Raw genomic sequence first — 54,539 nt, forward strand, 5'->3', positions numbered from 1 at the left:
AGGCCCAAGCCGAAGCCGAGGCGAGGGCGCAGGCTGAAGCCAAGGCGAAGGCTGAAGCGGACGCCAAGGCACAGGCGGATGCGGAGGCGAGGGCGCAGGCTGAGGCCAAAGCGAAGGCTGAAGCGGACGTCAAGGCAAAGGCCGAAGCTGAGGCGCAGGCCCAAGCCGAAGCGGAGGCCAGGGCGCAGGCTGAAGCCAAGGCGAAGGCGGATGCAGCGGCGAAGGCCGAAGCCGAGGCCAGGGCGAAAGCCGAGGCGGCTGCAAAGGCCGAAGCGGATGCCGAAGCCAAAGCCAAGGCGGCGCAACAGGCTGCCGAGGAAGCAGCGCAGGCCGAAGAACAGCAACGCCAGAGGGCGGAAGAGGCGTTGCGGATCGCCTCGGAAGAGAAGGCAAGGCTCGACGCCGAACGCAAGGCCGCGGCGGAGCGAGCGGAACGGGCGCCACCGGCCGCAAATAACGTGCCACCGCCAGTGCAGCCCCCGCCAAAGCTCAAGTTCGATCCCTCGTCGATCGACGATCTGCTAAAGTCGCTGAATGGCGGGTGACGGCGCATCCCTTATGTGTCGCGTCCAGCAAGCAAGCGCTTCAGCATCGGCTCGATCCGCCCGAGTTCGTCGAGATGAGCGGCTGACAGATCGGCGAGACTGTCGTCGGCGCGCTCGGTCAGCCGCAGCAGCACGCGGCGGTGGTCCTCCTCGTCGTGGTCCCTCGCGACGAGCCCGGCTTCGCAAAGACGGTTGACCAATTCCACTGCGCTGTGATGGCGGATGCGCAGGCGCTCCGCGAGGTCGCCAATGGTCACTGGCCCTCCGCCGGGAAACCCTTTGATTGCAAGCAGGGCCTGATGCTGGCGTGGTGTCAGGCCGGCTTCCTGCGCCTGGATCTGGCTGAATTCGAGAAAGCGGCGGATCAGGTAACGAAATTCGGACAGCCTCTGGTAGTCGGCCGGCCCGATCGTTGCGCCGCGCTTTTGTGGCTTCGAAGTGTCTGCCATCGATTCCTTTCCGACAAAGCCGCAAACGGGCCTTGAACATTTATATCGTGTTACGATACAGAGCGCACCAACATGGCTCGTGCCCGCCATCTTCGGTGGCACGGCCAGCGACCCATCCGCAAGTCGGCACGCCGCCAGAAAGCAAGGTTTGCAAATGAAGTCCGATCACGCCAACCCCGGCCATCTGCGCGATTTTACCACCGATGCCCGGGTGCTGCTCATTGCCGGCATAGCGGTGGTGGTTGCGACCGCGGGGTTGTTTGCCGGCATTGCCCTTTTGAAGCTGATCCGGCTTGCCACGAACATCGCCTATTTTGGCCAGTTCACGCTCGCCGACCTGAAACTGCAGGATACGCCGCTTGGCTATGCCTCGGTATTTGTTCCGGTCATCGGGGCACTGATCATCGGTGTGATGGCTCGCTTCGGAAGCGAAAAGATTCGCGGCCATGGCATTCCCGAAGCCATCGAGGCGATCCTGCTCGGACGCTCGCGGCTCGACGCCAAGGTGGCAATCCTGAAGCCGTTGTCGTCGGCGGTCTCGATCGGTACCGGCGGGCCATTCGGCGCGGAAGGGCCGATCATCATGACCGGCGGCGCCATCGGTTCGCTGATCGCGCAGATGCTGCCGGTCAGCGACAATGAACGCAAGACGCTGCTGGTGGCGGGTGCGGCGGCCGGCATGACCACCGTGTTCGGAACGCCGATCGCCGCCATCATGCTTGCGGTGGAATTGCTGCTCTTCGAATGGACGCCGCGCAGCTTCATTCCTGTGGCGGTCGCCTCGATCATTGCCGAGGTCGAGCGCACCATGCTGCATCTGCCGGGGCCGATCTTCCCGTTTCAGGGCGGCATGGAGGTTTCATTTCCCGGCCTTGCCGGCTGGGTGCTGGTCGGCATGGCAGCCGGGCTGCTATCGGGGTTGCTGACCCAGATGGTCTATGCCTGCGAGGACGGTTTCCAGAAGCTGCCCATCCACTGGATGTGGTGGCCGATGCTCGGCGGCCTGGTGGTCGGCATTGGCGGGCTGATCGAGCCGCAGGCGCTCGGCGTCGGCTATGACAATATCGCCGACATGCTGGATGGCCGCACGATAGCGACCGCCGCGCTCACCCTGTTGGTGGTGAAGGCGATCATCTGGTCGGTCGCACTCGGCTCGGGAACGTCGGGAGGTGTGCTGGCGCCGCTGCTGATCATCGGCGGGGCGATGGGCGCGGTCCTCGCCGGCTTCCTGCCGGCCGCGGATCCGGGCTGCTGGGCACTGCTGGCGATGGCGGCGACGATGGGCGGCACCATGCGTGCGCCGCTGACCGCCACCTTCTTTGCGGTCGAACTGACCGGCAACACCCATGTCCTGGTGCCGCTGATTGCGGCGACTGCCACCGCGCATGCGGTGACCGTGCTATTGATGAAGCGTTCGATCCTCACCGAAAAAATCGCAAGGCGAGGGCATCACATGGTTCGCGAATACCGTGTCGATCCGTTCGCCCTGACCAGGGTGCGCGAGGTGATGACCAGCGAGGTCGAAAGCGTGCCGGCGACGATGACGCTGCATGGCGCTGCAGCGTTCCTGACGGCGCCCGAGACACGGCATCCGAGCTTTCCGGTCGTCGACGAAGAGGGCCACGTGCTCGGCGTCATCGACCCGCCGGCGATCCTGCGCTGGAGACGCGCCGGCAAGCACCGCACGACGACGCTTGGCGAACTGCTGGCCGGCAGCAAGGTCACGCTGGCCTATCCGGATGAGTATCTCGAGGGCCTCTCCGACAAGCTGCTGATGGCGAACGTGTCCCATTTGCCGGTCGTCACGCGAGAAAATGCCCGGCTGGTGGGCTATGTCGGCTGGAAGGACCTGATGCGCGTCAGATCGAAGAAACAGGCCGAAGAACGCGACCGCTCGGCTTTGCTGCGCTTCCGTATCCGGCACAGGAAACAGGATAGCGTTGCCTGAAGCTACAACTTGCCGCGCTTGGCCCAATCCAGCACATAGAGCCGGAGCGCCGAGGAGAGATTGGCATCGCGCGGGCGGCTCTCGTCGATTTCGGCGACAAGCGCGGCGAGCGTCAGTTTTCGCACGGCCGCGATGGCGCCCAGGTCGTCGTAAAAAGGCTTTTCGAGCGAATAGCTGGTGCGGTGGCCGCGAATGGTGACCGAGCGCTTTTCCACCGGGCTCACGAGACGATCCTACTCACACTTCAAGCATCGGATTTGTCCGAATCGCCCGAATTTTCGCGGCGATGGCCGGCGACGAATTTATCGGCCTTGTCGGCGATCAGGCGGTCGCGATCCCGGCTGGGTTTGGAACGGCCATGCAGCGCCCGGATCTGTTCGGCCAGGCGCTCCTTCTCGGCTCGCGCCTTCTGCTTGCGTGCCTGACGGAGATTGACGATCTCGGCCATGTCACGCCGCCCGTCGGGTCACTTCTTGCGGAAGGCGTCAAGCGACACCACGTCGGCGCCCTTGGCGCCGGCGTCGGCCGCGGCAGGCTTCTTTTCCGCCTCGGCGGTTTTCTTCTTCGTCTCGGGCTTTTTCTCGGCGACGATGGCCAGCGGTTCGGGAGCAGGCTTGGCCTTTGTCTCCTGTTCCGCCGGGGTATCGGTCTTGACGTCGAATTCGAGCTCGAAGTTGACGGACGGGTCGTAAAAGCCGCGTACGGCCGAGAACGGGATTTCCAGTTTCTCCGGCACGTCGGAAAACGACAGCCCGACTTCGAAACCGGTGTCGCTCACCTTCAGGTCCCAATACTGGAACTGGATGACGATGGTCATCTGTTCGGGATAGCGCTCGCGCAGCCGCGACGACACGCGCACGCCCGGCGCGCCGGTGAGAAAGGTGATGAAGAAATGATGGTTGCCCGGGAGACCGGTGCGCGCGACCTCGGCCAGGACCTTGCGCATGACGCCGCGCAACGCCTCCTGGGCCAGAATGTCGTAGCGGATGTGGTCGTCGGCCATGTGGCTGTCGGGTTCCGTTGAATCGTTCTGATAGCTGTAATCAAGCTTGAGCGCGGCGTAAACCGGATATAGATCGCCGGCGTGCGGAAGCGAAGCCCATTGGCGACGATTTGATCGTCAAACGGCTTTGATCGTCAAGCGCTGGCGAGCGCGCCCTGTTTGCTTGCCCGGGCCACAGGCTGCCGCTTGCCGAAGGCGCGCAGGAAGGTGCGCACGCCATTTGTCGCCGACTGCACCACCTCGTCCTCGGTCGGTGTGCCGCCGAGCATGAACGTCGTCTGCAACTCGGCATTGGCAAGCGCCATGAACTGGCGCGCTGCGACATCGGGATCGTCGATACCAAGGAAGCCCGCATGAGCGAGGCGGGCGAAGCGGGCGGCGATCGCTGGCCATGTCCTGCCCGGTCCTTCTTCGCGCCATTCGGCGAACAACTCGGGATAGCGCCCGCCCTCGGTCTGGATCAGCTTGCGCAGGAATTTGCCGTCGCGGTTGCAGATGCAGTTGTGATTCATCCGCACAGCAAAGGCGATGAGGTCGGCCTCGAGATCCTTCGGCTGATCGGGAAAAGTGGAAATCGTGGCAAAGATGCCGGCATTGCAACGTTCGGTGAGGTCGCGGACGATGGCAACGAAGAGTTTTTCCTTGTCGCCGTGATGATTGTAGATGGTCTGGCGGGAGACGCCGGCCTCGGCGGCAATCATGTCGATATTGGCACCGGCAAAGCTTTCGCGGCAGAAGACCGAGGCGGCGGCATCGACAATCGACACGCGCTTGGCCTCGTGGCCTCGCGGCGGGAAAATGTCAGGAGAGACGTTGGCCTTCATGCAAAACTATATAGAGGTGGTTGACGAATTAGACAAGCCTGTCTAAATTTGTGGACTTGCACGAAGGGGGTTTCGTTCCGGAGAAGAGTCGGAACTCCACGGGATGGAACGTCCTAGGGTTACACGCCGGTCCTCGGCGGCAACCAGAATTCGAAAGAGCCTGCTATCATGAACGCCAAATTCCTCCGCATTGCGGTCGTGCTCGGCCTATTGTCCGCGATCGGCCCGTTTGCCATCGACATGTATCTTCCGGCCCTGCCTTCAATCGGTGAGGATCTGCATGCCGGCACTGCCGCGGTGCAGATGAGCCTGCTGATCTTCTTTCTTTCCATGGGCTTCGGCCAGATCGTCGTCGGACCGATCTCCGACATGGTCGGCCGCAAGCTGCCACTCTACGGCGGCCTGGCGCTGTTCATGGTCGGCGGCGTCGGCTCGGCGCTGGCTCCCTCGATCGAATGGCTGATCGCCTTCCGCTTCCTGCAAGGGCTCGGCGCCAGCGCCGGCATGGCCGTGCCGCGCGCGATCGTGCGCGATCTGCATACCGGCACCGAGGCCGCCAAGCTGATGTCGCTGCTGATGCTTGTGTTTTCGGTGTCGCCGATCCTGGCACCGCTGACCGGTAGCCAGATCATCGAGAATTTCGGCTGGCGCGCCGTGTTCTGGACGGTGACGGGCGCGGCCGTGCTCGCCACCATCCTGCTGGCGACCTCGCTCAAGGAGACACGGCCGGTCGAGGAGCGCGCCGGGTCGTCCTTCGGGACGGCACTTTCCGGCTACCGCTTCCTGATGGGCGACCGCAACTTCCTTGGCCTGACGGCCATCGCCGGCTTCGGCATTGCGAGCTTCTTCGTCTATCTGTCGAGCTCGTCCTTCATCCTGATCGACCATTATGGCCTGTCGCCTTCGGTCTACAGCGTGTTCTTCTCGATCAATGCGGTTGCCTTTATCGGCATGTCGCAGCTGACCGGGTTGCTGTCGGAGCGGTTCGGGCTGCAGCGCGTGGTGCGCGTCGCGGTGACCGGCTATGCGACGACGATGGTGGTGCTGTTCGCGGTGATGGCATCGGGTGTCGACCGGCTCGACGTGATGGCGGCGCTGCTGTTCATCGGCTACGGCTTTCTCGGCCTGGTCATCCCGACGACGTCGGTGCTGGCCATGGAAGAGCATGGCGAGATCGCCGGTACCGCGTCGGCGCTGATGGGCACGCTGCACTTCGCCATCGGCGCGGTCGCCATGGGCGTCGCCGGCGTGTTTTTCGACGGCACGCCGCTGCCGATGGTGGCGGGCATCACGCTCTGCGCGGCGATCTCCTTCACACTGGCCAAAATAACGCTCGGCCGCAGCCGGGACGTCGCGGAAGCGCCGGCGGAGTAAACTTCGCCTATCGAGACAAAAAGGCCGGGCGATGTTCCCGGCCTTTTCACGTTTGCGGTCCCGGTTCAAAGCAGCCTATGCCTATATGACGGGTTCAGGACATGCAGCTTCGACATCTCAAAACCTTCGTGGCGGTCGCCACCACCTTGAACATCACACGCGCCTCCGAGCGGGTTCATCTTGCCCAATCGAGCGTGACCGAACAGATCCAGGCGCTGGAAAGCGATCTAGGCACGTCGCTGTTCGACAGATCACGGCGTGGCTTGAAGCTGATGGCGGCGGGACAACGCCTAAAGGACTACGCAAACGATCTCCTCGACCTCGCGGACGAAGCCCGTTCCGCAGTCGCCGACGCGAGCGGCACGGTTGCCGGTCGCCTGACGGTCGGCGGCCTGGAGACGCTTTGCTCGACACGCTTGCCAGCTCTGCTGGCGGAATTCCATCGGCGCCATCCCGATGTGGAACTGAACCTCAGGGCGGACGATAGCAGTGGGTTGCGTGCCGGCGTGACAAGCGGGGCGCTGGACGTATCTTTCCATTTCGGAGCCGTCCCGGCGGCGGCGCCGGAGCTGCGAAGCGAGCAAGTGGCGTTAGAAGAGCTCGTCATGATAATGCCGGCAAATCACCGATTGGCTGGACATTCTGCCATGACGCCCGACGACCTGGCTGACGAGGCCTTCCTCGTGACCCAGCCCGGTTGCGTTTATAGGCGGATGTTCGACGAAACGTTTGCCGCAACGTTGCCCGACCGTCCAAAACTCGTCGGCGAGTTCGCCAGCATGGGTGCGATACGGGGCCTTGTCGCAGCCGGTCTTGGCTGCGCGCTGGTTCCGCGTCTCGCGGCTTCCGGGGCTGACGCCAATATCGTCGTGTTGCCTTGGGTCGGAAGCAGCCCGGTGACGCCGGTCACCATGGTATGGCGCCACCGGCGCATTCAAGCGCCCGTCTTGCGGCTGTTCCTCGCAATGGTCCGCGAAATCTGGCCGTCACTAGACCAGCCGCTGGCCACCATCGACATGAAGCACGGTTCCGGTGATGAAGCCGTTGTGCATGAGGGACGTGATGGCTTGGGCAATGTCGGCTGCCTGGCCGATCCGGCCGACGAGCAGACGCTTTGCCATGGTCTCCAGCGCGGCCGCCTTTCCGCTGCCGACGACGGCATCCCAAATCGGCGTGTCGACCCAGCCCGGCGAGACGACGTTGACGCGGATCGGCGCCAGTTCGACGGCAAGCGCGTAGGCGAGTGAGCCAAGTGCCCCATTAACGGCCGCCACCACCGAGCCTTTCGCCGCCGGACGATAGGCGGCGATGCCCGAGGTCAGCGTGATCGATCCCCCGGGCGTCAGACGAGGCGCGCCATGTTTGGCAAGAAGAAGCGGCCCGACGACTTTGGAATCCATCACTTTCCGCGCCACCGAGATGTCCATCTCGGGAAGCAACACATAGACGCCGGTAACGTCGGCGGCGGTCGAGACGATGTGGTCGAGCGTGCCGACATCCTGGAACAGGCGCTGGACCTCGTCCTCGCTTGTGACGTCGGCTGCGATCGTCCTCAGCCTTTCCGGGTGAGGCAAGCGCTGCCGTGCGGCCGACAACCGGTCCTCGGAGCGGCCGACGATCGTAACCTCGGCGCCGGCGGCAAGCTGCTGTTCGGCAAGCGACAGCCCCATACCGGAACTGCCGCCAACGATCAGGATGCGTTCGTGTTTTGGTGTGGTTTCCTGGTTCATCTTATCTCCATCAGATAGCTCGCCGGGGCCTGACTGATATGCGGCGAGAAACTGAGGCCTTGTCCCGCAAGGCATGAGAGAAGGGAAACGGGAAGATACGAATGCTGCCATCGGAGGTTCCGATGATGGGAGGCCCTTGGGCTTTCGCAAAACCGTCGCTTGCGGCGCTTCGCTACGACGCTGTCTCGGAGAGGACGAACCGCAGCTGCGTTTCGACGGGCGCCAAGGGCAGCGGCACCAGCTCGTAGCCTAGTTCCGTGTAAACGGCGACGAGTGCGTGAAAGGTGCGTTCAGCCTCGTCCATCGTTTGCTTGCGTTCGTTGTCCTGCCGAAAGATTTCTGGCCATGGCGGCGCGACGAAGACGCGCCTGGCATAGCGGAAGCGTCGGGCGGCATTCGTGGCGTGATCGGGAACCGGCACCCCGGTCAGGCGCAGATAGCCAAGAGTGTCCGGCACGCCGCGATCGAAGAAGACCAGGCCGGATTGCTCGCCCGCGATCCGGTAGGAGCGCAACTCCCAAGACAGCATCAACTCGGCGAACAGAGCCGCCAGGGCAGGGCCTTGCCGCCTATCGCCAATTGGTCGTGAATGATGCTGCGCCCGGCTTCGCCCGAGGTTGCGAGGCCTGCCACCTTAAGAGTCGATCAATGTTGTCTTGCCTGAGCCCCGACCGCCGGTCAGCACGAAAAACCGATTGGAATCGTTTCGCATTTCTGATCCATGGATTGGATGGGGGAAGTATGAAGACAGGGATTTTTTGGACCCGTCAGGGCACATGAAAGCCCGGCCGGCGGGGCCTGCTTCTGCATATGTCGAGAGGGAGAAATGGAGGTTTCTGTTGCCAGGTACCTCCGAACCCCGCCTAGAAGTGCGAACCACTAGGGCTTGAATTGAAGCTATCGCACCGCTTACGCGGCGAGACGTGCTTCCGCATAGTTGTCGTTGGCAACTATAAGTTTAGCCCGATAACGGTGGTACAATGCCGGGCAAAAGTACGATCTTTACACCTTCGTCGATCCTATTTCGCCCCCAGCAAAAGCCGCTCCTGAGCAGCGGTTTTTGGTGGAGGCGCCGGGTACCGCCCCCGGGTCCGAACGGCTTATTTCATCGCCTGTTTATCGCCATAGTCGGTCGAGCCGACGAGGCGAATATAGGGACTGACGGTGGAAAATGAAAGGCCGGAATGCCACTTTCGTCCGTGTTAAAGTGGATCATCAAGGGGTTGACTTGCAGCCGGTCTCAACCGAAGCTTTGTGGCGGTGAGGAGACCTAGCGCATACTTGCGGCAGCGCGCCACAATCCTCATTGACCGGATCCCGTGGCGCCGACGAGGGGAAATTCGATGGCCGATTATCTCGCAGACGTAAAGAAATATGATGCGGCGGCGGATGCCGACGCGGTCGCCAAGATCGTCAAGCATCTGGGCATCGCGCTCAGGAACCGCGATTCCTCGCTGGTGTCCTGCACCGACCCGGAGGAACTGAAGCGCGTCAGGAACAGCTGGGTCGCCGGCAAGCTCGGCGTCACCGACGGTGCCAAGGCGGATGCGGCTATCGAAAAGACCTGCAAGGCTATGGCGGCCGACAACAGCAAGAGCCGGGTGACATTCTATTACCTCGTCGCCAAGGATCTGGGCATGCTCGGCTCGCTCTGAGCAACCTCGCCGCCGGTGCTGGTGAGGCTTCTGCTGGAATCGTGTCGCTTTGCTGTGTTCGGCCGACGGTCATTCGGCTATGATGGCTGACAACCCGAATCGGACCGGAGCCGATGCGCCAGTATCTCGACCTTCTGAAGCATGTGCTGGAAAACGGCGCCGATCGCGGCGACCGCACCGGCACCGGAACGCGCTCGGTATTCGGCTACCAGATGCGCTTCGACCTGGCCCGCGGCTTTCCGGTCACCACCACCAAGAAGCTGCACCTGAAGTCGATTATCCACGAGCTTTTGTGGTTCCTGGCCGGCGACACCAACATCAAATATCTCAACGATCACGGCGTCTCGATCTGGGATGAGTGGGCCGACGAGAACGGCGATCTCGGCCCGGTCTATGGCAAACAATGGCGGTCGTGGCCGGACGGCCATGGCGGCGCCATCGACCAGATTGCGAATCTTCTGAAGGAGATACGCAAAAATCCTAATTCGCGGCGGCTGATCGTTTCGGCGTGGAACCCGGCCGAGGTGGAGGCCATGGCCTTGCCGCCCTGCCACTGCCTGTTCCAGTTCTATGTTTCGGAAGGCAAGCTTTCCTGCCAGCTCTACCAGCGTTCGGGCGATATCTTTCTCGGTGTGCCGTTCAACATCGCTTCCTATGCGTTGCTGACGCTGATGGTGGCGCAGGTGACCGGATTGAAACCCGGCGATTTCATCCACACGCTCGGCGACGCGCATCTTTACTCGAACCATTTCGAGCAGGCGCGCGAACAATTGCGGCGCACGCCCAAGGCGTTGCCGACGCTGTGGATCAATCCCGAGGTGAAGGATCTCTTTGCCTTCCGCTTCGAGGATTTCCGGCTCGAGAACTATTTCGCCGACGCGACGATCAAGGCGCCGATCGCGGTCTAGCACCATACCTGACCATCCATATCGAAATTGCCTACTGCGGCTGCGCCCTCGGGCGTTGTCAGCATCAATCTCGATCGGCCGACGTCGACCTCACGCGCAATCCCGGGTCGCTGATTTTATGTGAATATTTCCTTCGGCTTCGACGCCGCTGTATCCAACGACGATTATCGCAGGCCGGGAAAACCTCAGCTCAGAATGCCGTCGGCGGTAAAGAGCCTTTCCTTGTTATGTTCACATGGATATATCGATGGACGGCTTCGGGCGTTCTGAGACGAGGAGAGTTTCATGCTGGCGCGCAAAGGTTCGACGACGATTGCCATCGCGGGTCTCGCCGCCATGCTGATGGCCGCGGTGCCGGCGGCCCATGCCGATGACAAGGTGGTCGTGTTTGCCGCGGCGAGCCTGAAGGATGGGCTCGATGCCGTCAACAAGGCCTGCGAGGCCGATGTCGGCGAGGCGGCGACCATTTCCTACGCGGCGAGCTCGGCGCTGGCCAGGCAGATTGAAAGCGGCGCGCCGGCAGACCTGTTCATCTCGGCCGATCTCGACTGGATGAAATATCTTGCCGACAGGAAGCTGACCAAGCCCGGCACCGAAGTGAAATTGCTCGGTAACCAGATCGTGCTGGTTGCGCCGCGGGATTCCAAGGTTGAAACCAGGATCGAAAAGGGTTTCGATCTTGCCAAGCTCGTCGGTGACGGCAAACTTGCCATGGGCGATGTCAAAGCTGTGCCGGCAGGCAAATACGGCAAGGCAGCCCTCGAATCGCTCGGTGCCTGGTCTTCGGTCGAAGGCAAGGTGGCGCAGGCCGAGAATGTCCGCGCCGCTCTAAAACTGGTATCGACCGGCGAGGCAGCACTCGGCATCGTCTACGCCACGGATGCGCATGCGGAACCTGGCGTCAAGGTGGTCGGCACTTTCCCCGCGGGTACCCATCCGCCGATCATCTATCCGGTCGCCCAGCTTGCCGATTCGAAGAGCAGGGATACCCCGGCATTCCTGAAATGCCTGCAATCCGCCAAGGCTGGCGAACTCTTCAAGGCGCAAGGTTTTACAATCCTCGCGCCGAGCAACTGACGTACGGCACCGCACATGAACTGGCTGCTGGATCTCGCTCCCGACGAATGGAATGCGGTCCGGCTGTCGATCAAGGTGGCGACCGTGGCGATGATTGCCAGCCTGCCGCCGGGCATTCTGATCGCTCTTGTGCTTGCCCGCGGCCAGTTCTGGGGCAAGACGCTGCTCAATGGTCTGGTGCATCTGCCGCTGATCCTGCCGCCGGTGGTGACCGGCTATTTGCTGCTTTTGACTTTCGGCAAACGTGGTCCGGCCGGCGCTTTCCTGGCCGAACATTTCGGCATCGTTTTTTCCTTCCGCTGGACTGGCGCCGCGCTCGCCTGCGGCGTGATGGGCTTTCCGCTGATGGTGCGGGCCATCCGGCTGTCTATCGAGGCCGTCGACCGCAAAATCGAGGCGGCCGCCGGCACGCTCGGCGCCAATCCGCTATGGGTATTCGGCACGATCACGCTGCCGCTTATCCTGCCCGGCCTGATCGCCGGTGCGATCCTCTCCTTCGCCAAGGCGATGGGCGAATTCGGCGCGACGATCACCTTTGTCTCCAACATTCCGAACGAGACGCAGACGCTACCGTCGGCGATCTACACTTTCACGCAGGTTCCCGGCGGCGACGCCGGCGCGCTCAGGCTGACGCTGATCTCGATCGTCATCTCGATGGCGGCACTTGTTGCCTCGGAAGTGCTGGCGCGGCGCGTCGGCCGGCGGATGGACATCGAATGACGGTTCAGGTCGACATCAGCCACCGGCTTGGCGATTTCACCGTCAATGCCCGCTTCGAAAGCGCCGGGCGGCTGACTGCGCTGTTCGGGCCTTCCGGCTCCGGAAAGACGACGCTGATCAATTTGATTGCCGGGCTGATCCGCCCCGACAAAGGTCGTATCGCGGCAGAGGGCCGCGTGCTGGTCGATAGCGATGCCGGTCTGTTCGTGCCGAAGCACAAACGGCGGATCGGTATGGTGTTCCAGGATGCGCGGCTGTTTCCGCATATGAGCGTGGCGAGCAATCTGCGCTATGGCCGCTGGTTCACGCCGGCTGCCGAGCGTTACGCGGATATCAATGGCGTGGTCGAACTGCTCGGGATCGGCCATTTGCTCGACCGGCGGCCGGCAAAACTCTCCGGTGGCGAGAAGCAGCGTGTGGCAATCGGCAGGGCGCTGCTTGCCAGTCCGAAATTGCTGCTGATGGACGAGCCGCTGGCTTCGCTCGACGAGGGGCGCAAGGCCGAGATCTTGCCTTATATCGAGCGGCTGCGCGACGAGACGAAAATCCCGATCGTCTATGTCAGCCACTCTATCGCCGAAGTGGCGCGGCTGGCGAGCGACGTCGTGGTGCTGATGCAAGGAAAGGTCGCCGCTTCCGGTCCGACCGGAGCGATCATGCAGCGTCTGGATCTATTGCCGGCCGAAGAGCGCGGCGAGGGCGGTGCCGTGCTGGATACCGCGGTTCTGCGCCACGACGAAGCCTTTGGCATGACGGTGCTAGGCTCATTGGCGGGCGAGATCCGGGTGCCGCTTCTGGCAACGCCAGTCGGTGCGCCGGTGCGCGTCCGCATCCGTGCCCGCGACGTGATGATCGCCACCGAGCAGCCGGTTGGCCTCAGCGCGCTCAACATATTGCCGGGCACGATCGTGGCGATACAGCCGGGCGAAGGGCCTACGGTCGAGATTGGCCTCGACTGCAATGGCGCAACCGTGCTTGCCCGCATCACCGAACAGTCGCGGCAGACATTGGGGCTTCGGCTTGGTCGACAGGTCTTCGCCGTGGTCAAGACGGTGAGCTTCGACCGGGCGAATACCGGCGCCGGCCTGCCCGCCGAGGCGGATGAGTGAACGGCCGATGATTCGCTATATCGTTTTGGAATAGCGGTATCGCTGCAGAACTTGTAGAATAGCGTCACCGCGGAGGAGCAAATGCCGTCGCTGAGTTTGCGGATAAATCTCGATCCAGATGGCCGCATCGGACCGGGCAAGATCGAGCTTCTGGAACAGATCGCCGCCTTCGGCTCGATTTCGGCCGCGGCACGCGGCATGGAGATGTCCTACAAGCACGCCTGGGATCTGGTCGAAGACATGAACCGCGTGTTCGGCAAGCCGCTGGTTGCGGCACAGACGGGCGGCAAAAAAGGCGGTGGTGCCCAGTTGACATCGGTCGGGCTTGCTGTGGTCAGCCGCTTCCGCGCGATCGAGCGGGCTGCGTCTTCAGCAGCGGCGGCGCATATGGAGGCGCTGCAGGCCGAGATCGACGCAGCGTGACGCCGGCGGAATTCATGCCGCGTGTGATCCCTGTTACTTCTTAGGCTCGCCCGGCTTGCGCAGCAGATAGGTGTCCATGATCCAGCCTTTTTTCCGGCGGGCCTGCTCACGGGTGCTCACGATCTTGTCGCCGACGTCGCCAATCCGGCCCGAGATGACGATCTCGTCGGGCGTCCCGAGATAGGCGCCCCAGTGGACGGTGACGTCGTTGTCGTCCAGCGTGTTGAAGGCGCATTTGCCGTCCAGCATGACGATGGTGCTGCCGGCGTTTTCGGGCAGACCTTCCTCGGCGAGCCGGCGGCCGGTGGTGATCAAAATGGCGTCGCCGATCCGGTTCAATGCCATTTTGTGGCTGGCTGCGAGTGCCTGGATGGCGGTGATGCCGGGGATGACCTCCAGCTCGAACGCTACATTGCCTCTGAGGCGCACGCGCTCGAGGATGCGCAGCGCACTGTCGTAGAGCGACGGATCGCCCCAGATCAGGAAGGCGCCGCAGCCATCTTCAGGGAGTTCGTCGCGGATCAGGCCTTCGTAGATCGCGGCGATCGCCTCGTGCCAGTCGTCGACGGTCGAGCGGTAGGAAGGCGCCGGCTCGGCGCGCACCGGCACCTCGAATTCGACACGGCGCGAGTTCGGATTAATGACGAAGCGGTCGCAGATCTGGCGGCGCAATTCGGCGAGATCGTTCTTCTTGGCGCCCTTGTCGGGAATGAACAGCACGTCGGCCCGATTGAGACCGTTAATGGCCTGGACCGTCATGTGCTCCGGATTGCCGGCGCCGATGCCGATGACGAGAAGCTTGCGCATGGGCGAACTCCTGCCCGATCGGGACCGGTGTGTCTAGACCGACACGACATGCCGGCAGGCGCCGGCGCATTTGCCGAAAGGCTTTGAAACGCCACATTGAACAGCTAGAGTCATGTTGGCATTCTCGCCGGGGGAGTTTCCATGTTCCGTTACGTCCTGACCGCAGCCTTGGCGCTCTCGGCTACGCCTGCGCTCGCCAATGATTCGGTCGCCGAACTCGGCACCGGTGGGCTGATCCTGTCGCGCAGCGATGCGGTTGCGATGGAAAGCGAGGATCTCTACATCTCGCCGGAAAAAGTGATGGTCGATTACGTCTTCCGCAACAACACCGACAAGGATGTCGATGCGATCGTCGCCTTTCCGATGCCCGACATCGAAGGCGACCCCGAAGAAATACCGGCGATTCCGGAGGCGCAGAGCGACAATTTCCTCGGCTTCGAAGTGACGATCGACGCGGTGCCGGCAAAGCCGCAGCTCGAGCAGAAGGTGTTCGCGCTCGGCATCGACATCGGCGCTGACCTGAAGGCGCAGGGCGTGCCGTTCTATCCGTTCGGCGATGCGGCCAAGGCAGCGCTGGCAAAGCTGCCGCAAGCGGTCGCCGACGACTGGGTCAACCGCGGCATCATCATCGAGGACACTGCCGACGACGGTTCGGGCATGAAGACCGTCTATACGCCGTTCTGGCAATTGCGCTCGACCTATTGGTGGCGCTCGACCTTTCCGGCCAACAAGGCGGTCCATGTCTCGCATCGCTACAAGCCGAGCGTCGGCGGCACCTCCTCGGTCAGCTTCTTCTATGACGGCCAGTTCCAGGGTCAGTATGCCGCCTACAAGACCCGCTACTGCATGGACGATGCCTTCGAGAATGCCGTGCGCAAGGCAGCCAAGGACGATCCCGACGGCTACCCCAAATATTTCGAGAACCGCATCGCCTATATCCTGACCACGGGCGGCAACTGGGCGTCGGGAAACATCGGCAGTTTCAAGCTGACCGTCGACAAGGGCGATGCGAAGAACCTGGTCTCGTTTTGCGGCGAAAACGTCAGGAAGATCGGACCGACGACGTTCGAGATGAAGGCGCAGAACTTCTACCCCGAGCACGATATCGACATATTGCTGCTGGAGCCATCCGATGGCGGAAACGGCGGCTGATGGACCTCGCGATTTATGTCGCCATCGCCGAGAACGGCGTGATCGGGCGCGAGGGTGGGTTGCCGTGGCGGCTGTCCACCGATCTCAAGCGGTTCAAAGCCGATACGATGGGCAAGCCCATCATCATGGGCCGCAAGACCTATGAAGGCATCGGCCGCCCATTGCCGGGCAGGCTCAACATCGTGGTGACACGAGATAGGGCATGGCGCGCCGAGGGCGTCGAAGTCGCGCACTCGATCGAGGACGCAATCGCGCTGGCGACGGTGCGCGGGCGCTGCATGGCCGGCGCCGACGAGATCTGCGTCATCGGCGGCGGCGAGATCTACGCTCAGGCGCTGCCGTTGGCCGATCGGCTGCACGTGACCCATGTTCTGGCCGCGGTCGACGGCGATGCCCATTTCCCGCCGATCGATCCGGCGCTGTGGCGGATCGTCCGCTCGCAGGAGGTGGAGGCTGGCGAAAAGGACAGCCATGCGACACGCTATTCGGTTTACGAGCGGCGCCGCGACGTGCATTGAAGGCGACAAAGGGGTCGCGACAGGTCTAGATGGACCCAAAAGGCGGACAGTGGCGGCAGCCGATCGCGTTGAAAGCGTGCCGCTGCATCCCTATAGAATAATAATATTGGATTTTGCGCCGGTGAGCCGGCGCTTGAGGGAATTCCAAGCGAAAGGACATTCATGCCCTGGAACGACAAGAGCGGCGGCGGCGGCCCGTGGGGCGGCGGCAACAATCAGGGGCCTTGGGGTCAGGGACCAAAAGGACCCAGCGGCCCGCAGGGCTCGCCTCCCGATCTCGAGGATATCATCCGGCGCGGGCAGGACAGGTTGCGGCGCGCGCTGCCGGGCGGCGGTGGCGCGAGCCCTGCCGTGTTCGGGCTGATTGCCGCGGCGCTGGTGGTGCTATGGGCGTTCAAGGCGGTCTACACCGTGCAGCCCGACGAAGTTGCGGTGGAACTCAGGTTCGGCAAGCCGAAGGCGGAGCTGTCGCAGCCTGGCCTGCATTTCCATTGGTGGCCCATCGAAACGGTCGAGACCGCCAACATCGCCGAGCAGCTTGTCAGTATCGGCGGCGGCAGTTCCAGCGGCAATGGCCTGATGCTTTCCGGCGACCAGAACATCGTCAATGTGCAGTTCTCTGTGGCCTATCAGGTCTCCGACCCTAAGGCCTATCTGTTCGACGTGTCCGACCCGGACGGCATGCTGCAGCAGGTCGCCGAAAGCGCGATGCGCGAAGCGGTCGGCCGGCGCCCGGCGCAAGACATTTTCCGCGACGACCGGCAAGGCATCGCGGCGTCGGTGCGTGAGATCATCCAGACGACGCTGGACGGTTACAAGGCCGGCCTCAACGTCAACGCCATTTCGATCGAGGACGCCGCGCCACCGCGCGAGGTGGCAGACGCGTTCGACGAGGTGCAGCGCGCCGAGCAGGACGAGGACAAGTTCGTCGAGCAGGCCAATCAGTATTCCAACCAGAAGCTCGGCCAGGCACGCGGTGCGGCCGCACAGATCCGCGAAGACGCGGCCGCCTACAAAAACCGGGTCGTGCAGGAGGCCGAAGGCGAGGCGCAGCGCTTCATCTCGGTCTATGACGAATATGCCAAGGCGCCGGAGGTGACGCGCAAGCGACTCTACCTGGAAACGATGGAGAGGGTGCTGAAGGATTCGAGCAAGGTCATCGTCGAGCAGGGCAACGGGCAAGGGGTCGTTCCCTACCTGCCGCTGCCGGCATTGCAGCAGAAGGCGCCGGCACCGGCCACCGGAGGAAACCAGTGATGGCCAACCGTCTTCCCGTCATTGCGGTCATCGCCGCGGTCATCCTGTTCCTGCTCTACTCGTCGGTCTTCGTCGTCAATGCGCGCCAGCAGGCGCTGGTGCTCAGGTTCGGCGAAATCGTCGACGTCAAGAACCAGCCGGGCATCTATTTCAAGGCGCCATTCTCCTTCTTCGATGCCGACACCGTGCAGCTGATCGAAAACAGGGTCCTGCGCTTCGACCTCGACAACATCCGTGTCCAGGTTTCGGGCGGCAAATTCTATGAGGTCGATGCCTTTATCGCCTATCGTATCTCGGATCCGCGTGTGTTCCGCGCCGCGGTCTCCGGCCAGATCGAACTGGCCGAGGCCCGGCTGAGGACGCGTCTCGACGCCGCCTTGCGCCGCGTCTACGGCCTGCGCGACTTCGAGGCGGCACTCTCGGAAGAGCGCGCCGTGATGATGCGCGAGGTGCGCGATCAGCTGAGGCCCGATGCCACCTCGCTTGGCCTGCAGATCGAGGATGTCCGCATCCGCCGCACCGATCTCACGGCCGAAGTCTCGCAGCAGACCTTCGACCGCATGAAGGCCGAACGTCTCGCCGAAGCCGAGCGGCTGAGGGCGCGAGGCAATGAGGCAGCGCAGCGGATCAGGGCTCGCGCCGACCGCGAAGTGGTCGAAATCGTCGCCGAAGCGCAAAAAGAGTCTGAAATCCTGCGTGGTGAAGGTGAAGCCCAGCGCAGCGCGACGTTTGCCGGGGCCTATCAGCGCGATCCGGCCTTCTTCGATTTCTATCGGTCGATGAATGCCTATGGCACGGCGCTGAACAGCGCCGGAACGACGATGGTGCTGTCGCCGAATTCCGAGTTCTTCCGCTTCTTCCGCGACCCGGACAGCAAGGAAACGCCTGTGGCACCGGCGGCACCAGCGCCAGCACCTGCCGCTCCCGCCCCACCGGCAGCGCAGCCAAGCACCGGCCAGTAGGGCCGGTGCAGGGATAGCCGGCGTAACAGAGGATTTATTCTCTGGCGGTAGCCATAGCCGCAAACGTGCCTTATTTCTTGCCAACATGACGCGGACCGGCATTTTTGCCGAAGCGGTTTTTTTTCAGAACACCCGGAGGCCTTTCGATGACATCCACCACCCTTCTGCGTGCAGCGAGGCGGACGTTCATCGCCGGGGCCGCTGCGCTTCTGGTCGGCGCCGTTGCCGTTCCGTCGTTCGTGGCGCCGACGATGGCAGCCGACGGGCCGCCCTCGGTTGCCGATCTCGCCGCCGGCCTGCTTGGCGCCGTGGTCAACATCTCGACGTCGCAGACTGTTAAAGGCACTGAGGGGCCGGGCGCAGTGCCGATGCCGCAGCTGCCGGAAGGCTCGCCCTTCCAGGACTTCTTCGACGATTTCTTCAAGAACCGTGGCGGCGACAAGGGCGGCGGCGGGCAAAAGGTGCAGTCGCTGGGCTCCGGCTTCGTGGTCGACGCCGAGCAGGGCATCGTGGTGACCAACAACCACGTCATTGCCGATGCCGACGACATCGAGGTGAATTTCTCCGATGGGGTGACGCTCAAGGCGACGCTGGTCGGCACCGACACCAAGACCGATGTCGCGGTGCTGAAGGTCGATCCGAAAGGGCACAAGCTGACGGCGGTGAAGTTCGGCGATTCCAACACGATGCGTGTCGGCGACTGGGTGATGGCGATCGGCAATCCGTTCGGTCTCGGCGGCACGGTGACGGTCGGCATCGTCTCGGCACGCAATCGCGACATCAATTCCGGCCCGTATGACGACTTCATCCAGACCGATGCCGCGATCAACCGCGGCAATTCCGGCGGACCGCTGTTCAACAGCAGCGGCGAGGTCATCGGCATCAACACGGCAATCATCTCGCCATCGGGCGGCTCGATCGGCATCGGCTTCTCGATCCCGTCGCAGCTTGCCTCGGGCGTCGTCGACCAGCTTCGCCAGTTCGGCGAGACGCGGCGCGGCTGGCTCGGCGTGCGCATCCAGCCGGTGACCGACGACATTGCCGAAAGCCTGGGCATGGCGACCGCCAAGGGCGCGCTGGTCGCCGGCGTCATCAAGGGCGGGCCGGTCGACAACGGCACAATCCAGGCCGGCGACGTCATCATCAAATTCGACGGCAAGGACATCCATGAAATGCGCGACCTGCCGCGCGTCGTGGCGGAGAGCCCGGTCGGCAAGGCGGTCGACGTGATCATCGTGCGCAAAGGGGTCGAGCAGACCGTCAAGGTGACGCTCGGCCGGCTCGAGGACGGCGAAAAGCTTGCCAGCGGCGGTGAAAACGGCAACACCGACCAGGACGATGCCGACAAGGCGCCTGCGGTTTCGACGGCTGCCGTGCTCGGCATGACGATCGGCGAGCTCAATGAGGAGACGCGCACGAAATTCGGCATCGCCACCGATGTCTCCGGCGTCGTCGTGACGGACGTCGCCAAGGATTCGGCGGCAGCCGAACGCGGCATCCAGCCGGGCGAGGTGATCACCGAGATCGCGCAGGAATCGGTCGCCACGCCCAAGGACGTCATGGACCGGATCGGCGCGCTGAAGGAGCAGGGGCGCAAGAACGCGCTTTTGATGCTGGCGTCGAAGACCGGCGAGCTGAGGTTTGTGACAATCCGGATGGATTGAGTCCGGAAGAGCCTGCAACACTCTGATCTTGAAACGAAAAAGGGCGGCTAGCGGGCCGCCCTTTTTCTTGCCTGCCAGTCTGTGCGTGGCAGCCTGTAGAAGACATGTCGCCTGAGTGCGGTGTGGCTGTCCGGAACACCGGGATGGTCGAAGTCGGAGGCCGGGTCGGCGATCATGCCCAGGCGCTCCATGACGGCAGTGGACCGGCTGTTATCCTTGACTGCGAAGGACACGATTTCGTCGAGGCCAAGTCTTTCAAAGCCATAGGTCAGCCAGGCTTCGGCTGCTTCGGTGACATAGCCGCGGCCCCAGAATTCGGGTGCCAGCCGCCAGCCGATCTCGATCGTGCCGGGCGGCAGGAATGGCAAATGATCGGTTCGGGTTATGCCGACGAAGCCGATGCATTCACCTGTGGCTGCGATCTCAGCGGCCGCGAAGCCGAAGCCGTCGCGATCGATAGCCGCGCGCAACTCCTCCATCTTGGCGTCCGACTGGGCACGGTCGCGCCGAAACGGAAAGAATTCCATGACGCGCTCGTCGGAATTGATGCGATGGAAGAGCTCGCGGTCACGATCTCCCCAGTTGCGCAGGATCAGGCGCTCGGTGCGGATCGGCGTCATTCGACAAATTCCTCCCGGCGATAACCCTGCAGATAAAGCAAGGCGGTGAGGTCGCCGTGGTCGATGCGGATCTTTGCCTCGGCTGCCACGGCCGGCTTGGCATGCAAGGCGACGCCGATGCCGGCAAGACGGATCATGTCGAGATCGTTGGCGCCGTCGCCGACGGCAATGGCATCGGCAGGCGTCAGGCCGAGGCGGGCGGAAATCTCGATAAGGGCTTCGGCCTTGGCGGCGCGGCCGAGGATCGGTTCGGCGACCAAGCCGGTGAAGCGGCGATCCTGCTCGATCAGGCGGTTGGCGCGATTTTCGTGAAAGCCGAGCAATGCTGCGATGCGGGTGGTGAAGATGTCGAAACCACCGGAGATCAGCGCCGTCCAGGCGCCATTGGCCGCCATTGTCTGGACGAGCGTGCGGCCGCCGGAGGCTAGCGTCAGGCGATTGTCGATGATGCGGTCGATGATTGCGGCATCGAGATCCTTGAGCAGCGCCACACGCTCGCGCAAGGCCGGCTCGAATGCGATCTCGCCGTTCATCGATCGCGCCGTGATGGCGGCGACGCGATCCTTGACGCCGATCTCGTCGGCAAGCTCGTCGATGCATTCCTGGTCGATCATTGTCGAATCCATGTCGGCGATCAGGATCTTCTTGCGCCTGTTCTCAGCCGGCTGGACGGCCACGTCGATCGGTTCGGAAGCAAGCGCGGCCTGCAGGCGCGCCGTTATTTCGGAAGCGTCGGCGGTCTCCGGCAAGTCGAGTTCGCAGGCGATGCCTTCGGCCAGCCAGCGAACAGCGCTTGCGCCGACCGACCGCGAGGCCATATTCGCTAGCGTCGGCGTCAATGCGCGGCCGGCGGGATGGGATAGAAGCGTGGCGATCAGCGGCATCGAAAATTCCAGCGGACAGGCGGGCGAAGGCCGCGTGAAGAACGCGATCCTGATAGCCGGGCCGACCGCCAGCGGCAAGTCGGCGCTCGCACTCGACCTCGCCGAGCGCAATGGCGGTGTCATCGTCAACACCGATTCTATGCAAGGCTATTCGGTGCTCGACGTGCTGACGGCGCGGCCTGGTCCTGCCGAACTCGCCCGCGTCCCCCACTTTCTTTATGGACACGTCGATCCGTCCACCGCCTATTCCACCGGCGCCTGGTTGCGTGATGTCACGAAGCTGATCGACGACGGCACGCTCTCGGAGCGGCCAGTGATTTTCGTCGGCGGTACCGGGCTTTATTTCCGGGCGCTCACGGAAGGTATCTCGGAGATGCCCGACATTCCGAAGTCGATCCGCGATCGCTGGCGCTACGAGCTCCAGGAACAGGGCGCAGTGAGATTGCACCGCATCCTGTTGCGCGAGGATTCTGCGGCCGGCATGATGCTTAAGCCGACGGATGGCCAGCGCATCGTGCGGGCGCTGGAGGTGCTCGACGCGTCGGGGCGTTCCATCCTGGACTGGCAGGCCGCGCGTGGCCGGCCGTTGATCGACAGGAGCAGCGCGCGCTTTTTCGTCATCGAGCCGGAGCGAGCGGCGCTGGTGGAGCGGATCGATGCTCGCTTCGACCGCATGCTGGACAAGGGGGCACTGGACGAGGTGAAACAGCTTTCAGCGCTCGGCCTCGATCCCGACCTGCCGGCGATGAAAGCAATCGGTGTTCGCGAGCTTCAGGCCGCGCTGGCCGGCGCCTTCAGTTTTCCCGAGGCCATCGAGCGCGCGAAAATCGCGACGCGGCAATATGCCAAACGGCAGGCGACCTGGTTCAGGCACCAATTGGGCCCGGAATGGCAGAGATTGCGTCCTGGTGAGGGGATCGACTCGATGCACTCACTCCCTCATTCGAGCGCAACCTGAAAAGTCGACACCGAGGGGACATTTCGCGTTGAAGTTGTCCAGGTTAACTGTCCGTAAGTTCCCGCATGCCATAAGATCGTTACGAACTTTCCAACGGGGAGCAGATGCGTTTCCACAAGGCGGAATCAGCCTTTTTCGTCTTTATTTTTGTGATCCTGGCCGCCGGCCTGGTGACGCTTTACGCCTATGGGCTCCTGCAAACCCTGGCCGCCGACATTAGCAATACGCCTTCGGAACTCGATGAAATCGTCTATCTCAACAAGCTGCTGTTTGCGACGGGCGTGCTGCTGGCGACTGCGCTGTTCTTCGGCATTTTCTTCATCTACCCGCTGATCCGAAAGCAGGCGACGGAAGAAGGCAAGCTGCGCGCCATGACCGTTTCGCTCAGCGCGCGTTCGGAGACGCTAGAGCATGCGGCGCTCACCGACAGCCTCACCGGCATGCAGAACCGGCGTTATTTCGACGATGCGCTGAAGGAATATCTCGAAGAGTTCCGTCGCATCGAGAAACCAGTAGGGCTGATGATCCTCGACCTCGACCATTTCAAGCAGGTCAACGACAGCCACGGCCACGATGTCGGCGACGAGGTGTTGCGGGCGGTCGCCAACTGTCTCAAGGACATGACACGCTATCACGACGTGGTGGCGCGCCTGGGCGGCGAGGAGTTCGCGGTGGTCACGCCCAATATGGACGCCGAGCTGCTATCCAAATTCGCGGAGCGCATCCGCAAGGCGATCGCCAACATGTCGGTGCTGACGGGCAATGTCCGACTGAAAATCACCACCAGCGTCGGGCTTGCCGTCTGGGATCGCAAGGAAACCGCCGAGGAGTTCTATCGCCGCGCCGATCGCCAGCTCTATGAGGCGAAGAGGCAAGGGCGCAACCGCGTGTGTGCCTGAAATTCCGTCATTGAATTCCTGATGCCGGCCGTCTGGTATCGTTTTCTGCGTTTCCGGTGCACGCAGACCGACGTCACCCAGTCAAGCTGAGATGCTGCCTTTGCGGGGCTTGCCGGAAATAGAGGTGTTGCCGTGACTAAATCCGATCTCTCCGGTCTTTACCGAGGCTATATTGCATGCCTGAACAAGCAGGATTGGCCAAATCTGGGGCGGTTTGTTCATGATGAAGTGACCCACAACGGTCGCAAGCTCGGATTGTCCGGCTATCTCGAAATGTTGGTGAGAGACTTCGACGAAATTCCGGACCTTTACTTCGACATTCAGCTATTGGTTGCCGATCCGCCTTATGTAGCGAGCCGGCTAAGCTTCGACTGCGCGCCAAGGGGAACGTTCCTTGGGCTCGATGTAAGCGGGAAGAGAATTTCGTTTGCCGAGAACGTATTTTATGAGTTTCAGAGAGGGAAAATTCGCCAGGTGTGGTCAGTTATAGACAAGACAGCCATCGAAACTCAGCTTTGATATCTGCGAGCGCTGCCTAAAAGTCTCGCTCGGCTCAATCATTCTGGGGGACGCAGGCCGAAGGTCGCCGGCTTGAGGCCGTAGCGCAAGTCGAAATCGTCGTTTCGCTGGGTGCGTGCGGCCGACGGCTTGCGATAGTCCGAATCGCCGGCCTGCCGGCCCGAATCGACGACTTCCGCGAAAGGCATTGCGTGTCGTGATTTCGGCACGTTGCGCAGCCGTTCGACGATCGCCACGAGGTCGACCTCGTCGCCGGTTTCGGACGGCAAGGCGTCCTCGCGCTTGGCCGTGCCGGGGATCAAATCCTCGGAGAGCTTTTCAAACTTCATCCGCATCGTCGTCGCCACGCCTTCCCCGAAGGCGATGGCCTCGCGCTGGCCCATGGAAGACAGGAACGCCAGCGTCGAAGCCGAGGAATCGGCAATCGCCGACCGGATGATCGCCTGGTCCTGCTCGTTGGCGAGCCGCATGGCAAAGAACGTCGAGCACTGCGACAGGATGGTCGGGTCGAGTTCGCCCGGGCGCTGGGTGACGACGCCGAGATAACAGCCATATTTGCGGCCTTCCTTGGCGATGCGCGACAGCGCGTGCCGCGTCGGCGCGAAACCGAGGCGCGGATCGGCCGGCATATAGCGATGCGCTTCCTCGCACAGGAAGAGCAGCCGCAGGCGGCCTTCGCTCCACAACGCCAGGTCGAAGGCCAGCCGCGCCAGCACCGAGCATACGGAATTGACCACCTCGGACGGCATGCCGGCCATTTCGAAGCAGGTCACAGGGCGGCCGTGATGCGGCACGCGGAAGATGTTGCCGATCGTCTCGTGGATGGTGTCCTCGATCAGGCGCGAGTTGAACATGAAACGGTAGCGCGGATCGGATGCCGCCGTTTCGATACGTGTCTTCAGTGACCTGAGGGTCGGGCGATCGTTCTTGCTTTCCAGCAATCCCATGCGTTCGTCGACCAGCTTGATGAGGTCGGCAATGCGATAGGGCACCGGCGCGTCGGCGGTCAGCGCATCGGTGCTGCGCCGTAGATAGTTGCCGGAGTTCGGATTGCGGTAGAGGTTCTTGGCCGCGGGAATGAGATCGCGCAAGGCGTCGACCTCTTCCGGAACCGTCTCGCGGCCGCGAAACAGCACCTCGGCAAATTCCTCGAGCTTGAACATCCAGAAGGGCAGGTCGAGCGTCGTCGAATCGACCCTGACGCAATATTCGGGCAACGACGCGGCGAACTCGTTGTGTGGATCGAGGATGAGCACGCGCAGGTCGGGCCGGGCGGCGATCGACTTGCGCAAGAGCAGCGAGACGGCGGTCGATTTGCCGACCCCGGTGGTGCCGACAATGGCGAAATGCCGCGCCAGCGTATCGTCGATGGCGATATTGGCGTCGATGGCCTCGTCCTGCGACAGCGTGCCGATGGTGATCGAATGACGACCGGCGAGATCGTAGACGGCCTGCAGGTCGCGGCTGCGGATACGATGGGCAATGGCGCCGATATGCGGGTAGGTTGTGATGCCACGGTCGAAGATCGGCTTCGCGCCGGGTTCGGCACCGTCGCGCACCTCGCCGATCAATTCGATGCTGACCTCGATCGGATTCTGGCCCTCGCTGCTCCAGGCACGATCCGACTTGCCGATTTCATAGACCAGGCCGACGGTTCGTGATGTACCGAGATTGATCGAGATCATCTTGCCGACGCTCCACAGGCCGGTGACCGTGCCTTCGATATCGTCGGCATAGGCGCTGATGGTGGCGCGCGCGCCGTCGCATTGCACGACATTGCCCAGAATGCGCTTGTCGTTCTGCTCCGCCCTGCGGCGCTCCAGCAAAGTCGGTTCCCCAATGGAGGCTTCGCGTTCAACGAGCATGGACACGCCGATCCCTTTTTCCAAGCGATGAGCCTAGGCGAACGGGGTTAAGGTGGGATGAGGCCGGATGGTTTAGCGGACATTAAGGAGTTTGCGAAAAATGGATGAAACGGCCGTTGCTCCGTAGAAAAATTTCGATATATTGGATTAATGGATGATATAGCGAACGACATCTCCTCGACCATCGGCAGACGAATACATGCCGAAAGAGTGGCTCGAGGCTGGTCCCTGGCAGAGCTGGCGGAGCGGTCCGATGTTTCGAAAGCCATGCTGAGCACGGTAGAACGCGGCATGACCAGCCCGACGGCGGCACTCCTTGTGCGCATTGCGGCCGCCTTCGGCATGACGCTGTCCACATTGATCGCAAGGGCGGAATTGCAGGGCGGTGGCCTGCTTCGCGAACGTGACCAGCCGCTCTGGCGCGATCCGGCTACGGGTTATGTGCGGCGGCATCTTTCGCCGGTCTCCGACATACCCCTCGAACTGATCCGGATCCAGTTGCCGGCCGGCGCCAAGGTAAGTTTCCCGGCGGCGTCCTATGCCTTCATCAGGCAACAGATATGGCTGATCTCCGGGCGGCTGGAATTCACCGAGGGGGACATCGTTCACCGGCTCGAACCCGGCGACTGCCTGGCGCTCGGCGCGCCATCCGATTGCGTCTTTCACGCTCCGGGGCCGGACGCTGCCGACTATCTGGTTGCGTTGGCCAGGGGCTGAGGTGAAGGCGCGCCGTCCGAAACGCTCCGACAATGGCGGTCCGCCGCTCGACGACTATGACGGTCCGCCCTGGGGCAAGGGTGAGCCCTATGTGTTTCTTGCCTGGCGGACCGCCCATGCCCAGGCATGGAAAGTGCCGAGCCGCGAGATCATGCTGATGCGGCTGGACAAGGCCGAGCGGCTGGGCCTGACCTATGAGGAATACACGCTCGAACTGCTGGAACGCGGGCGACATCTGCAAGAGGAAGACGCCGATCGCATCGCGGAAATCCGGCGGGCCAGGAAGCGGAAGCGGATCAGTCATTTCGATTGACGGACGGCGCAGGGGAACCACATGAGTTCGATCGAAATCAGGCCACTCACCACGACTGACGGAACGCAAAAAATGCTGGCGGATCTGCTGATCGGGACAGTCGCTGCCGGCGGCTTGGTCAGCTTCATGCATCCGCTGGCGCCGGAGATGGCCGCGGCCTTCTGGAACAGGTCGCTTCATGCGGCCGCCAGAGGCGAAAGGGCGGTGCTTGGGGCGTGGAACGGCGAGGCTCTGGTCGGCACCGTCACCTTGCTGCTCGACTGCCCTCCCAACCAGCCGCACCGGGCCGAGATCGCCAAACTGATGACCCGCCTCGATTATCGCGGCAAGGGCATCGCAACCCGCCTGATGGAGGCGGCGGAAGCCGTTGCCGTGGAGAAAGGCCGCACGCTGTTGGTCCTCGACACGGCAAAAGAGGAGGGGGCTTCCGGCCTCTATGAAAAGCTCGGCTTCACGCTGGCCGGCGAAATACCGGATTATGCGCTGAAGCCGCATGGCGGGCTGACAGGCACCCTCATCTACTGGAAACGCGTCGGCCGGACACGGTGATGGCGACAACGATGCACCTTTGCAACACCCGTCAGACCATCGCGGGCATGGAAAGAATGGCTCTTGCGTCAAATTGGCGGCGAGCTTAGAGAAGCCGCCCATTCTGATCCGTCGTCCTGAAAGGAGACCTGTCAATGACCCGGCGATCCAGATCGACACATTCCGTGCCGACGCTGGAATTGCGTGCGGCTGACAGGGTTCCAATCAGGAAGAACGGCCATGGCAAAGTCCATGATCCAGCGCAGGCAGGATGCCGAGCGCGAACGCATTGAAGCATATGCCGTAACGCTGCGGCGGGTTTTTCCCGTCCCGCGTCCCGCTCCGGATTTCGAGCGGGCGCTCGACGAGGCACGTCGGGGCTTTGCCGGCATGGCGATCCGCGACGGCGCGCTGTGGCGTCCAAAGCTGAAGACGCGCGACCCCGCGCGGCTGCGGCTGGCCGCGGCGCGTCATCTCTATGCGCGCTACCCGGTTACAGCCGCGCTCGAGGGGATCTGGCTGGACAGCTCGGGGTTGAATGCCGGCGAGATTGCGCTTCGCAAGGCTTGGTATATCGCAGTGGCGCGTGGTGACTCGCTCTACAAGGCGGGCGCCTGTGCGTGGCTGTCTCGCAAGGAGGTGCATTGCTTCTTGAACTTGCCCGGCGATTTCACGTTCGACGAGGCGTTTTGGGTGGCGATCGCCCGGTCCTACACGGATGATTCCGGGTTGGCGGCCCGACTTGCCAAGTCGAAAATCGCGCGCACGCCACGTAACGATCTGGCCTTCTGGCGCGAGGTGACACGGTTCTTCTGCGGGCAACCCGCGTCGAAGGAGGAGATCGACGATCTATGCGACTATATCGGCGCCGTGCACCAGCGCGATGCGGCGTACAGCCTGAAGGGTCGCACGCTCGCCTCGCTGCGTCGGCAGATGCTGGAATGGCATCGAGACATTGCCGCGATCGAACGCATCGAGGCAATGCGCCGCCGCGCTGCCGGGCGGGCCACGCGTACTGCCGGGACGCAGTCGCAGGGTCACGCCTGGGACGGCTCGTGCCTGGACGACTGGGACTGGCAGCCGTCGACCAAAGAGGCAAAGGCGCATGGCGAGCGTTTCTTCATCCGTCAGTTGAAGACAGCCGAGGATCTGGTCACCGAGAGCCGGGCGATGCATCATTGCGTCTCGATATACGCGTCCAAATGCATCGCCGGCAATGCCTCGATCTGGGTGCTGCGGCGCTCGGCGCTCGGCAAGATCGAGCGGTTGCTGACGATTGAACTCGACCCGCAAAACCGTGCGGTGCAGGTGCGCGGTTTCGGCAATCGTCTCGCCTCGCTCGAGGAGCGCAAGATCATCGAGCGCTGGGCCAAGGCGAGGGGTGTGGTGCTCTGCGCCTGAAACGGAACACCCGCGCGGCGGAAAGGCGGCGCGGGTGCACAATGGGCGGATGTGCCGACGTCAGGCCAAGTGCACATTCGCCGTTGACAGCGGCGTCAAACCAATTCTATTGTCCGCCACCATGAAAAAGGCACGCATTCTCGTAGGAAAGCGCGTGGGCAAGGCGGTGTAACCGCCGGGCGATGACCTCCCATGCGCAAGACACAGGCTCCCTCGGGGGCCTTTTTTATTGCCCGAAATACGACTAAGCGACCAGCAATCGCCAGATGGCGAACAGTACGGGACCAGACCGATGAGCAGTGGACAGAATGAGCGGCGCGAAATGCCAAGAACTGAAATGCCAAGGAGCGAAATGACGGGCGCCGAAATGGTGGTGCAGGCGCTGAAGGACAATGGCGTCAAGCATGTTTTCGGCTATCCGGGCGGCGCGGTTCTGCCAATCTACGATGAAATCTTCCAGCAGGACGAGGTCGAGCACATCCTCGTCCGCCACGAGCAGGGCGCGGGCCACGCGGCGGAAGGCTATGCGCGCTCGACCGGCAAGGCCGGCGTCATGCTGGTGACCTCGGGGCCGGGCGCCACCAATGCGGTGACGCCATTGCAGGACGCGCTGATGGACTCGATCCCGCTGGTCTGCCTGACCGGCCAGGTGCCGACTTCGCTGATCGGCTCGGATGCGTTCCAGGAGTGCGACACGGTCGGCATCACGCGGCCCTGCACCAAGCACAACTGGCTGGTGAAGGACGTCAACGAGCTCGCGGCAACGATCCACGAGGCCTTCCATGTGGCAACCACAGGGCGCCCCGGTCCGGTCGTCGTCGACATTCCGAAGGACGTGCAGTTCGCCAAGGGTATCTATGTCCCGCCGCAGACGGCGCCGCGCACCAGCTACCAACCGAAGGTCCAGGGCGATCTGGAAAAGATCAAGGCGGCGGTCGAGCTGATGGCCGGCGCCAGGAAGCCGATCATCTATTCGGGCGGCGGCGTCATCAATTCCGGCTCGGAGGCGAGCCATCTGCTGCGCGAGCTGGTCGACCTCACCGGCTTTCCCATCACCTCGACGCTGATGGGCCTCGGCGCCTATCCGGCGTCGGGCAAGCACTGGATGGGCATGCTCGGCATGCACGGCACGTATGAAGCGAACATGGCGATGCACGATTGCGACGTCATGCTCTGCATCGGCGCGCGCTTCGACGACCGCATCACCGGGCGGCTGACGGCGTTTTCGCCGAATTCGAAGAAGATCCACATCGACATCGATCCGTCGTCGATCAACAAGAACGTCCACACCGACGTGCCGATCATCGGCGATGTCGGGCGTGTGCTGGAGGATCTGGTGCGGCTGTGGCGGGCAACCGCCAAGGCCGACAAGAAAGCGCTTCACCCGTGGTGGGAGCAGATTGCCAAATGGCGCGCGCGCGATTCGCTCGCCTACAAGATGAACCACGAGGTGATCATGCCGCAATATGCCGTCCAGCGGCTCTATGCGCTGACCAAGGACCTCGACACCTACATCACCACCGAGGTCGGCCAGCATCAAATGTGGGCGGCACAGCACTATCATTTCGAGAAGCCGAACCGCTGGATGACCTCCGGCGGACTGGGCACGATGGGCTACGGCCTGCCGGCCGCGCTCGGCGTGCAGATCGCGCACCCGGATGCCCTGGTCATCGATATCGCCGGCGACGCCTCGGTGCAGATGACGATGCAGGAGATGAGCGCCGCGGTCCAGCACGAGGCGCCGATCAAGATCTTCATCCTCAACAACCAATATATGGGCATGGTGCGGCAGTGGCAGCAGCTGCTGCACGGCAACCGGCTGTCGCACTCCTACACCGAGGCGATGCCGGATTTCGTCAAGCTCGCCGAAGCCTATGGCGGCCACGGCATTCGCTGCGACAAGCCGGACGAGCTCGACGACGCCATCAAGGAGATGATAGCGGTCAAGAAGCCCGTCCTGTTCGACTGCCGCGTGGCGACGCTCGCCAACTGCTTCCCGATGATCCCGTCCGGCAAGGCGCATAACGAGATGCTGTTGCCGGACGAGGCGACGGACGAAGCTGTGGCCAACGCTATCGACGCCAAGGGCAGGGAACTGGTGTAGCCTGGTTCAAGGAAGCTGTGCGAAAACAGCAGATTAGCGCAAAAGTTTGAAATCGAGATTGATGTCATGAACGCACAGTTGCAACCGACCGGCTCCGCCTATTTCATCGCCAAGGAGACGGAAAAACCAGAGAACCACACGCTTTCGGTCCTGGTCGACAACGAGCCGGGCGTGCTTGCGCGGGTCATCGGCCTGTTTTCCGGACGTGGCTACAACATCGAGAGCCTGACGGTCTCGGAAACCGAGCACGAAAAGCACCTGTCGCGCATCACAATCGTGACGCGCGGCACGCCGCACGTGCTGGAGCAGATCAAGCACCAGCTCGAGCGCATCGTGCCGGTGCACCGCGTCGTCGATCTCACCGTGCGGTCGCAAGAATTCGGACAGGAGCGGCCATTGGAGCGGGAACTCGCGCTGGTCAAGGTCGCCGGCACCGGCGAAGCCCGCGTCGAGGCGCTCCGGCTCGCCGATGCATTCCGCGCCAGCGTCATCGATGCCAACACCGAGCATTTCATCTTCGAGATCACCGGCAAGGGCTCCAAGCTCGATCAGTTCATCGCCATCATGAAACCGCTCGGGCTAGTTGAAATCTGCCGTACCGGAGTGGCGGCGATGAACCGCGGCCCGCAAGGGATGTAGTCATCCAGCTTGGCTCTATCTCGTCGCTTTGCCACCGATCGCATTGATTAGGGGAACGGCATGACACTCGACGCATTATTCGCCCTGCTGGTCTATGCCTTCGTGACCTCGATCACGCCGGGTCCGAACAATTTCATGCTTCTGGCCTCGGGCGTGAATTTCGGCTTGGTCAAGACCGTGCCACACATGCTCGGCATCGGCTTCGGCTTCCTCGTGCTGTTGCTTGCCGTAGGCTTCGGGCTTGGCGCCGTGTTGACGGCCTTTCCGGTGCTGCATACCGGGTTGAAGATCGCCGGCGGCCTTTACCTGCTTTATCTCGCCTGGAAGATCGCCATGTCGCGCTCGCTCGGCGGCGAAGGCGAGGCGAAGGGCCAGCCGATGCGCTTCGTCGAGGCTGCGGCTTTCCAGTGGGTCAATCCCAAGGCCTGGGTGATGGCGATTACAGCCATGGCCGTCTATACCAATCCGGAACGCCCGTTTGTGTCGGTGGTGCTGATCGGAGCCGCTTTCGCCGTCGTCATGCTGCCGAGCATTTCGACCTGGGCCGGTTTCGGCATGGCGCTGCGCGGTTTTCTGGCGGATACGGCGCGGCTCAAATGGTTCAACATCGCCATGGGTGTGATGCTGGCGGCGACATTGTGGCCGATGCTGCGCTAGCTGCCGTTTTATTGTGCACTGCACATTAAATCTTCGTAATGACGGGTTTTGGCCCTTTTTCGCCTTCGGCATCCTCTATTATCTGGCAAAATCGCGGCAAGAGGCTGCGAGTTGAGCTAGAGTGCGACCAGCGGAAATCGGCGTGTCGCGTTGAGAAGGCCTTTTGTCGATGCGCGGAAAGATCGTATTTGCGGTGATCGCTGCAGCCTGCCTTGCGGCGGCGTGGCTCTATTTTTCGCCCACCGCAATGACCGGTCTTCAGCAGATGCTGTCGGCGAAGCAGACCACGGCGGCGGCGGACAAACCCGCTGCAGCAGCAAATGCCGCTCGTTCGACTTCGGTGGTTGCCGCCACCGCTTCGACGGCCGATTTCCCGGTCCGGCGCTATGCCATCGGCTTTGTGTCCTCTCCTGCCGTGGTCAGCATCAACGCGCGGATATCGAGTCAGATCGTCGCAATCGCGGTCAAGGACGGACAGATGGTGAAGGCCGGCGACCTTCTGTTCTCGCTGGACGATCGCTCGTTGAAGGCACAACTGGCACGCGATCAGGCGACGCTCGCGAAAGACCAGGCGCTGCTTGCCAGCGCCACGGCCGATCTTCAGCGCGCCAAAAATCTCGTCGCCAGGCAGGCCGGAACACAGCAGACCTACGATCAGGCCGTCGCGGCGCAGAAATCCGCCGCGGCCACCGTCGACGCCGACAAGGCAACGATCGATGCAGACCAAATCCAGCTTGGCTTCGCCACGATCAGGGCGCCGATCTCCGGCAGGCTTGGCGCAGTCAACGTCGCCGTCGGCGATCTCGTCACCACCAGCAACGGCAGCAGCACGTCGACTCCACTGGTGACGATCACGCAGGTCGACCCGCTGCAGGTGAACTTCAATCTCCCCGAAAGCGATCTTGCCTTGCTGCACAAGGCGCTGGCAGCGCCGCAGCAAGGTGCGGTGACGCTGACCAAGGACGGCGACCCGAAGCCGATCGGCAAGGGAACGCTGGATTTCGTCGATTCCAGCGTAGACACGGCGTCCGGCACGATCGCAACGCGGGCCAGTGTGCCCAACGCCGATCTTTCGCTATGGCCGGGCCAATACGTCAACGTCGTGCTCGATGCCGGCATCATGCCACAAATGACGTCCGTTCCGACGGTCGCCGTCCAGCCCAGCCAGAAGGGCCCGTTCGTCTATGTGATCAAGCCGGACAACACCGTTGAAATGCGGCCCGTGCAGGTCGCGCTGACAGAAGGCACCAACACCGCAATCAGCCAAGGATTGAAAAGCGGCGAGCGTGTCGTCGTCGAGGGTCAGACCAAACTGAAGAACGGCGCGGCGGTGCGCGAAGGCAAGGCTTCGACCGGCACCGGCGATCAGGCGGCTCCGAAGGTTGCCGAGGCTGACCGGACGGGCGGAACACAGCCATGATTTCCGAATTCTGCATCCGCAGGCCCGTCGCCACGTTGCTCATGTCGTTCGCCCTGGTTCTGGGCGGGCTATTTGCTTACAAATTCCTGCCGGTCGCGGCGCTGCCAAGCGCCGAATTTCCGGTTGTCAACGTCTCGGCCTCGCTGCCCGGGGCTTCGCCGGAAACCATGGCGACCTCGGTGGCAACGCCTCTGATCAAGCAGTTTGCCACTATCGCAGGCATCGATTCGATCTCGACGACCAACTCGCTCGGCTCGACCTCGATCGCCATTCAGTTCGTGCTCAACCGCGACATCGATGCAGCCGCCGCCGACGTGCAGGCAGCGATCGCACGCACGCAACGACAATTGCCGCCGGAGATGACCAGCCCGCCGAGCTACCGCAAGGTCAATCCAGCCGATGCGCCGATCCTGCTGATGTCGCTGGTCAGCGACACAATTCCGCTGACTGATCTCGACGCGTTTGCCGAGAATGTGATTTCGCCGTCGCTGTCGACGATCGACGGCGTTGCGCAGGTTTCGATCTATGGCCAGCAAAAATATGCCGTCCGCGTCCAGATCGATCCGACGGCGCTCGCCGCTCGCGGCATCTCGATCGACCAGCTGCAGACGGCCATTGCCTCGGCCAACAGCAACACGCCGCTCGGCGTGCTCAAGAACAACAAACAGCAGCTGACGATCACCGCGAACACGCAGCTGACCAATGCGGCAGGATTCTCCAACATCATCATCGCAACCAAGAACGGCCATCCGGTGCGGCTCGGCGAGGTGACCCGCGTCATCGATTCGGTCGAGACCACGACGACGGCAAGCTGGTATGACGGCACCCGCGCCATCATTATGGCGGTGCAGCGCCAGCCGGATGCCAATACCGTCGACGTCGTCGACCGCGTCAAGGCGATGCTACCTTCCTTCGACGATCAGATGCCGGCAGCGGCGAGCATCCAGTTGCTAAACGACCGCTCGACATCGGTCCGCGAGGCGGTCGATGACGTGCAGTTCACGCTCTTGCTCACCATCGCGCTGGTGGTGATGGTGATCTTCCTGTTCCTGCGCCGGGTAACGGCGACGGTCATCCCGGCCGTGGCGGTGCCGATTTCGCTCATCGCCACGCTGGGCGTGATGTACCTGTTCGGCTTTTCCATCGACAACGTCTCATTGATGGGGCTGACGCTGGCGGTCGGTCTTGTCGTCGACGATGCAATCGTCATGCTCGAAAACATTTTCCGCCATATGGAGGAGGACGGGCTCTCTGCCCTCGAGGCGTCGCTCAAGGGCGCGCGCGAGATCGGCTTCACCATCATCTCGATCTCGATCTCGCTGGTCGCCGTGTTCATTCCGGTGCTTTTGATGGGCGGCGTGATCGGGCGCATCTTCAACGAATTCGCGGTGGTGGTGACGGTCGCCATCCTGGCGTCGATGTTCGTCTCGCTGACGCTGACGCCGATGCTGTGCTCGCGGCTGTTGTCATTATCGAAAGCCGAGCAGAAAGCAGCGCACGGTGAAGGCCATAGACAAAACGTCTTCATGCAGGGCTATGACAGGCTGCTGACATTCTGCCTGCGCCACAATTTCCTTGTCTTCCTTGTCTTCCTGGTGACCGCCGGGCTGTCGGTGTGGCTGATCCAGATTTCGCCGAAGGGCTTCTTCCCGCAGGAGGATATCGGCCAGGTCTCGGTGACGACCATCGCGCGCCAGGACATTTCGTTTGACGCGATGGTGAAGCTGCAGGGGCAAGTGGCGGATGTCTTCACCCATTCGCCCTACGTCGCGCATGTCGGCTGGTCGGCGGGCAGTGGAAACAATGCGCTCAACCAGGGCCAGCTGTTTGTGCAGCTGAAAGACAAGGACCAGCGACCGAACATCGACAAGGTGCTTACGGACCTGCGGCGCCAGCTGGCCAATGTGCCCGGCATCGAAACCTACATGCAGCCGGTGCAGAACCTGCGGCTCGGCGCGCGTTCTTCGGCGAGTGCCTACCAGCTTGCCGTTCAGGGCCTCGATACCGGCCTGACGAACGTCTGGGCGCAGAGGCTGACGGACGCGATGGCTGCCGATCATGCCGCCTTCACCGACGTCACCAATGACCTGCAGAACAACGCGCTACAGGCGACGCTGGTGATCGACCGCGACAAGGCGGCGAACCTCGGCGTCGATACCGACACGCTGCGCTCCAGCCTCTATGGCGGTTTCGGCACCCAGCAGGTGTCGACCATCTTCGGTTCGGCCGACAGCTACGACGTGATCATGGAGCTCGATCCGAAGATCGAGTGGTCGCCCGAGCGGATGCTGGCCATCAAGGTGAGAACGGCGAGCGGCAGCCTGGTGCCGCTCGGTGCGTTCGCCCGCGTCGATCGGACCGCCGGTGCTTTGACCGTCAACCAGCTCGGCCAGCTTCCGGCAGTGACCATCTCCTACAATCTGCCGCAAGGCGTGGCCCTCGGCGACAGCGTGAGCCACATCAACGCGCTGAAGGACAAGATCGGCATGCCGCCGACGATCTCGACCGCCTTCTCGGGCACGGCCAAGACGTTCCAGGATTCGCTTTCCAACCAGGGGCTGCTGATCGGCGGCGCGATTCTGACCATCTATATCGTTCTCGGCATGCTCTATGAGAGCTTCATCCACCCGCTCACCATCCTGACCGGGCTTCCATCGGCGGTGCTCGGCGCGCTGGTGGCACTGCGGCTGGCGGGGATGGATCTTTCGGTGATCGCGGTGATCGGCATCCTGATGCTGATCGGCATCGTCAAGAAGAACGGCATCATGATGATCGACGTGGCGCTGGAACTCAGGCGCGAGGGGATGTCGCCTGTCGAATCCATCCACAAGGCCTGCCTGATGCGCTTCCGGCCGATCATGATGACCACGCTTGCCGCGCTGATGGGCACCATCCCGATCGCGCTCGGCACCGGCGCCAGCGCGGAATTGCGCCAGCCTCTCGGCGTGGCGGTGGTCGGCGGTCTTGTCGCCTCGCAGGCACTGACGCTGTTCGTCACGCCCGTCATTTACGTCTACATGGAGCATTTTTCCGGCTGGCTGGTCAGGCTGTGGGCACGGCGCCGGGGCGAGCCGAGCCCGGTCGAAGCGGTCGACCAGCCGTCACTGTTCGACGAGGAGGAAGAACCGGTGCCGCAGAAGGCGGCAGCCGAATAGCGCTGGCCCAAGCCGTGGTGCTTGCGGCCGGGGGTCCGCGATCGTAATTTGACGCCATGCCGCACAATCACGACCACGACAACGAGCTTGATCCTTTTGCGGCGCGGGTGCGCGCGCTGGAGACGATTCTCACCCGCAAAGGCCTGATCGATCCGGCGGCGATCGATGTTATCGTCGACACCTATGAGACCAAGATCGGGCCGCGCAACGGCGCAAAGGTGGTGGCGAAGGCCTGGGTTGATCCCGGGTTTGCCGCATGGCTGAAGCGTGATGCGACGGCGGCCATCGAATCGCTCGGCTACACCGGCCGGCAAGGCGAGCACATGCAGGCGGTGTTCAATACGGCCGACACGCACAACCTCGTCGTCTGCACGCTGTGCTCCTGCTATCCGTGGTCGGTTCTCGGCCTGCCGCCGGTCTGGTACAAGGCGCCGCCCTACCGTTCGCGCGCAGTGATCGATCCGCGCGGCGTGCTCGAGGAATTCGGTCTGACCTTGCCGGCGAGGACGACAATCCGGGTGTGGGATTCGACCGCCGAGCTGCGCTATCTGGTGGTGCCGATGCGTCCCCGGGGTACGGAGGGCTGGGATGAGGCACGGCTCGCCGATCTGGTGACGCGCGATGCCATGATCGGCACGGCGTTGGCGCGGGAGCCGGCATGAACGGGCCGCAGGATCTCGGCGGCCAGATGGGTTTCGGGCCGGTCGCGCCCGAACCGGACGAACCCTATTTCCATGCCGATTGGGAAAGGCGGGCGCTGGGCGTGACGCTGTGCGCCGGCGCCATGGGGGCCTGGACCATCGACGAGAGCCGGCACGCGCGGGAATCGCTGCATCCAGCGGATTATTATGCCTCCAGCTACTACCAGATATGGATCAAGGCGCTGGAGGTGCTGCTCAAACGCCATGGTTTCGTCAGCGACCGCGACCTGGCTACGGGCGACGCAGTCGACCCGGCAGCGACACCCAAACGGGTGCTGAAGGCTAAGGACGTTCCGGCGGTGCTGGCCAAGGGCGGGCCCTGCGACCGGCCTGTCGCCGCGCCTGCGCGGTTCAAGGCGGGCGACCCCGTGCGAACCAGGAACTTTCATCCGACCGGCCACACCAGACTGCCGCGCTATGCACGCGGCAAGCGAGGCGTCGTCGAGGCTGTGCGCGACGGCTTTGTCTTTCCCGACACCAATGCACACGGCCAGGGCGAAAACCCGCAATGGGTCTATACGGTGGCCTTCACCGGCGGCGAAATCTGGGGCGAGGGCGCCGATCCGACACTTGTCGTGTCGATCGATGCCTGGGAGAGCTACCTTGAGCCGGCGTGAGACGGGCTCAGTCGCCGCCATGCTGCCCGCCGGTGTCGAGGCGCCTGTGTTTGCCGAGCCGTGGCAAGCAGAGGCCTTTGCCATGACGGTAGCACTGCACGACAACGGGCTGTTTTCGTGGAGCGAATGGGCGGATGCTTTGTCGGCAGAGTTGAAGCGGCCGGGCGCCGCGCGCGACGGTCACGATTACTACGAGCACTGGCTGGCAGCGCTGGAAAAGCTGCTTTTGGCCAAGGGCGTTGCCGGAAAGCGCGACGTCGATGCGCTCGCCGCTGCCTGGGAACGCGCCGCGCACGCAACGCCGCATGGCAAGCCGATCCAGCTGGAGAACGATCCACAGCGGGCCGGGTAAGCTGCGGTCGCCTGGCCTTGTTCTCTTTACGTTCCTGTTCGTCACTGATAGCCTGACCCTGTCGCAGCGGCGTGATTGCCGGCGATGAAAATTGATGGTGACGGCAGTCACCTTGTCTTTCCCTCGCGAATCCGGTCTGTCGCGCTGATGGAATTCTCTCCTCAACAGGACGAGGCGCTGAAGGCGGTGGCCGGCTGGCTGAAAACCGGCAAGCCGCAGCTGTTCCGGCTGTTCGGCTATGCCGGCACCGGCAAGACGACGCTGGCGCGCTATTTCGCCGAGCATGTCGACGGCCAGGTGCAGTTCGCCGCCTTTACGGGTAAGGCGGCGCAGGTGCTGCGTTCCAAGGGCGCGGTCAATGCCCGCACCATCCATTCGCTGATTTACCGGCCGAAGGGCGAAGAATCGGTAGCGGACGAGGTGACCGGCAAGACATCGATGTCGCCGACATTTTCGCTCAACCGGCAGAGCCCGATCTCGCGCGCCAAGCTCGTCGTCATCGACGAATGCTCAATGGTCGACGAGCAACTCGGCCGTGACCTGATGAGCTTCGGCACGCCGATCCTGGTGCTCGGCGATCCCGGCCAGTTGCCGCCAATCTCCGGCGGCGGCTTCTTCACGGACCATGAGCCGGACATTCTGCTCACCGAAATCCATCGCCAGGCGCGAGACAACCCGATCATCCGGCTTGCGCTTGACGTGCGCGAGGGCCGCGAGTTCATGCGCGGCGACTATGGCGCGGCGCAAGTGATCGGCAAGGAAGACGTCACCCAGGAATTGGTGCTGAAGGCGGACCAGGTGCTGGTCGGCACCAACCGCACGCGCCGCCGTTACAACCAGCGGCTGCGCGAGCTGAAGGGGTTCAACGCCGATTATCCGCAAGCCGGCGACAAGCTGGTGTGCCTGCGCAACGATCCGGCCAAGGGACTGCTCAACGGGTCGCTGTGGAAGGTGATGACCTCGTCGCGCGAGACCGTCAAGCCTGGCATCAATCTGCTGGTTTCGCCGGAGGAAGACGACCCGGATCGCGGCGTCGCCAAGATCAAGCTGCTCAAGGCGGCATTCGAAGATCCGGACGCCGACATCCCCTGGCAGCAGAAGAAACGTTTCGACGATTTCGACTATGGCTATGCGCTGACAGTGCACAAGGCGCAGGGCTCGCAGTGGAACGAGATCGTGCTTTTCGACGAAAGCTGGGCGTTCAAGGAAACCCGGCAGCGTTGGCTCTACACCGCTATCACGCGCGCGGCCGAACGGCTGACGATCGTCCGATAGGGCGGTCGTATCAGCGCTGGGCGATCGGGTTGGCGCCAAGCCATTCCCAGGCGGCGGCCTCGTCCTCGGCCTCGAAATGCCGGAGTTCGATAGGCAAGGAGGCAGGCAAAAAGGCTCTTGCCTCCGGTATCCAGTTCGGCTCACCGATCGCCGCGCAGCGGCCGATATGCTCCACGGCATGAGCTATGCCCTGTTCGATCGTCTCGTCCGATACGTCGGCCCAGTCGACACCCTCATGGTCGATCAGGCGCACCAGCACGTCGATCTTCGGATGCAGCGCATAGGCCGCCTCCAGCAATCCGAACAGGTTTTCGGCGTCAGCCGCTGCGACATGGCCGACGACATCGATGGCGAAAAGATCTTCGCGATCGGTGTCGATGCGGCGAACCGCCGGCACGGCCTCGAGAAAATTCAACAGGGAACTCCTTGCGCTCGATTTTCTTCGCACACCTTGGAACACCTGAAACCCTCTGTCTGTTCCCGTTAAAGGCGGTATAGATGCGCGCCAAGATCAGCCTGGAGCCGTGCAAATGCCTGCAAAGCTTTCCGTCAACCTCAATGCCATCGCCATGCTGCGCAACCGACGCGACCTGCCGTGGCCAAGCGTGACCGGGCTTGGACGCATTGCGCTTGCCGCCGGCGCGCATGGGCTGACGGTGCACCCGCGACCCGACGAGCGGCACACCAGGCATTCCGATCTGCCGCAGATCAGGGCGCTGATCGACGACGAGTTCCCGAATGCGGAATTCAACATCGAGGGCTATCCGACCGAGGATTTCCTGGCGCTTGTGGAAAAGCACCAGCCGGAGCAGGTGACGTTGGTGCCCGACGACCCGGCGCAGGCGACTTCCGACCATGGCTGGAACTTCGCCGCCGAGGCTGCGTTCCTGACACCGGTTGTCAAGCGCCTGAAGAAGGGAGGCTTTCGCGTATCGCTGTTTTCCGATCCGGATCCCGCTGGCATGAAAGCCGCTCGCGACACCGGCGCCGATCGGATCGAACTCTATACGGGTCCATACGGCAGCTATCATTCCGATTCGGCAAAAGCGGCGAAGGAATTGGAGAAATTGGGAAAGACGGCGGATGCCGCATTGGCCGCAGGGCTCCAGGTCAATGCCGGGCACGACCTTGTGGTGAGCAATTTGCCGGCGCTGGCCAGGCGCATCCCGGCATTGGCCGAAGTGTCGATCGGACATGGGTTGACAGCCGATGCGTTGGAGTATGGCATGGCCGCAACGGTCAGGCGGTTTCTGAAGGCTTGTGGCTGGTAGAGAAAGGCGAGCCGATAGGCCGTGCGTTCCCGGCACGGCAGCGCGTCCTTTCCATCCCCGCAGCATAGAGCGCCGCACGTCTATGGGAGTGTCGTCCATGGCCCTTGCCAACGCTGGTAGCGAGGCGGAACCCATCGAACAATCCAGCCACTCCAAGGCCGAGCAGCACAGCACCAAGATCCTGATGCTCGGCGCGCTCGGCGTGGTCTATGGCGACATCGGCACCAGCCCGATCTATGCGTTCCGTGAGGCGTTGCATGCTTCGGCTGGCGGCAATGTCGCCAACCGCGGCGACATCCTCGGGGTGCTGTCGCTGATCATCTGGGCGCTGACCATCACTGTCACCGTCAAATACATCATGTTCGTGCTGCGCGCCGACAACCGGGGCGAGGGTGGCACGCTGTCGTTGATGGCATTGGCACGCGGCAGCTTCCCGAAGCGGTCGGCGGTGATCCTCGGCATAGGCATCGTCGGCTCGGCGCTTTTTTTCGGTGACGCAGTCATCACGCCGGCAATTTCGGTGCTATCGGCGGTCGAAGGCATGAACGTCGTCACGCCGGCGTTCCAGCCCTATGTGGTGCCGCTGACGCTGGTCATCCTGGCGATGCTGTTCGCGGTGCAACGGTTCGGCACGGGCGGCGTCGGACTGGTGTTCGGGCCCGTCACCGCGGTGTGGTTCCTGGCCATCGGACTGTCCGGCCTCAACCATATCATCGACGACCCGGAAATCCTGCTGGCAATCAGCCCACATTACATCGTTTCGTTCTTGGTCAACTCGCCTGACGTCGCCTTCGTCACGGTTGGCGCGGTCTTTCTCGCCGTTACCGGCGCCGAGGCGCTCTATGCCGATCTCGGCCATTTCGGGCGCAAGCCCATTGTACTCGCCTGGCTGGCGATCGTATTCCCTTGCTTGCTGCTCAACTATGTCGGGCAGGGGGCCTTCGTGCTGGCCAATGGCGGCGTTGTCGGTCATCCCTTTTTCGAGATGAACGAAGGCTGGACGCTCATTCCCATGGTCGTGCTGGCGACCGCCGCGACCGTGATCGCCAGCCAGGCGGTGATCTCCGGCGCTTTCTCGCTGACCAGGCAAGCGGTGCAGCTCAACATGCTGCCGCGTTTCGAGATCCAGCATACGTCGGAGAAACAGTCCGGCCAGATCTACCTGCCACGCGTCAACATGCTGCTGGCGCTGGTGGTGATGCTGCTGGTGGTCGGCTTCGGCGAATCCAGCAGGCTTGCCTCGGCCTACGGCATTTCAGTGACCGGCAACATGCTGGTGACCAACATACTGCTTTTTGTCGTCATGACCCGCATCTGGAAATGGCCGCTCGGCGTTGCAGTGGCCTTGACGGCGTTGTTCGCCTCCGTCGATACCGGCTTCTTTGCCGCCAACATTGTCAAGGTGTTCGAAGGCGGCTGGTCCTCGCTGGCGGTGGCCGCAGTGATTGTCATGACCATGTGGACCTGGATAAGAGGCACCAGATACCTGTTCGAAAAAACTCGAAGGAACGAGGTCCCGCTCGATTTCCTCGCCGGCAATCTGCTGAAGAAGAAGCCGCATCTGGTGTCGGGCACCGCGGTGTTCCTGACCAGCGACCCGCTGAGTGCGCCGACCGCGCTGATGCACAGCCTGAAGCATTACAAGGTGCTGCACGAGCAGAACGTCATCCTTTCGGTGGTGACGGCACCGCAGCCTGTCGTGCCCGACAGCGAGCGCGTCAAGATGGAGCAAATCAACGAGCTGTTCATGCGGGTGACGCTGACCTTCGGCTATATGGAGCAGCCCAACATTCCGCGCGCGCTGGCGATCTGCCGCAAGCAAGGCTGGAAGTTCGACATCATGACGACATCGTTCTTCCTGTCGCGGCGCTCTCTCAAGGCCTCGCCCAATTCCGGCATGCCGGTCTGGCAGGACAAGCTGTTCATCGGGCTGGCGCGCACGGCGGCCGATGCGACGGAGTATTTCCAGATCCCGACCGGACGGGTAGTCGAGATCGGGACGCAGGTGGCTATTTAAAAACGTGTCCGTTGCGACATTCCAGGTGGTCTGTCGATCGGACTGAGTCTGCCAAGTCGTGGAGGACTCGCAATATCGGGACGGAGCCATTACGTGACGGCACTTGATATTGCAGCGCAGCAAGCGTAGAGCACCGCCCGCTTACCGGAGTGTCGTCCATGGCCCTTACCAATGCTGGTAACGAGGCAGAACCTGTCGAACAATCCAGCCATTCTGAGGTTGAGCAGCACAGCACCAAGGTGCTGATGCTGGGCGCGCTCGGCGTGGTTTACGGCGATATCGGTACCAGCCCGATCTATGCATTTCGCGAGGCGTTGCATGCATCGGCCGGTGGCAACGTCGCCAACCGTGGCGACATCCTCGGCGTGTTGTCGCTGATCATCTGGTCGCTGACGATCACCGTCACCATCAAATACATCATGTTCGTGCTCCGCGCCGACAATCGAGGCGAGGGCGGGGTGCTGTCGCTGATGGCGCTGGCGCGCAACAGTTTCCCGACGCGCTCGGCGGTGATCCTCGGCATCGGCATCGTCGGCGCGGCGCTTTTTTTCGGCGACGCAGTCATTACGCCGGCGATCTCGGTGCTATCGGCGGTCGAAGGTATGAATGTCGTCACGCCGACATTCCAGCCCTATGTGGTGCCGCTGACACTGGCCATCCTGGCGATCCTGTTTGCGGTACAGCGATTCGGCACCGGCGGCGTAGGTTTGGTGTTCGGGCCAGTCACGGCTCTGTGGTTCCTGGCCATCGGCCTTTCCGGCATTAACCACATCATCGCCGATCCGGAAATCCTGCTGGCGATCAGCCCGCATTACATCGTGTCGTTCCTGGTCAACTCGCCCGATGTCGCCTTCGTCACGGTTGGTGCGGTCTTCCTCGCCGTCACCGGCGCCGAGGCGCTCTATGCCGACCTCGGCCATTTCGGCCGCAAGCCGATCGTACTCGCCTGGCTGGCAATCGTGTTCCCTTGTCTGTTGCTCAACTATGTCGGGCAAGGCGCCTTCGTGCTGGCAAATGGCGGCGTTGTCGGTCATCCATTCTTCGAGATGAACCAGGGCTGGACGCTTATTCCGATGGTCGTGCTGGCGACGGCGGCGACCGTCATCGCCAGCCAGGCGGTGATCTCCGGCGCTTTTTCGCTGACCAGACAGGCGGTGCAGCTCAATATGCTGCCGCGTTTCGTTATCCAGCATACGTCGGAAAAACAGTCGGGCCAGATCTATCTGCCGCGCATCAACCTGATGCTGGCGCTGGTGGTGATGTTGCTGGTGGTCGGCTTCGGCGAATCCAGCCGCCTGGCCTCGGCCTACGGTATTTCGGTGACCGGCAACATGCTAGTGACGAATGTGCTGCTTTTTGTTGTGATGACGCGCATCTGGAAATGGCCGCTCGGCGTCGCGATCGCCTTGATGGCCGTGTTCGCCTTCGTCGATACCGGCTTCTTTGCCGCCAACATAGTCAAGGTGTTTGAAGGTGGCTGGGCATCGCTTGCCATCGCCGCAGTTATCGTGATGACTATGTGGACCTGGATCCGCGGCAGCCGCTATTTGTTCGACAAGACGCGCCGGAACGAGATCCCGCTGGATTTCCTTGCCGGCAATCTGCTGAAGAAGAAACCGCATCTGGTGTCGGGCACCGCGGTGTTCCTGACCAGCGACCCGCTGAGCGCGCCGACGGCGCTGATGCACAGCCTGAAGCACTACAAGGTGCTGCACGAGCAGAACGTCATCCTTTCGGTGGTGACGGCACCGCAGCCTGTCGTGCCCGACAGCGAGCGCGTCAAGATGGAAATGGTCAACGAGCTGTTCATGCGGGTGACGCTGACCTTCGGCTACATGGAGCAGCCCAACATCCCGCGTGCGCTGGCGATCTGCCGCAAACAGGGCTGGAAGTTCGACATCATGACGACGTCCTTCTTCCTGTCGCGGCGCTCTCTCAAGGCCTCGCCCAATTCCGGCATGCCGGTCTGGCAGGACAAGCTGTTCATCGGGCTGGCGCGCACGGCGGCCGATGCGACGGAATATTTCCAGATCCCGACCGGACGGGTGGTCGAGATCGGGACGCAGGTGGCTATCTGAACAAATGGCCGTGCCCTTTGAGGGCACGGCCATTGTCAGGCTCAGCTCACCAGAGCCGCCTTGTTTGCTTCAAGAAATTGCTTCAGCGGCTGCGGCTTCCTGCCGGACAGCGTCTCGACCGCGTCGGTCACCATGCCGATCCGGCCGGAGCGGGTGTTGGTGTCGAAGGAAACGATGACGGGCGCAAACGCTTCGGGAACGCCGGCTGCCTTCAATCCCTCGGTCAGCGCTTCATCCGAAAGCTGGATAACTTCGATCGGCTTGCCGGTGACCTCGGTGACGAGGGCTGCAATCTCGGCCATCGTGTGGGCCTTGGGGCCGGTCAGCGTGTATGTCGTGCTTTCGGTTGCGCTCGAAGCAAGGCCGGCGGCGATCGCGGCTGCCATATCGTCGCGCGCGCCATGGGCAATGTGGCCGTCTCCAGCGGATGTGTACCAGTGCCCCGAGGCGATGGCGTGCGGCAGCGCCATGAACAGGTTCTCCTGATACCAGCCGTTGCGGAAGATGGTGTAGGGGATACCGCTCGCCTTGATCGCCTGCTCGGTGCCGTGGTGATCGGGCGCAAACAGTACCGGCGATCCTGGCTCCGGATTGGGCATCGACGTGTAGAGCAGATGCGAAACGCCGGCGCTTTTTGCGGCGGCGACCGCGGCCTCATGTTGCTTCAGGCGCTTGCCCGGAACGGCGAGCTCGTTTGTCGAAATGATCAGAACCCTGTCGGCGCCGGTGAATGCACTGGCCAACGACGCGGTGTCGTCGAAGTCGACTGCCCGGATGGTGACGCCTCGGGCTGCCAGATCGGCCAGATTTTCCGGATTGCGGGTGGCGGCGATGATGCGCTGAGGGGAGACCTTGAGCGTGTCAAGCAGATGATTGATGACGCCGCGGCCAAGCTGGCCGGAGGCGCCGGTGACGAGAAGGGTGTCGGTCATGAGATGTCCTGACGTTGCGCCGGAGCGGCGGGTGCATATGTTAGTCTCAAAAAGAGACCAGCACTAAAATAGGAATTGACCCATCCTCGTAAAGAAGGCAGTTTTGCGGGAGGTAGGCACATCCAGGGAACCAGCCATGGACGGCAAGATCGTCAATCTGAGATCGAAGCTCGAGATATACAAAGCAGGCAGCGGTGGCGGAAACCTTGCGGATTGCCCGGTTCGCGACGTGATCCAGGGCATAAGCAATAAATGGAGTTCGCTGCTGATGGAGGCCTTGGCCGAGAAGGCGTACCGCTTCGGCGAGTTGCGGCGCCTCGTGCCCGACATTTCACAGCGCATGCTCACCCAGACGCTGCACGATCTGCAGCGCGACGGCTATGTGCATCGCCAGGTGTTTCCAACCAAACCGCCGAGCGTCGAATACAGCCTCACCGATCTCGGGCGCTCGATGTTTGGACCCTTGCATCAGCTGATCCAATGGGCCGAGCTCAATCACGGCGCTGTACGCGAGGCGCGGAAGATTTTCGATGCAGCCGAGGGCTGAGCCTCAAGGCCGAGACAGCGGCTTGATTTAGCGATAGCGCTGAAGGATTGTCCGGCCTGGGTTGGGTCGGGCAGATGGGCAATTCTCTGGACATCGCGATTGCCGGCGCCGGGCCGGCTGGACTTGCCGCCGCGCTCTATCTCACGCGCGCCGAACATAGGGTCACCATCTTCGAACGCTTCGACCAGCCAAAGCCGGTCGGGTCCGGGCTGATCCTGCAGCCGACCGGGCTGACGGTGCTTGCCGATCTCGGCCTGCTCGACGACATTCTGGCGCTGGGCAGCCGCATAGACCGCCTGCATGGTGCAGACGCCAGAACTGGCCGCACCGTGCTCGATGTCCGTTATGATGCCCAGCGCGGCGGTCGCTTCGGGCTGGCGGTGCACCGCGCGGCTCTGTTCGGCGTGCTTTTCCGCGCCGCCCGGCGCCAGGCGATCACCATCGAGACAGGTATCGAGCTCGAGACGCTGGAAACCGGCGAGCGGGCAACATTGATCTGCGGCAACGGACGACGGATAGGGTCGTTCGACCTGGTAGTGGATGCCAGCGGTTCACGCTCCAAACTGCGGCGGTGCGTGAACAATCCGGGCGAACCGCGATCGCTCGCCTATGGCGCGTTCTGGGCATCGCTCGGCTGGCGCGGCGAGGGTTTCGACGAGCACGCGCTGCTGCAGCGCTACGACAGTGCGAGCGTGATGATCGGCGTGCTGCCAATCGGCCGGCCTGAGCCCGGTGCCCAGAAGATGGCGGCATTCTTCTGGAGCCTCAAGCCGGCGGATGCCGAGCACGTATGGGCGGCAGGTCTCGATGCATGGAAGGCGAGATTGGTCGGGCTGTGGCCTGAATGCGCGGCCTTCATCGACCAGATCGACAGTTTCGAGCAGCTTTCGCTGGCGCGCTATGGCCATCACACGATGAAGACGCCAGCCGGACGGCGATTGGCTGTTATCGGCGATGCGGCCCATTCAACGAGCCCGCAGCTCGGCCAGGGCGCGAACATGGCGCTGCTCGATGCAGCCGCGCTCAACTACGCACTCATAGGAACGGACCGTATCGATACTGCACTGGCGGCCTATGTCCGGACACGGCGATGGCATGTGCGGGTCTTCCAGGCGCTGTCGCTGGTGCTGACGCCGTTTTATCAATCGGATTCGATTGTGATGCCGTTCGTCCGCGACAGGCTGGTGGCGACGCTGGCAAAAGTCCCGCCGGCGCCGCAGTTTCTTGCTTCCATGGTTACAGGAACGGTGCTCAATCCATTCAAGCCGATAGGGCTTGCGGAAGCGCTGTGGCCGGATCGCCTTGGCGCCTGATTTCCGAAAGGTGCGAACCCTTAGCCTGCAAGAATGCATGGAGGCGTTGCGGATAATCGGGAGCGACCGCGCCCTTCACGGATGGGCGTTTGCGCAACGCCTCGCGCCACACCTGGACATGCGGTTTTCCGTCCAGGATGCCGAAATCGCCGATCCGGTCAAAGACCTCGAAATAACGGAAAATCGGGCCGTAGACCGCGTCGACCAGTGAAAAGCGCTCGCCGTCGAAGCATGGCCCAGCCGCGCCGTTCGCCAGTTCCTCTTCCAGGCGATCGAACATTGCTGCCAGAGCCCCGCGTTCGGCGATGAAGGCGGCTTCGGTGAGTGCTGAATAGAAGCGGCCGATGGCATTGAGGATTGCCGAGCCGAACTCGATCCAGGCGCGATGCCGGGCACGGGCATAGGGGTCGGTGGGATGCAGCGGATTGGGCTGGGTTTCCTCGAGGAATTCGAGGATGACGAGCGATTCGAAGATCACCGTTTCCTGGCCGTCATGCTCAACGCGGAGCAGCGGCACCTTGCCGAGCGGCGATGTCGCCTTGAACCAGGCAGGCTTGTTGGCGAGATCGACCGTGATGCGCTCGAATGGCACGTCCTTTTCGCGAAGTGAAATCGCCGCGCGCTGCACATAGGGACAAAGATGGTGGCTGACGAGGATGAGCTTGTCGATCATCTCACTCTCCCCAGACATAGTTTAATGCGCCGTCCTCGACGCGGGTGGAGAGGAACATCAGGCGGGAGCCCTTCGGCGCCGGGCCTTCGAGGCGACCACCGCTCGCCATGTCGAACGAGGCGCCGTGCCACTGGCAGACGAGCTTGCCGTCCTTGCAGCCGAGCGGGCCACCGAAATGCAGGCAGACGTTGGCGGCAGCGCGGATACGCTCGCCGCTGCGGTAGACATGGACCTCGCGGCCGAAAAACGGAGCGATGAGGCTGCCTTTTTCCGGAATGTCGGCGATCCTGCAGATTTCATGCTTCATCGGAATTGCCTCTCATGATTGATGCGATTGCATCTATATAGATGCATTTGCATCGATCGTCAAGCTTGATGCAATTGCATCTATCGCCTACGATGCAATCATGACCGGGATTCCTTCACCTCCAGCCATCAAGGCCTGGGCCCGCCTGATGCGGGTTTCGCGCCAGTTGTTGGAACGAGCCGAGGACGCGCTGAAGGACAGTGGCCTGCCGCCGCTTGCCTGGTACGACGTCCTGCATGAGCTTGCCGAGGCGGGCGAGGGCGGATTGCGGCCGTTCCAACTCACCGAGCGCACCCTGTTTGCGCAGTACAACATCTCCCGGCTGCTGGCGCGGCTCGAAGCCGACGGGCAGGTCGAGAAGCTTCCAGTTGCCGATGACGGCCGCGGGCAAACAGTCCGCGTCACAGACAAGGGACGCGAGACGCGCCGCCGCATGTGGGCTGTCTACGGCCGGTCGATCGCGGAGTTGGTCGGCTCCCGGCTTTCCAATGATGAGCTCGACGCGCTGTCAGCTCTGCTTGGGCGCCTGCGAGATCCGCCCGCCCTGGAGTGACACGCCTTCATGACGAAGATGGCACCGATTGGCGAGGTCAGGCACTGCCCAAGAGGAATGCCAACGTCGCCAGAACGCCAAGACCGACGCGGACCAGATGTAGATTGCCCCATTTGGCGATCAATGTCCGAGCTTCAGGATTGACGGAGTTCGCGTCCATCGCCTCCAGCAACCTATTTGCCGGCATCATCACCAGCAGCGTCCATGGCCAAGGCAGGATCATCAGCAAGGCACCGACCAGATAAGCGAGATTGCCGGTCAGCCACCAGGCGACGAGGCCCAGAATACAGGCGATGACGGCGATCGAGGCCTGCATGGCGGCGCCGCGCTTGTAGGAAGGCTGCCATTCCTGCAGCAATGCCTTGTCATCGAGGCGAAGCCGCGCCGGCTGCTCGGCGACGCTGACGTAGATAGCCGCGCCGGCGAACACTGCGGCAACGGTCAAGGCAAGCAATCCGGCGAGCATGATCCGTGTCTCCCGTGATGCCCCGCATGGAGCAAACAGAAATAAAGGGTTGCGTCGGGTCGGGCAATACGCCATAAAGCCGAACCGTAACGTACGGTACGCCATCGAGCTCGTATCTGAACTGCGGGTGAGTTTGCCTCCGGAGGAAAAACTGTGTTGCACGCTGTGACCGACATCGACACCAGCGAGGCGCTGACGGAGCGGCAGAAGGACGTGCTCGACGCCGCCCTTCGCCTGCTGGTCGAAGAGGGCGATCAGTTGACCATGACCGCCGTGGCGCGGCGGGCGAGCTGCTCGAAGGAGACGCTCTACAAATGGTTCGGCGATCGCGACGGGCTGTTGACGGCAACGGTACAATGGCAGGCGTCCAAGGTGCGGGTAGTGCCGGTCGACCGCAAGGGGCTCGACCTCCCTTCGCTGACGGCGAGCCTCGAACGCTTCGCTTCGGACTGGCTCAAGGTAATTTCGAGTGACACCTCGATCGCGCTGAACAGGGTGGCGGTCGGCCATGCTAGTTCGGGGAAGGACGATCTCGGCGTCATCGTGCTGGAGAACGGTCGATTTGCGCTGGCCAAGCGCCTCAAGCCGGTGCTGGAGGCCGGGAGACAGGCCGGGTTCCTTGAATTTTCGGACGCGGAGACGGCGTTCCGCACCTTTTTCGGGCTGGTCGCCCGTGACGTGCAGATCCGCTTGCTGCTTGGCGACCGGCTGGAATTGACTGATGTGGCGATCGGCGGCGACGCCGTCCGGGCGACGCAGCAGTTTCTCGCTCTTTTCGGGGCAAAAACCGGGCCGCAGGGCCCATAGAGCCGGATGATTTCAGGTCAAATCGACCTGAAATCTGAATCCGGCTCTACACTAAAAGATGGAGCATGATGTCGTCCGAAAACCGCTTCACACTTTTCGGCATCATGCTCTGGTTCAAAACGGGAAGGAAGAAAAATGCGTGTCTATTACGATCGCGACGCCGATCTCAACCTGATCAAGGGCAAGAAGGTCGCTATCATCGGCTATGGCAGCCAGGGAAGGGCGCATGCGCTCAACCTCAAGGATTCCGGCGTCAAGGACATCGCCATCGGCCTCAAGGCCGGCTCGGCGACCGCCAAGAAGGTCGAGGCCGACGGGCTCAAGGTGATGAGCGTAGCCGATGCCGCCAAATGGGCCGACCTGATGATGATGGCGACGCCGGATGAGCTGCAGGCCGACATCTACAAATCCGAGATCGCGCCAAACATCCGCGATGGCGCGGCAATCGCCTTCGCCCACGGCCTCAACGTGCATTTTGGCCTGATCGAGCCCAAAGCTTCGGTCGACGTCGTGATGATCGCGCCGAAGGGGCCTGGCCATACGGTGCGCGGCGAATACCAGAAGGGCGGTGGCGTGCCGTGCCTGGTCGCGGTCAACCAGGACGCTTCGGGCAATGCGCTCGACCTGGCGCTCTCCTACGCCTGCGGCGTTGGCGGCGGCCGCTCGGGCATTATCGAGACCAATTTCCGCGAGGAGTGCGAGACCGACCTGTTCGGCGAGCAGGTGGTGCTGTGCGGCGGCCTGGTCGAATTGATCCGCGCCGGCTTCGAGACACTGGTGGAAGCCGGCTACGCGCCGGAAATGGCCTATTTCGAGTGCCTGCACGAGGTCAAATTGATCGTCGACCTGATCTACGAAGGCGGCATCGCCAACATGAACTACTCGATCTCGAACACCGCCGAATGGGGCGAATATGTCTCGGGCCCGCGCATCATCACTGCCGAGACCAAGGCCGAGATGAAGCGCGTGCTGAAGGATATCCAGACCGGCAAGTTCACCTCGGAATGGATGCAGGAATACCGCGCCGGCATGTCGCGCTTCAAGGGCATCCGCCGCAACAACGACAGCCACCAGATCGAGGAAGTCGGCGCCAAGCTGCGCGCGATGATGCCGTGGATCTCGAAGAACAAGCTGGTTGATAAGGCCAAGAACTGAAGGAATCCACGTTCGTTTCGTTACCCGTCCTCGGGCTTCGCCCTGCGGGCGCGTGGGAATTTCCATGAACAAGCTGGTCGACAAGGCCAAGAACTGATCGCAATTTCATTGCCAATCAAGAAAGGCCGGCGGAGCGATCCGCCGGCCTTTTCGCATCAAGATTGTGTGGTTTCCAGGCTTCTGCACAGGCGCACTATCCTCATCACCGTGATATGCCTGTGCGGGGCATGGCACAAAAGTGCCAAAGGGGGTGAGAGTTGGAACTCAAATTTCTGTTGGTCGGGTTTGCCTGCGCGGTTGCCGGCATGCTCTCCCTCGTCACCTTGCTGAAGTGGTGGGAGGTGAGGGTGGTCAGCCACTGGTCTCCTACGCCGGGAAAGATCATCTCGTCGCGGGTCGAGGCTCGCGAGGTGACCAGTTCGGGATCCGGTTCGGACAGCAGAGGGTCGACCGAAATCCGCAACTTCCCGGCAATCACCTTCGAATACAAAGTGAACGGCAAGACATTTCGCAGTTCGCACTACAGCGTGCAGGAGAACCTTGGAAACTTTGCCGTGGCGGAAACCCTTGCGAAATTTCCAAACGGGGCCGGCGTAACCGTCTTCTACAATCCGGCCGATCCAGCCAAGGCCGTGATCGAACGCACCATGCCCGACGGCTCCTTCAAGTTCATGGTCCAGCTTTCGGCCGGGCTGGTGGTCGGCGCGCTTGTATTGGTCTTCTCCGTCGGCGGCGTCCTCGAAGCGGTCCGGCCGTTTTTGCCCAAGCCGCAGAACCTCGGCGCCGCGGCCCTGCTGCTTTTCATGGGATTATTTGTCCTGCGCATGGGCTTTGCCCAGAAGTCACTTGCGGAACAGGCGGCCAAATGGCCCATCACGGCAGGACGCATCGACGCCTCGGGCCTGCAGAAATTCGAGACCCGCGACAGGTCCGGAGGCGGCTATCGGCCCTGGCGAACAGTCTTCAAATCCCGCATCGTCTACAGCTATAGCGTCGCCGGCCAGCGCTACGCCGCCGATCGCATCGCTTTCGGCGCAAACGTGACGGCTTCGCTGCCGAGGCTCGTCAGCGGTCAATCGCAGCGCTACCTCCAGGGCGACAAGGTTGAGGTCCACTACGATCCCGACAACCCAGTTGCAGCGGTTCTCGAATGCAGGGTGAGCGGGCTTTGGCTCCTGTGGGTCTGCGCCGTTGGCTTGATAGGTGGAGCCGCGCTGCTTGTCGGGGTGATCTAATGCTGAAGCTGCCGCCCTAGACGCTGTAGATCCAGAGGAAGGGCACTTGTCTTCAGCATCTGACAAGAACTCCGCTGTCGAAGCCAGGCCATGTCAATCTCACCGTCGCCCCGTCGACCACAATATGGATGACACGGGAGAACGGCTCTTTGGCCGACGGGTCGGATCCGTAGCATTGGCTGGCCCGCGCCACCCAGCCCGTGGGCGTCTTGAGGAACGTTGCGTGTTCGCAGCCGAGAGCAGGGACCGACAGCGCGTCGCGGTATAATGTGTAGACAGTCTGGCGTTGAACATCCGCAACGGCGGTACAGTTCGATCTGTTCCCGGACCATATACCCACATACTGTTCCGCGGCGAAGGCGTGGCCGCACGAAAATGCTAGGATCGAAATGAGCATCAAGAGATTTCGCATGATTGATTCTTCTTTTCGACGTGGCCTTGGGCCATGCTAAAGCATCGATGCTCAGACTTCACAATGATGCTGCTCCAAGGGACTTAAATGATCATCCACAAAGCAGCAGCTATTTTTCTGAGCATGCTGAGCCTGTTGCAAGCAGCGAACGCAACAGAATGTTCGCTCAGCCATGCGACCTATCGCGAGCCGCGTTCGGGAGCGACGATACAGTTCCGGCCAACCAACAATGAGCCGGCCGCGCTGACGACCGAGGTCTTTTCGTTGATCGTGCCCAACACCGACATTCGTCTGCCGTCGGACATTACCTGGACCAATGGCAAGTACTCGTTTCCTGTGGGCACGATCCGGCACACCTGCACCGACGACGATCGTGAGGCTGGTCTCGAGGACGGCACCGGGCTGTGCAGAGTGTGGGATGGGCAGGTCTATGCGTTCAATGCAGGCGGTGCCGAGCAGTTGAGTTCCCGCGAAGCCTCGCCGGCACCGGCAGGGTTGCTGTTGCCTGACTTCGGCGCGATTTTTACCGAATGGCCCGATTTCGCCAAAGCCAATCCCGACGGTTCAGCCTGGGACGCCTTTAGCTTGACGGGTTGTAGCGATGAATAGCAAGAGACTGCCGGCCTGCATCTTCGCCCTGCCGGTCCTTATGGCCATGGCAACCGGCGCTCGTGCCGACCAAAGCAAGCCGTCGCGTCCGCCTGTCGACAAATGCGCTTGGGAACGGCTGGCGGACAAGGATGTTGGGCTGGCTGCCTGGGTGCAGCGCTGCGATTTCGGTTTTCGCCGGATTCATTTCGAGCTTGGCGGCAATGCTCTTGCCATCAAATACAGCGACGGCGGGCCGGCCGATCCCGTCGTCGAAGTCTTCGATATGCTGCCTGGCGAGGCCGCCGATGCTGCATTACAGCGCATATACTCGCAGAAGACCGAGAAGGCTGTCAGCACACGTTGCGTGTTCATGCCTTACACCGAAGGGGTCACGCCCACGGGCACCCTGCGGTATGTCTTCAGTCCCGATGCC

At 62.5% G+C, this 54,539-nt stretch carries 56 protein-coding genes, 1 other RNA gene and 2 pseudogenes (2 of these 59 cut by a window edge); 42 read left to right on the forward strand and 17 right to left on the reverse strand.

Annotated elements, in window-relative coordinates; translation table 11 throughout:
* Window positions 1-545: the final stretch of an AsmA family protein gene (locus NKI16_RS01685; RefSeq protein ID WP_352622736.1), read on the forward strand. The gene continues 3,577 nt to the left of window position 1, outside the view; 545 of the gene's 4,122 nt are visible here — the last part of the coding sequence; its start codon lies off the left edge, out of view; it ends in the stop codon at window positions 543-545.
* 11 nt (window positions 546-556) lie between these two features.
* Here NKI16_RS01685 and NKI16_RS01690 read toward each other — a convergent pair whose 3' ends face one another.
* Window positions 557-994 (reverse strand): MarR family winged helix-turn-helix transcriptional regulator, encoded by a 438-nt coding sequence (locus NKI16_RS01690; RefSeq protein WP_352622738.1) that lies wholly within the window; start codon window positions 992-994, stop codon window positions 557-559.
* Window positions 995-1,148: 154 nt separating this feature from the next.
* Here NKI16_RS01690 and NKI16_RS01695 point away from each other — a divergent pair, with 154 nt between their 5' ends.
* Window positions 1,149-2,942, forward strand: coding sequence for a chloride channel protein (locus NKI16_RS01695; RefSeq protein WP_352622740.1), 1,794 nt, complete (start codon window positions 1,149-1,151; stop codon window positions 2,940-2,942).
* A gap of 2 nt (window positions 2,943-2,944) precedes the next feature.
* Here NKI16_RS01695 and NKI16_RS01700 read toward each other — a convergent pair whose 3' ends face one another.
* From NKI16_RS01700 to NKI16_RS01715, 4 genes are all read right to left on the reverse strand, one after another.
* The gene (locus NKI16_RS01700) at window positions 2,945-3,166 is read right to left on the reverse strand and encodes a ribbon-helix-helix domain-containing protein (protein WP_352456525.1); all 222 of its coding nucleotides are present in this window, start codon (window positions 3,164-3,166) and stop codon (window positions 2,945-2,947) included.
* A gap of 20 nt (window positions 3,167-3,186) precedes the next feature.
* Complete coding sequence (locus tag NKI16_RS01705; RefSeq protein ID WP_352622742.1) at window positions 3,187-3,390, reverse strand: DUF4169 family protein; 204 nt, start codon at window positions 3,388-3,390, stop codon at window positions 3,187-3,189.
* Window positions 3,391-3,408: 18 nt separating this feature from the next.
* Window positions 3,409-3,945 (reverse strand): SspB family protein, encoded by a 537-nt coding sequence (locus tag NKI16_RS01710; RefSeq protein WP_023676707.1) that lies wholly within the window; start codon window positions 3,943-3,945, stop codon window positions 3,409-3,411.
* A 134-nt stretch (window positions 3,946-4,079) separates the two neighbouring features.
* Window positions 4,080-4,769 (reverse strand): TetR/AcrR family transcriptional regulator, encoded by a 690-nt coding sequence (locus NKI16_RS01715; RefSeq protein ID WP_352622743.1) that lies wholly within the window; start codon window positions 4,767-4,769, stop codon window positions 4,080-4,082.
* A gap of 168 nt (window positions 4,770-4,937) precedes the next feature.
* Between NKI16_RS01715 and NKI16_RS01720 the strand changes: the two genes are divergently transcribed.
* Window positions 4,938-6,143, forward strand: a complete 1,206-nt coding sequence (locus NKI16_RS01720) for a multidrug effflux MFS transporter (RefSeq protein WP_023676705.1) — start codon at window positions 4,938-4,940, stop codon at window positions 6,141-6,143.
* A 101-nt stretch (window positions 6,144-6,244) separates the two neighbouring features.
* Window positions 6,245-7,060 (forward strand): annotated as a pseudogene (locus NKI16_RS01725) (LysR family transcriptional regulator); the annotation flags it as partial.
* Between the two features lie 72 nt (window positions 7,061-7,132).
* Here the strand turns inward: NKI16_RS01725 and NKI16_RS01730 are convergent.
* From NKI16_RS01730 to ssrA, 3 genes and pseudogenes are all read right to left on the reverse strand, one after another.
* The gene (locus NKI16_RS01730) at window positions 7,133-7,873 is read right to left on the reverse strand and encodes an SDR family oxidoreductase (protein ID WP_352622745.1); all 741 of its coding nucleotides are present in this window, start codon (window positions 7,871-7,873) and stop codon (window positions 7,133-7,135) included.
* Window positions 7,874-8,045: 172 nt separating this feature from the next.
* Window positions 8,046-8,585: pseudogene (locus tag NKI16_RS01735) on the reverse strand (AAA family ATPase).
* A 113-nt stretch (window positions 8,586-8,698) separates the two neighbouring features.
* Window positions 8,699-9,054: a transfer-messenger RNA gene (gene ssrA, locus NKI16_RS01740) on the reverse strand.
* A 162-nt stretch (window positions 9,055-9,216) separates the two neighbouring features.
* Here ssrA and NKI16_RS01745 point away from each other — a divergent pair.
* The 6 genes from NKI16_RS01745 (at window position 9,217) to NKI16_RS01770 (ending at window position 13,765) form a co-directional block, all read left to right on the forward strand.
* Window positions 9,217-9,528, forward strand: a complete 312-nt coding sequence (locus tag NKI16_RS01745) for a DUF2853 family protein (RefSeq protein ID WP_023676702.1) — start codon at window positions 9,217-9,219, stop codon at window positions 9,526-9,528.
* Window positions 9,529-9,641: 113 nt separating this feature from the next.
* On the forward strand, window positions 9,642-10,436 hold the full coding sequence (locus NKI16_RS01750; protein ID WP_023676701.1) for a thymidylate synthase: 795 nt from the start codon (window positions 9,642-9,644) through the stop codon (window positions 10,434-10,436).
* 285 nt (window positions 10,437-10,721) lie between these two features.
* Window positions 10,722-11,513, forward strand: a complete 792-nt coding sequence (gene modA / locus NKI16_RS01755) for a molybdate ABC transporter substrate-binding protein (protein ID WP_352589558.1) — start codon at window positions 10,722-10,724, stop codon at window positions 11,511-11,513.
* A 15-nt stretch (window positions 11,514-11,528) separates the two neighbouring features.
* Window positions 11,529-12,233, forward strand: a complete 705-nt coding sequence (gene modB, locus NKI16_RS01760) for a molybdate ABC transporter permease subunit (RefSeq protein WP_023676699.1) — start codon at window positions 11,529-11,531, stop codon at window positions 12,231-12,233.
* Complete coding sequence (modC, locus tag NKI16_RS01765; protein WP_352570445.1) at window positions 12,230-13,342, forward strand: molybdenum ABC transporter ATP-binding protein; 1,113 nt, start codon at window positions 12,230-12,232, stop codon at window positions 13,340-13,342. Before modB ends, modC begins: the two co-directional genes overlap by 4 nt.
* An 81-nt stretch (window positions 13,343-13,423) precedes the next feature.
* Window positions 13,424-13,765: a winged helix-turn-helix domain-containing protein gene (locus NKI16_RS01770; RefSeq protein WP_023676697.1), complete on the forward strand. Its 342-nt coding sequence runs from the start codon at window positions 13,424-13,426 to the stop codon at window positions 13,763-13,765.
* 33 nt (window positions 13,766-13,798) lie between these two features.
* Here NKI16_RS01770 and cobF read toward each other — a convergent pair whose 3' ends face one another.
* Window positions 13,799-14,572, reverse strand: coding sequence for a precorrin-6A synthase (deacetylating) (cobF, locus tag NKI16_RS01775; RefSeq protein ID WP_352680226.1), 774 nt, complete (start codon window positions 14,570-14,572; stop codon window positions 13,799-13,801).
* 141 nt (window positions 14,573-14,713) lie between these two features.
* Between cobF and NKI16_RS01780 the strand changes: the two genes are divergently transcribed.
* The 5 genes from NKI16_RS01780 to NKI16_RS01800 all read left to right on the forward strand — a co-directional run bounded on the left by NKI16_RS01780 (window position 14,714) and on the right by NKI16_RS01800 (window position 20,125).
* Window positions 14,714-15,724 carry a DUF4424 domain-containing protein gene (locus tag NKI16_RS01780; protein ID WP_352622749.1) on the forward strand — a complete coding sequence of 337 codons (1,011 nt, stop codon included), beginning with the start codon at window positions 14,714-14,716 and terminating at the stop codon, window positions 15,722-15,724.
* Window positions 15,724-16,242 carry a dihydrofolate reductase gene (locus NKI16_RS01785; RefSeq protein WP_023676694.1) on the forward strand — a complete coding sequence of 173 codons (519 nt, stop codon included), beginning with the start codon at window positions 15,724-15,726 and terminating at the stop codon, window positions 16,240-16,242. The genes NKI16_RS01780 and NKI16_RS01785 overlap by 1 nt, the downstream gene beginning before the upstream one ends.
* Window positions 16,243-16,404: 162 nt before the next feature.
* On the forward strand, window positions 16,405-17,499 hold the full coding sequence (hflK, locus tag NKI16_RS01790; RefSeq protein ID WP_023676693.1) for an FtsH protease activity modulator HflK: 1,095 nt from the start codon (window positions 16,405-16,407) through the stop codon (window positions 17,497-17,499).
* Window positions 17,499-18,461 carry a protease modulator HflC gene (hflC, locus tag NKI16_RS01795; RefSeq protein ID WP_023676692.1) on the forward strand — a complete coding sequence of 321 codons (963 nt, stop codon included), beginning with the start codon at window positions 17,499-17,501 and terminating at the stop codon, window positions 18,459-18,461. Before hflK ends, hflC begins: the two co-directional genes overlap by 1 nt.
* Before the next feature lie 146 nt (window positions 18,462-18,607).
* Window positions 18,608-20,125 carry a DegQ family serine endoprotease gene (locus tag NKI16_RS01800; RefSeq protein ID WP_023676691.1) on the forward strand — a complete coding sequence of 506 codons (1,518 nt, stop codon included), beginning with the start codon at window positions 18,608-18,610 and terminating at the stop codon, window positions 20,123-20,125.
* A gap of 47 nt (window positions 20,126-20,172) precedes the next feature.
* Here NKI16_RS01800 and NKI16_RS01805 read toward each other — a convergent pair whose 3' ends face one another.
* Window positions 20,173-20,745 carry a GNAT family N-acetyltransferase gene (locus NKI16_RS01805; RefSeq protein WP_023676690.1) on the reverse strand — a complete coding sequence of 191 codons (573 nt, stop codon included), beginning with the start codon at window positions 20,743-20,745 and terminating at the stop codon, window positions 20,173-20,175.
* On the reverse strand, window positions 20,742-21,629 hold the full coding sequence (gene serB, locus NKI16_RS01810) for a phosphoserine phosphatase SerB (protein ID WP_023676799.1): 888 nt from the start codon (window positions 21,627-21,629) through the stop codon (window positions 20,742-20,744). The genes NKI16_RS01805 and serB overlap by 4 nt, the downstream gene beginning before the upstream one ends.
* Here serB and miaA point away from each other — a divergent pair.
* The 3 genes from miaA to NKI16_RS01825 all read left to right on the forward strand — a co-directional run bounded on the left by miaA (window position 21,619) and on the right by NKI16_RS01825 (window position 24,005).
* Window positions 21,619-22,587 (forward strand): tRNA (adenosine(37)-N6)-dimethylallyltransferase MiaA, encoded by a 969-nt coding sequence (gene miaA, locus NKI16_RS01815; protein ID WP_023676689.1) that lies wholly within the window; start codon window positions 21,619-21,621, stop codon window positions 22,585-22,587. The genes serB and miaA overlap by 11 nt on opposite strands.
* A gap of 104 nt (window positions 22,588-22,691) precedes the next feature.
* Window positions 22,692-23,486, forward strand: a complete 795-nt coding sequence (locus NKI16_RS01820) for a GGDEF domain-containing protein (RefSeq protein WP_023676688.1) — start codon at window positions 22,692-22,694, stop codon at window positions 23,484-23,486.
* 132 nt (window positions 23,487-23,618) lie between these two features.
* Window positions 23,619-24,005 carry an ester cyclase gene (locus NKI16_RS01825; protein ID WP_023676687.1) on the forward strand — a complete coding sequence of 129 codons (387 nt, stop codon included), beginning with the start codon at window positions 23,619-23,621 and terminating at the stop codon, window positions 24,003-24,005.
* A 38-nt stretch (window positions 24,006-24,043) separates the two neighbouring features.
* On the opposite strand, the gene NKI16_RS01830 is transcribed toward NKI16_RS01825, so the two are convergent.
* Complete coding sequence (locus NKI16_RS01830; protein WP_023676686.1) at window positions 24,044-25,870, reverse strand: ATP-binding protein; 1,827 nt, start codon at window positions 25,868-25,870, stop codon at window positions 24,044-24,046.
* Between the two features lie 150 nt (window positions 25,871-26,020).
* Between NKI16_RS01830 and NKI16_RS01835 the strand changes: the two genes are divergently transcribed.
* The 13 genes from NKI16_RS01835 (at window position 26,021) to NKI16_RS01895 (ending at window position 39,749) form a co-directional block, all read left to right on the forward strand.
* Window positions 26,021-26,587, forward strand: coding sequence for a helix-turn-helix domain-containing protein (locus NKI16_RS01835; RefSeq protein WP_023676685.1), 567 nt, complete (start codon window positions 26,021-26,023; stop codon window positions 26,585-26,587).
* 1 nt (window position 26,588) lies between these two features.
* Window positions 26,589-26,900: a hypothetical protein gene (locus NKI16_RS01840; protein WP_352620213.1), complete on the forward strand. Its 312-nt coding sequence runs from the start codon at window positions 26,589-26,591 to the stop codon at window positions 26,898-26,900.
* 21 nt (window positions 26,901-26,921) lie between these two features.
* Complete coding sequence (locus NKI16_RS01845) at window positions 26,922-27,449, forward strand: GNAT family N-acetyltransferase (protein ID WP_023676683.1); 528 nt, start codon at window positions 26,922-26,924, stop codon at window positions 27,447-27,449.
* Window positions 27,450-27,668: 219 nt separating this feature from the next.
* Window positions 27,669-28,829 carry a PcfJ domain-containing protein gene (locus NKI16_RS01850; RefSeq protein ID WP_023676682.1) on the forward strand — a complete coding sequence of 387 codons (1,161 nt, stop codon included), beginning with the start codon at window positions 27,669-27,671 and terminating at the stop codon, window positions 28,827-28,829.
* Between the two features lie 352 nt (window positions 28,830-29,181).
* The gene (locus NKI16_RS01855; protein ID WP_023676681.1) at window positions 29,182-30,933 is read left to right on the forward strand and encodes an acetolactate synthase 3 large subunit; all 1,752 of its coding nucleotides are present in this window, start codon (window positions 29,182-29,184) and stop codon (window positions 30,931-30,933) included.
* Window positions 30,934-30,999: 66 nt separating this feature from the next.
* The gene (gene ilvN, locus NKI16_RS01860) at window positions 31,000-31,572 is read left to right on the forward strand and encodes an acetolactate synthase small subunit (protein ID WP_023676680.1); all 573 of its coding nucleotides are present in this window, start codon (window positions 31,000-31,002) and stop codon (window positions 31,570-31,572) included.
* A gap of 60 nt (window positions 31,573-31,632) precedes the next feature.
* Complete coding sequence (locus tag NKI16_RS01865; RefSeq protein ID WP_352622754.1) at window positions 31,633-32,229, forward strand: LysE family translocator; 597 nt, start codon at window positions 31,633-31,635, stop codon at window positions 32,227-32,229.
* A 169-nt stretch (window positions 32,230-32,398) separates the two neighbouring features.
* Window positions 32,399-33,649: an efflux RND transporter periplasmic adaptor subunit gene (locus tag NKI16_RS01870; RefSeq protein WP_352622756.1), complete on the forward strand. Its 1,251-nt coding sequence runs from the start codon at window positions 32,399-32,401 to the stop codon at window positions 33,647-33,649.
* Window positions 33,646-36,804 (forward strand): efflux RND transporter permease subunit, encoded by a 3,159-nt coding sequence (locus NKI16_RS01875; RefSeq protein ID WP_352570422.1) that lies wholly within the window; start codon window positions 33,646-33,648, stop codon window positions 36,802-36,804. Before NKI16_RS01870 ends, NKI16_RS01875 begins: the two co-directional genes overlap by 4 nt.
* Window positions 36,805-36,860: 56 nt before the next feature.
* A complete protein-coding gene (gene nthA / locus NKI16_RS01880) occupies window positions 36,861-37,466 on the forward strand; it encodes a nitrile hydratase subunit alpha (RefSeq protein WP_352570421.1) in 606 nt (201 codons plus the stop codon).
* Window positions 37,463-38,122, forward strand: a complete 660-nt coding sequence (nthB, locus tag NKI16_RS01885) for a nitrile hydratase subunit beta (RefSeq protein WP_352456502.1) — start codon at window positions 37,463-37,465, stop codon at window positions 38,120-38,122. The genes nthA and nthB overlap by 4 nt, the downstream gene beginning before the upstream one ends.
* 19 nt (window positions 38,123-38,141) lie before the next feature.
* Window positions 38,142-38,474, forward strand: coding sequence for a nitrile hydratase accessory protein (locus tag NKI16_RS01890; RefSeq protein WP_352456560.1), 333 nt, complete (start codon window positions 38,142-38,144; stop codon window positions 38,472-38,474).
* Between the two features lie 147 nt (window positions 38,475-38,621).
* Window positions 38,622-39,749, forward strand: coding sequence for an ATP-dependent DNA helicase (locus NKI16_RS01895; protein WP_352456559.1), 1,128 nt, complete (start codon window positions 38,622-38,624; stop codon window positions 39,747-39,749).
* Window positions 39,750-39,759: 10 nt separating this feature from the next.
* On the opposite strand, the gene NKI16_RS01900 is transcribed toward NKI16_RS01895, so the two are convergent.
* Window positions 39,760-40,164 (reverse strand): SpoIIAA family protein, encoded by a 405-nt coding sequence (locus tag NKI16_RS01900; RefSeq protein WP_352456501.1) that lies wholly within the window; start codon window positions 40,162-40,164, stop codon window positions 39,760-39,762.
* Window positions 40,165-40,279: 115 nt separating this feature from the next.
* On the opposite strand from NKI16_RS01900, the gene NKI16_RS01905 reads away from it, so the two are divergent.
* From NKI16_RS01905 to NKI16_RS01915, 3 genes are all read left to right on the forward strand, one after another.
* Window positions 40,280-41,020, forward strand: a complete 741-nt coding sequence (locus NKI16_RS01905; RefSeq protein WP_352570420.1) for a pyridoxine 5'-phosphate synthase — start codon at window positions 40,280-40,282, stop codon at window positions 41,018-41,020.
* Between the two features lie 97 nt (window positions 41,021-41,117).
* Window positions 41,118-43,037 carry a potassium transporter Kup gene (locus NKI16_RS01910; RefSeq protein WP_352456499.1) on the forward strand — a complete coding sequence of 640 codons (1,920 nt, stop codon included), beginning with the start codon at window positions 41,118-41,120 and terminating at the stop codon, window positions 43,035-43,037.
* Window positions 43,038-43,195: 158 nt separating this feature from the next.
* Window positions 43,196-45,115: a potassium transporter Kup gene (locus NKI16_RS01915; protein ID WP_352450049.1), complete on the forward strand. Its 1,920-nt coding sequence runs from the start codon at window positions 43,196-43,198 to the stop codon at window positions 45,113-45,115.
* A 41-nt stretch (window positions 45,116-45,156) separates the two neighbouring features.
* Here the strand turns inward: NKI16_RS01915 and NKI16_RS01920 are convergent, their stop codons facing one another.
* Entirely contained in the window at window positions 45,157-46,047 is an 891-nt protein-coding gene (locus NKI16_RS01920; protein ID WP_084641112.1) for an SDR family oxidoreductase, read from the reverse strand.
* Window positions 46,048-46,183: 136 nt separating this feature from the next.
* On the opposite strand from NKI16_RS01920, the gene NKI16_RS01925 reads away from it, so the two are divergent.
* Both NKI16_RS01925 and NKI16_RS01930 read left to right on the forward strand, forming a co-directional pair.
* The gene (locus tag NKI16_RS01925; RefSeq protein ID WP_023676669.1) at window positions 46,184-46,594 is read left to right on the forward strand and encodes a winged helix-turn-helix transcriptional regulator; all 411 of its coding nucleotides are present in this window, start codon (window positions 46,184-46,186) and stop codon (window positions 46,592-46,594) included.
* Window positions 46,595-46,668: 74 nt separating this feature from the next.
* Window positions 46,669-47,907, forward strand: a complete 1,239-nt coding sequence (locus NKI16_RS01930; protein ID WP_023676668.1) for an FAD-dependent oxidoreductase — start codon at window positions 46,669-46,671, stop codon at window positions 47,905-47,907.
* Here the strand turns inward: NKI16_RS01930 and NKI16_RS01935 are convergent.
* Both NKI16_RS01935 and NKI16_RS01940 read right to left on the reverse strand, forming a co-directional pair.
* Window positions 47,855-48,580 carry a glutathione S-transferase family protein gene (locus NKI16_RS01935; protein ID WP_352641217.1) on the reverse strand — a complete coding sequence of 242 codons (726 nt, stop codon included), beginning with the start codon at window positions 48,578-48,580 and terminating at the stop codon, window positions 47,855-47,857. The genes NKI16_RS01930 and NKI16_RS01935 overlap by 53 nt on opposite strands.
* Window position 48,581: 1 nt before the next feature.
* The gene (locus NKI16_RS01940) at window positions 48,582-48,887 is read right to left on the reverse strand and encodes a Rieske (2Fe-2S) protein (protein WP_023676666.1); all 306 of its coding nucleotides are present in this window, start codon (window positions 48,885-48,887) and stop codon (window positions 48,582-48,584) included.
* A 100-nt stretch (window positions 48,888-48,987) separates the two neighbouring features.
* Here NKI16_RS01940 and NKI16_RS01945 point away from each other — a divergent pair, with 100 nt between their 5' ends.
* Window positions 48,988-49,440, forward strand: coding sequence for a MarR family winged helix-turn-helix transcriptional regulator (locus NKI16_RS01945; protein WP_023676665.1), 453 nt, complete (start codon window positions 48,988-48,990; stop codon window positions 49,438-49,440).
* A gap of 37 nt (window positions 49,441-49,477) precedes the next feature.
* On the opposite strand, the gene NKI16_RS01950 is transcribed toward NKI16_RS01945, so the two are convergent.
* Complete coding sequence (locus NKI16_RS01950) at window positions 49,478-49,906, reverse strand: anthrone oxygenase family protein (protein ID WP_352782012.1); 429 nt, start codon at window positions 49,904-49,906, stop codon at window positions 49,478-49,480.
* A 153-nt stretch (window positions 49,907-50,059) separates the two neighbouring features.
* On the opposite strand from NKI16_RS01950, the gene NKI16_RS01955 reads away from it, so the two are divergent.
* From NKI16_RS01955 to NKI16_RS01975, 5 genes are all read left to right on the forward strand, one after another.
* Window positions 50,060-50,713, forward strand: a complete 654-nt coding sequence (locus tag NKI16_RS01955; protein ID WP_023676663.1) for a TetR/AcrR family transcriptional regulator — start codon at window positions 50,060-50,062, stop codon at window positions 50,711-50,713.
* 135 nt (window positions 50,714-50,848) lie between these two features.
* Window positions 50,849-51,868, forward strand: a complete 1,020-nt coding sequence (gene ilvC, locus NKI16_RS01960; protein ID WP_023676662.1) for a ketol-acid reductoisomerase — start codon at window positions 50,849-50,851, stop codon at window positions 51,866-51,868.
* Between the two features lie 257 nt (window positions 51,869-52,125).
* Complete coding sequence (locus NKI16_RS01965; protein ID WP_023676661.1) at window positions 52,126-53,103, forward strand: DUF3592 domain-containing protein; 978 nt, start codon at window positions 52,126-52,128, stop codon at window positions 53,101-53,103.
* 499 nt (window positions 53,104-53,602) lie between these two features.
* Window positions 53,603-54,124, forward strand: a complete 522-nt coding sequence (locus NKI16_RS01970) for a hypothetical protein (protein ID WP_023676659.1) — start codon at window positions 53,603-53,605, stop codon at window positions 54,122-54,124.
* Window positions 54,117-54,539: the 5' portion of a hypothetical protein gene (locus NKI16_RS01975; RefSeq protein ID WP_023676658.1), read on the forward strand. The gene runs 201 nt beyond the window's last position; only the first 423 of its 624 coding nucleotides appear in the window; it begins with the start codon at window positions 54,117-54,119; the stop codon falls past the right edge of the window. The genes NKI16_RS01970 and NKI16_RS01975 overlap by 8 nt, the downstream gene beginning before the upstream one ends.

Source organism: Mesorhizobium sp. M0698 (assembly GCF_040320455.1).
Taxonomy (GTDB): Bacteria; Pseudomonadota; Alphaproteobacteria; order Rhizobiales; family Rhizobiaceae; genus Mesorhizobium.

What these genes read in the sequence shown, in the direction of transcription:
- NKI16_RS01690 (WP_352622738.1), bottom strand. Translation starts at nt 994, where the DNA reads ATGGCAGACACTTCGAAGCCACAAAAGCGCGGCGCAACGATCGGGCCG.
- NKI16_RS01695 (WP_352622740.1), top strand. Translation starts at nt 1,149, where the DNA reads ATGAAGTCCGATCACGCCAACCCCGGCCATCTGCGCGATTTTACCACC.
- NKI16_RS01705 (WP_352622742.1), bottom strand. Translation starts at nt 3,390, where the DNA reads ATGGCCGAGATCGTCAATCTCCGTCAGGCACGCAAGCAGAAGGCGCGA.
- NKI16_RS01710 (WP_023676707.1), bottom strand. Translation starts at nt 3,945, where the DNA reads ATGGCCGACGACCACATCCGCTACGACATTCTGGCCCAGGAGGCGTTG.
- NKI16_RS01715 (WP_352622743.1), bottom strand. Translation starts at nt 4,769, where the DNA reads ATGAAGGCCAACGTCTCTCCTGACATTTTCCCGCCGCGAGGCCACGAG.
- NKI16_RS01720 (WP_023676705.1), top strand. Translation starts at nt 4,938, where the DNA reads ATGAACGCCAAATTCCTCCGCATTGCGGTCGTGCTCGGCCTATTGTCC.
- NKI16_RS01730 (WP_352622745.1), bottom strand. Translation starts at nt 7,873, where the DNA reads ATGAACCAGGAAACCACACCAAAACACGAACGCATCCTGATCGTTGGC.
- NKI16_RS01745 (WP_023676702.1), top strand. Translation starts at nt 9,217, where the DNA reads ATGGCCGATTATCTCGCAGACGTAAAGAAATATGATGCGGCGGCGGAT.
- NKI16_RS01750 (WP_023676701.1), top strand. Translation starts at nt 9,642, where the DNA reads ATGCGCCAGTATCTCGACCTTCTGAAGCATGTGCTGGAAAACGGCGCC.
- modA (WP_352589558.1), top strand. Translation starts at nt 10,722, where the DNA reads ATGCTGGCGCGCAAAGGTTCGACGACGATTGCCATCGCGGGTCTCGCC.
- modB (WP_023676699.1), top strand. Translation starts at nt 11,529, where the DNA reads ATGAACTGGCTGCTGGATCTCGCTCCCGACGAATGGAATGCGGTCCGG.
- modC (WP_352570445.1), top strand. Translation starts at nt 12,230, where the DNA reads ATGACGGTTCAGGTCGACATCAGCCACCGGCTTGGCGATTTCACCGTC.
- NKI16_RS01770 (WP_023676697.1), top strand. Translation starts at nt 13,424, where the DNA reads ATGCCGTCGCTGAGTTTGCGGATAAATCTCGATCCAGATGGCCGCATC.
- cobF (WP_352680226.1), bottom strand. Translation starts at nt 14,572, where the DNA reads ATGCGCAAGCTTCTCGTCATCGGCATCGGCGCCGGCAATCCGGAGCAC.
- NKI16_RS01780 (WP_352622749.1), top strand. Translation starts at nt 14,714, where the DNA reads ATGTTCCGTTACGTCCTGACCGCAGCCTTGGCGCTCTCGGCTACGCCT.
- NKI16_RS01785 (WP_023676694.1), top strand. Translation starts at nt 15,724, where the DNA reads ATGGACCTCGCGATTTATGTCGCCATCGCCGAGAACGGCGTGATCGGG.
- hflK (WP_023676693.1), top strand. Translation starts at nt 16,405, where the DNA reads ATGCCCTGGAACGACAAGAGCGGCGGCGGCGGCCCGTGGGGCGGCGGC.
- hflC (WP_023676692.1), top strand. Translation starts at nt 17,499, where the DNA reads ATGGCCAACCGTCTTCCCGTCATTGCGGTCATCGCCGCGGTCATCCTG.
- NKI16_RS01800 (WP_023676691.1), top strand. Translation starts at nt 18,608, where the DNA reads ATGACATCCACCACCCTTCTGCGTGCAGCGAGGCGGACGTTCATCGCC.
- NKI16_RS01805 (WP_023676690.1), bottom strand. Translation starts at nt 20,745, where the DNA reads ATGACGCCGATCCGCACCGAGCGCCTGATCCTGCGCAACTGGGGAGAT.
- serB (WP_023676799.1), bottom strand. Translation starts at nt 21,629, where the DNA reads ATGCCGCTGATCGCCACGCTTCTATCCCATCCCGCCGGCCGCGCATTG.
- NKI16_RS01820 (WP_023676688.1), top strand. Translation starts at nt 22,692, where the DNA reads ATGCGTTTCCACAAGGCGGAATCAGCCTTTTTCGTCTTTATTTTTGTG.
- NKI16_RS01830 (WP_023676686.1), bottom strand. Translation starts at nt 25,870, where the DNA reads ATGCTCGTTGAACGCGAAGCCTCCATTGGGGAACCGACTTTGCTGGAG.
- NKI16_RS01835 (WP_023676685.1), top strand. Translation starts at nt 26,021, where the DNA reads ATGGATGATATAGCGAACGACATCTCCTCGACCATCGGCAGACGAATA.
- NKI16_RS01845 (WP_023676683.1), top strand. Translation starts at nt 26,922, where the DNA reads ATGAGTTCGATCGAAATCAGGCCACTCACCACGACTGACGGAACGCAA.
- NKI16_RS01850 (WP_023676682.1), top strand. Translation starts at nt 27,669, where the DNA reads ATGGCAAAGTCCATGATCCAGCGCAGGCAGGATGCCGAGCGCGAACGC.
- NKI16_RS01855 (WP_023676681.1), top strand. Translation starts at nt 29,182, where the DNA reads ATGACGGGCGCCGAAATGGTGGTGCAGGCGCTGAAGGACAATGGCGTC.
- ilvN (WP_023676680.1), top strand. Translation starts at nt 31,000, where the DNA reads ATGAACGCACAGTTGCAACCGACCGGCTCCGCCTATTTCATCGCCAAG.
- NKI16_RS01865 (WP_352622754.1), top strand. Translation starts at nt 31,633, where the DNA reads ATGACACTCGACGCATTATTCGCCCTGCTGGTCTATGCCTTCGTGACC.
- NKI16_RS01870 (WP_352622756.1), top strand. Translation starts at nt 32,399, where the DNA reads ATGCGCGGAAAGATCGTATTTGCGGTGATCGCTGCAGCCTGCCTTGCG.
- NKI16_RS01875 (WP_352570422.1), top strand. Translation starts at nt 33,646, where the DNA reads ATGATTTCCGAATTCTGCATCCGCAGGCCCGTCGCCACGTTGCTCATG.
- nthA (WP_352570421.1), top strand. Translation starts at nt 36,861, where the DNA reads ATGCCGCACAATCACGACCACGACAACGAGCTTGATCCTTTTGCGGCG.
- nthB (WP_352456502.1), top strand. Translation starts at nt 37,463, where the DNA reads ATGAACGGGCCGCAGGATCTCGGCGGCCAGATGGGTTTCGGGCCGGTC.
- NKI16_RS01890 (WP_352456560.1), top strand. Translation starts at nt 38,142, where the DNA reads ATGCTGCCCGCCGGTGTCGAGGCGCCTGTGTTTGCCGAGCCGTGGCAA.
- NKI16_RS01895 (WP_352456559.1), top strand. Translation starts at nt 38,622, where the DNA reads ATGGAATTCTCTCCTCAACAGGACGAGGCGCTGAAGGCGGTGGCCGGC.
- NKI16_RS01905 (WP_352570420.1), top strand. Translation starts at nt 40,280, where the DNA reads ATGCCTGCAAAGCTTTCCGTCAACCTCAATGCCATCGCCATGCTGCGC.
- NKI16_RS01910 (WP_352456499.1), top strand. Translation starts at nt 41,118, where the DNA reads ATGGCCCTTGCCAACGCTGGTAGCGAGGCGGAACCCATCGAACAATCC.
- NKI16_RS01915 (WP_352450049.1), top strand. Translation starts at nt 43,196, where the DNA reads ATGGCCCTTACCAATGCTGGTAACGAGGCAGAACCTGTCGAACAATCC.
- NKI16_RS01920 (WP_084641112.1), bottom strand. Translation starts at nt 46,047, where the DNA reads ATGACCGACACCCTTCTCGTCACCGGCGCCTCCGGCCAGCTTGGCCGC.
- NKI16_RS01925 (WP_023676669.1), top strand. Translation starts at nt 46,184, where the DNA reads ATGGACGGCAAGATCGTCAATCTGAGATCGAAGCTCGAGATATACAAA.
- NKI16_RS01930 (WP_023676668.1), top strand. Translation starts at nt 46,669, where the DNA reads ATGGGCAATTCTCTGGACATCGCGATTGCCGGCGCCGGGCCGGCTGGA.
- NKI16_RS01935 (WP_352641217.1), bottom strand. Translation starts at nt 48,580, where the DNA reads ATGATCGACAAGCTCATCCTCGTCAGCCACCATCTTTGTCCCTATGTG.
- NKI16_RS01940 (WP_023676666.1), bottom strand. Translation starts at nt 48,887, where the DNA reads ATGAAGCATGAAATCTGCAGGATCGCCGACATTCCGGAAAAAGGCAGC.
- NKI16_RS01945 (WP_023676665.1), top strand. Translation starts at nt 48,988, where the DNA reads ATGACCGGGATTCCTTCACCTCCAGCCATCAAGGCCTGGGCCCGCCTG.
- NKI16_RS01950 (WP_352782012.1), bottom strand. Translation starts at nt 49,906, where the DNA reads ATGCTCGCCGGATTGCTTGCCTTGACCGTTGCCGCAGTGTTCGCCGGC.
- ilvC (WP_023676662.1), top strand. Translation starts at nt 50,849, where the DNA reads ATGCGTGTCTATTACGATCGCGACGCCGATCTCAACCTGATCAAGGGC.
- NKI16_RS01970 (WP_023676659.1), top strand. Translation starts at nt 53,603, where the DNA reads ATGATCATCCACAAAGCAGCAGCTATTTTTCTGAGCATGCTGAGCCTG.